The 57,671-nt window shown below is 70.3% G+C and carries 49 protein-coding genes, 1 tRNA gene, 1 other RNA gene and 3 pseudogenes (2 of these 54 running past the window's edge); 26 read left to right on the top strand and 28 right to left on the bottom strand.

Annotated elements, in window-relative coordinates; genetic code table 11:
- Positions 1 to 871, bottom strand: partial view of an alpha/beta hydrolase gene (locus tag ACH49X_RS15900; RefSeq protein ID WP_357205429.1) — the 5' portion only. Its footprint begins 668 nt before the window's first position; the window shows 871 of its 1,539 coding nt (coding positions 1-871); the start codon lies at positions 869 to 871; its stop codon lies off the left edge, out of view.
- 187 nt (positions 872 to 1,058) lie between these two features.
- On the opposite strand from ACH49X_RS15900, the gene panB reads away from it, so the two are divergent.
- The 5 genes and pseudogenes from panB (at position 1,059) to ACH49X_RS15875 (ending at position 5,193) form a co-directional block, all read left to right on the top strand.
- Positions 1,059 to 1,913 (top strand): 3-methyl-2-oxobutanoate hydroxymethyltransferase, encoded by an 855-nt coding sequence (gene panB, locus ACH49X_RS15895; protein ID WP_357108961.1) that lies wholly within the window; start codon positions 1,059 to 1,061, stop codon positions 1,911 to 1,913.
- 74 nt (positions 1,914 to 1,987) lie between these two features.
- Positions 1,988 to 2,785 (top strand): phosphotransferase, encoded by a 798-nt coding sequence (locus ACH49X_RS15890; RefSeq protein ID WP_195077751.1) that lies wholly within the window; start codon positions 1,988 to 1,990, stop codon positions 2,783 to 2,785.
- Between the two features lie 91 nt (positions 2,786 to 2,876).
- A complete protein-coding gene (locus ACH49X_RS15885) occupies positions 2,877 to 3,326 on the top strand; it encodes a hypothetical protein (RefSeq protein WP_195077750.1) in 450 nt (149 codons plus the stop codon).
- A gap of 13 nt (positions 3,327 to 3,339) precedes the next feature.
- Positions 3,340 to 4,287: pseudogene (gene pip / locus ACH49X_RS15880) on the top strand (prolyl aminopeptidase); the annotation flags it as partial.
- 21 nt (positions 4,288 to 4,308) lie between these two features.
- Positions 4,309 to 5,193, top strand: coding sequence for a CHAD domain-containing protein (locus ACH49X_RS15875; protein ID WP_357109076.1), 885 nt, complete (start codon positions 4,309 to 4,311; stop codon positions 5,191 to 5,193).
- A gap of 18 nt (positions 5,194 to 5,211) precedes the next feature.
- Here ACH49X_RS15875 and ACH49X_RS15870 read toward each other — a convergent pair whose 3' ends face one another.
- Positions 5,212 to 6,663: an RNB domain-containing ribonuclease gene (locus ACH49X_RS15870; protein WP_357205332.1), complete on the bottom strand. Its 1,452-nt coding sequence runs from the start codon at positions 6,661 to 6,663 to the stop codon at positions 5,212 to 5,214.
- 16 nt (positions 6,664 to 6,679) lie between these two features.
- Entirely contained in the window at positions 6,680 to 6,994 is a 315-nt protein-coding gene (locus tag ACH49X_RS15865; protein WP_228827325.1) for a hypothetical protein, read from the bottom strand.
- Positions 6,995 to 7,445: 451 nt separating this feature from the next.
- On the opposite strand from ACH49X_RS15865, the gene ACH49X_RS15860 reads away from it, so the two are divergent.
- Entirely contained in the window at positions 7,446 to 7,817 is a 372-nt protein-coding gene (locus ACH49X_RS15860; protein ID WP_195077748.1) for a hypothetical protein, read from the top strand.
- Between the two features lie 91 nt (positions 7,818 to 7,908).
- Here the strand turns inward: ACH49X_RS15860 and rnpB are convergent.
- Positions 7,909 to 8,323: RNase P RNA component class A (rnpB, locus tag ACH49X_RS15855), an RNA gene on the bottom strand.
- A 36-nt stretch (positions 8,324 to 8,359) separates the two neighbouring features.
- On the opposite strand from rnpB, the gene ACH49X_RS15850 reads away from it, so the two are divergent.
- The 3 genes from ACH49X_RS15850 (at position 8,360) to ACH49X_RS15840 (ending at position 10,406) form a co-directional block, all read left to right on the top strand.
- Entirely contained in the window at positions 8,360 to 9,247 is an 888-nt protein-coding gene (locus tag ACH49X_RS15850) for an alpha/beta hydrolase (RefSeq protein WP_195077747.1), read from the top strand.
- A gap of 76 nt (positions 9,248 to 9,323) precedes the next feature.
- Positions 9,324 to 9,896 (top strand): NUDIX domain-containing protein, encoded by a 573-nt coding sequence (locus tag ACH49X_RS15845; RefSeq protein WP_357108953.1) that lies wholly within the window; start codon positions 9,324 to 9,326, stop codon positions 9,894 to 9,896.
- 48 nt (positions 9,897 to 9,944) lie between these two features.
- Complete coding sequence (locus ACH49X_RS15840) at positions 9,945 to 10,406, top strand: GNAT family N-acetyltransferase (RefSeq protein ID WP_195077745.1); 462 nt, start codon at positions 9,945 to 9,947, stop codon at positions 10,404 to 10,406.
- 6 nt (positions 10,407 to 10,412) lie between these two features.
- On the opposite strand, the gene ACH49X_RS15835 is transcribed toward ACH49X_RS15840, so the two are convergent.
- Together ACH49X_RS15835 and ACH49X_RS15830 are read right to left on the bottom strand one after the other, a co-directional pair.
- Positions 10,413 to 12,125 carry a GNAT family N-acetyltransferase gene (locus ACH49X_RS15835; RefSeq protein ID WP_357205329.1) on the bottom strand — a complete coding sequence of 571 codons (1,713 nt, stop codon included), beginning with the start codon at positions 12,123 to 12,125 and terminating at the stop codon, positions 10,413 to 10,415.
- A 260-nt stretch (positions 12,126 to 12,385) separates the two neighbouring features.
- Positions 12,386 to 12,799 (bottom strand): hypothetical protein, encoded by a 414-nt coding sequence (locus tag ACH49X_RS15830; protein ID WP_357205326.1) that lies wholly within the window; start codon positions 12,797 to 12,799, stop codon positions 12,386 to 12,388.
- Positions 12,800 to 12,929: 130 nt separating this feature from the next.
- Here ACH49X_RS15830 and ACH49X_RS15825 point away from each other — a divergent pair, with 130 nt between their 5' ends.
- On the top strand, positions 12,930 to 13,742 hold the full coding sequence (locus tag ACH49X_RS15825; RefSeq protein WP_357205323.1) for a helix-turn-helix transcriptional regulator: 813 nt from the start codon (positions 12,930 to 12,932) through the stop codon (positions 13,740 to 13,742).
- Positions 13,743 to 13,749: 7 nt separating this feature from the next.
- Here ACH49X_RS15825 and ACH49X_RS15820 read toward each other — a convergent pair whose 3' ends face one another.
- The 7 genes from ACH49X_RS15820 to cobC all read right to left on the bottom strand — a co-directional run bounded on the left by ACH49X_RS15820 (position 13,750) and on the right by cobC (position 29,258).
- Complete coding sequence (locus ACH49X_RS15820; protein ID WP_357205320.1) at positions 13,750 to 20,985, bottom strand: amino acid adenylation domain-containing protein; 7,236 nt, start codon at positions 20,983 to 20,985, stop codon at positions 13,750 to 13,752.
- A gap of 178 nt (positions 20,986 to 21,163) precedes the next feature.
- Positions 21,164 to 23,635, bottom strand: coding sequence for an FAD-dependent monooxygenase (locus tag ACH49X_RS15815; RefSeq protein ID WP_357205317.1), 2,472 nt, complete (start codon positions 23,633 to 23,635; stop codon positions 21,164 to 21,166).
- A 314-nt stretch (positions 23,636 to 23,949) separates the two neighbouring features.
- Positions 23,950 to 25,131 carry a bifunctional RNase H/acid phosphatase gene (locus ACH49X_RS15810; RefSeq protein WP_357205314.1) on the bottom strand — a complete coding sequence of 394 codons (1,182 nt, stop codon included), beginning with the start codon at positions 25,129 to 25,131 and terminating at the stop codon, positions 23,950 to 23,952.
- A 31-nt stretch (positions 25,132 to 25,162) separates the two neighbouring features.
- Positions 25,163 to 25,900, bottom strand: coding sequence for a C4-type zinc ribbon domain-containing protein (locus tag ACH49X_RS15805; RefSeq protein WP_357205312.1), 738 nt, complete (start codon positions 25,898 to 25,900; stop codon positions 25,163 to 25,165).
- A 72-nt stretch (positions 25,901 to 25,972) separates the two neighbouring features.
- Positions 25,973 to 26,617, bottom strand: a complete 645-nt coding sequence (locus ACH49X_RS15800) for a hypothetical protein (RefSeq protein WP_357205427.1) — start codon at positions 26,615 to 26,617, stop codon at positions 25,973 to 25,975.
- A gap of 123 nt (positions 26,618 to 26,740) precedes the next feature.
- Positions 26,741 to 27,862: a Nif3-like dinuclear metal center hexameric protein gene (locus tag ACH49X_RS15795; RefSeq protein WP_357205309.1), complete on the bottom strand. Its 1,122-nt coding sequence runs from the start codon at positions 27,860 to 27,862 to the stop codon at positions 26,741 to 26,743.
- 355 nt (positions 27,863 to 28,217) lie between these two features.
- Complete coding sequence (gene cobC, locus ACH49X_RS15790) at positions 28,218 to 29,258, bottom strand: Rv2231c family pyridoxal phosphate-dependent protein CobC (protein WP_357205306.1); 1,041 nt, start codon at positions 29,256 to 29,258, stop codon at positions 28,218 to 28,220.
- Between the two features lie 44 nt (positions 29,259 to 29,302).
- Between cobC and ACH49X_RS15785 the strand changes: the two genes are divergently transcribed.
- Both ACH49X_RS15785 and ACH49X_RS15780 read left to right on the top strand, forming a co-directional pair.
- Positions 29,303 to 29,824 carry a low molecular weight protein-tyrosine-phosphatase gene (locus ACH49X_RS15785; RefSeq protein WP_357205303.1) on the top strand — a complete coding sequence of 174 codons (522 nt, stop codon included), beginning with the start codon at positions 29,303 to 29,305 and terminating at the stop codon, positions 29,822 to 29,824.
- Positions 29,824 to 30,714: an SURF1 family protein gene (locus ACH49X_RS15780; protein WP_195077735.1), complete on the top strand. Its 891-nt coding sequence runs from the start codon at positions 29,824 to 29,826 to the stop codon at positions 30,712 to 30,714. The genes ACH49X_RS15785 and ACH49X_RS15780 overlap by 1 nt, the downstream gene beginning before the upstream one ends.
- A 52-nt stretch (positions 30,715 to 30,766) precedes the next feature.
- On the opposite strand, the gene ACH49X_RS15775 is transcribed toward ACH49X_RS15780, so the two are convergent.
- A complete protein-coding gene (locus tag ACH49X_RS15775; protein ID WP_357205300.1) occupies positions 30,767 to 31,156 on the bottom strand; it encodes a VOC family protein in 390 nt (129 codons plus the stop codon).
- Positions 31,157 to 31,437: 281 nt separating this feature from the next.
- Positions 31,438 to 32,355: a cobalamin biosynthesis protein gene (locus tag ACH49X_RS15770; protein ID WP_195077733.1), complete on the bottom strand. Its 918-nt coding sequence runs from the start codon at positions 32,353 to 32,355 to the stop codon at positions 31,438 to 31,440.
- 138 nt (positions 32,356 to 32,493) lie between these two features.
- Between ACH49X_RS15770 and sigJ the strand changes: the two genes are divergently transcribed.
- Positions 32,494 to 33,444: an RNA polymerase sigma factor SigJ gene (gene sigJ / locus ACH49X_RS15765; protein WP_195077732.1), complete on the top strand. Its 951-nt coding sequence runs from the start codon at positions 32,494 to 32,496 to the stop codon at positions 33,442 to 33,444.
- On the opposite strand, the gene ald is transcribed toward sigJ, so the two are convergent.
- Positions 33,445 to 34,554: an alanine dehydrogenase gene (ald, locus tag ACH49X_RS15760; RefSeq protein WP_195077731.1), complete on the bottom strand. Its 1,110-nt coding sequence runs from the start codon at positions 34,552 to 34,554 to the stop codon at positions 33,445 to 33,447.
- Between the two features lie 130 nt (positions 34,555 to 34,684).
- Entirely contained in the window at positions 34,685 to 35,452 is a 768-nt protein-coding gene (locus ACH49X_RS15755) for an MBL fold metallo-hydrolase (protein WP_195077730.1), read from the bottom strand.
- A gap of 71 nt (positions 35,453 to 35,523) precedes the next feature.
- Here ACH49X_RS15755 and ACH49X_RS15750 point away from each other — a divergent pair.
- The 3 genes and pseudogenes from ACH49X_RS15750 to ACH49X_RS15740 form a co-directional block, all read left to right on the top strand.
- A pseudogene (locus tag ACH49X_RS15750) lies at positions 35,524 to 36,438 on the top strand (GlxA family transcriptional regulator); the annotation flags it as partial.
- A gap of 90 nt (positions 36,439 to 36,528) precedes the next feature.
- Positions 36,529 to 37,044: a gamma carbonic anhydrase family protein gene (locus tag ACH49X_RS15745; RefSeq protein WP_357108917.1), complete on the top strand. Its 516-nt coding sequence runs from the start codon at positions 36,529 to 36,531 to the stop codon at positions 37,042 to 37,044.
- A 167-nt stretch (positions 37,045 to 37,211) separates the two neighbouring features.
- Positions 37,212 to 37,397 (top strand): hypothetical protein, encoded by a 186-nt coding sequence (locus tag ACH49X_RS15740; protein ID WP_039803648.1) that lies wholly within the window; start codon positions 37,212 to 37,214, stop codon positions 37,395 to 37,397.
- 24 nt (positions 37,398 to 37,421) lie between these two features.
- Here the strand turns inward: ACH49X_RS15740 and ACH49X_RS15735 are convergent, their stop codons facing one another.
- Complete coding sequence (locus ACH49X_RS15735; RefSeq protein WP_357205297.1) at positions 37,422 to 38,417, bottom strand: GAF domain-containing protein; 996 nt, start codon at positions 38,415 to 38,417, stop codon at positions 37,422 to 37,424.
- 107 nt (positions 38,418 to 38,524) lie between these two features.
- Positions 38,525 to 39,337, bottom strand: coding sequence for an SDR family NAD(P)-dependent oxidoreductase (locus ACH49X_RS15730; protein WP_357205294.1), 813 nt, complete (start codon positions 39,335 to 39,337; stop codon positions 38,525 to 38,527).
- Between ACH49X_RS15730 and ACH49X_RS15725 the strand changes: the two are divergent.
- Positions 39,336 to 40,082: pseudogene (locus ACH49X_RS15725) on the top strand (TetR/AcrR family transcriptional regulator); the annotation flags it as partial. The gene ACH49X_RS15730 and the pseudogene ACH49X_RS15725 sit on opposite strands and share 2 nt — an antisense overlap.
- On the opposite strand, the gene ACH49X_RS15720 reads toward ACH49X_RS15725, so the two are convergent.
- Positions 40,005 to 41,945: an Eco57I restriction-modification methylase domain-containing protein gene (locus tag ACH49X_RS15720; protein ID WP_397070035.1), complete on the bottom strand. Its 1,941-nt coding sequence runs from the start codon at positions 41,943 to 41,945 to the stop codon at positions 40,005 to 40,007. The pseudogene ACH49X_RS15725 and the gene ACH49X_RS15720 overlap by 78 nt on opposite strands.
- 182 nt (positions 41,946 to 42,127) lie before the next feature.
- On the opposite strand from ACH49X_RS15720, the gene ACH49X_RS15715 reads away from it, so the two are divergent.
- Positions 42,128 to 42,814: a nitroreductase gene (locus ACH49X_RS15715; protein ID WP_195077725.1), complete on the top strand. Its 687-nt coding sequence runs from the start codon at positions 42,128 to 42,130 to the stop codon at positions 42,812 to 42,814.
- Between the two features lie 20 nt (positions 42,815 to 42,834).
- On the opposite strand, the gene ACH49X_RS15710 is transcribed toward ACH49X_RS15715, so the two are convergent.
- From ACH49X_RS15710 to aceE, 7 genes are all read right to left on the bottom strand, one after another.
- Positions 42,835 to 43,320 carry a helix-turn-helix domain-containing protein gene (locus ACH49X_RS15710; RefSeq protein WP_357108909.1) on the bottom strand — a complete coding sequence of 162 codons (486 nt, stop codon included), beginning with the start codon at positions 43,318 to 43,320 and terminating at the stop codon, positions 42,835 to 42,837.
- 234 nt (positions 43,321 to 43,554) lie between these two features.
- Positions 43,555 to 44,988, bottom strand: a complete 1,434-nt coding sequence (locus tag ACH49X_RS15705; protein WP_195077723.1) for an acyl-CoA carboxylase subunit beta — start codon at positions 44,986 to 44,988, stop codon at positions 43,555 to 43,557.
- 122 nt (positions 44,989 to 45,110) lie between these two features.
- Positions 45,111 to 46,361 (bottom strand): KasA/KasB family beta-ketoacyl-ACP synthase, encoded by a 1,251-nt coding sequence (locus ACH49X_RS15700; protein WP_357205289.1) that lies wholly within the window; start codon positions 46,359 to 46,361, stop codon positions 45,111 to 45,113.
- Between the two features lie 10 nt (positions 46,362 to 46,371).
- The gene (acpM, locus tag ACH49X_RS15695; RefSeq protein WP_039796877.1) at positions 46,372 to 46,674 is read right to left on the bottom strand and encodes a meromycolate extension acyl carrier protein AcpM; all 303 of its coding nucleotides are present in this window, start codon (positions 46,672 to 46,674) and stop codon (positions 46,372 to 46,374) included.
- Positions 46,675 to 46,796: 122 nt separating this feature from the next.
- On the bottom strand, positions 46,797 to 47,711 hold the full coding sequence (locus ACH49X_RS15690; RefSeq protein ID WP_357108904.1) for an ACP S-malonyltransferase: 915 nt from the start codon (positions 47,709 to 47,711) through the stop codon (positions 46,797 to 46,799).
- Positions 47,712 to 47,839: 128 nt separating this feature from the next.
- Positions 47,840 to 49,174, bottom strand: coding sequence for a helix-turn-helix domain-containing protein (locus ACH49X_RS15685; RefSeq protein ID WP_323123891.1), 1,335 nt, complete (start codon positions 49,172 to 49,174; stop codon positions 47,840 to 47,842).
- Between the two features lie 11 nt (positions 49,175 to 49,185).
- Positions 49,186 to 52,101 (bottom strand): pyruvate dehydrogenase (acetyl-transferring), homodimeric type, encoded by a 2,916-nt coding sequence (gene aceE, locus ACH49X_RS15680; protein WP_397070030.1) that lies wholly within the window; start codon positions 52,099 to 52,101, stop codon positions 49,186 to 49,188.
- Between the two features lie 214 nt (positions 52,102 to 52,315).
- Between aceE and ACH49X_RS15675 the strand changes: the two genes are divergently transcribed.
- From ACH49X_RS15675 to ACH49X_RS15645, 7 genes are all read left to right on the top strand, one after another.
- A complete protein-coding gene (locus tag ACH49X_RS15675; protein ID WP_195077720.1) occupies positions 52,316 to 52,873 on the top strand; it encodes a hypothetical protein in 558 nt (185 codons plus the stop codon).
- Between the two features lie 126 nt (positions 52,874 to 52,999).
- Positions 53,000 to 53,422 carry a DUF3052 domain-containing protein gene (locus ACH49X_RS15670; protein WP_039796889.1) on the top strand — a complete coding sequence of 141 codons (423 nt, stop codon included), beginning with the start codon at positions 53,000 to 53,002 and terminating at the stop codon, positions 53,420 to 53,422.
- 77 nt (positions 53,423 to 53,499) lie between these two features.
- Positions 53,500 to 53,964, top strand: coding sequence for a peroxiredoxin (locus ACH49X_RS15665; protein ID WP_067800944.1), 465 nt, complete (start codon positions 53,500 to 53,502; stop codon positions 53,962 to 53,964).
- A 17-nt stretch (positions 53,965 to 53,981) separates the two neighbouring features.
- Positions 53,982 to 54,056: transfer RNA gene (locus tag ACH49X_RS15660), tRNA-Val, on the top strand.
- A 57-nt stretch (positions 54,057 to 54,113) separates the two neighbouring features.
- On the top strand, positions 54,114 to 54,686 hold the full coding sequence (locus ACH49X_RS15655; RefSeq protein WP_357205287.1) for a GNAT family N-acetyltransferase: 573 nt from the start codon (positions 54,114 to 54,116) through the stop codon (positions 54,684 to 54,686).
- A 243-nt stretch (positions 54,687 to 54,929) separates the two neighbouring features.
- Positions 54,930 to 55,559, top strand: coding sequence for a hypothetical protein (locus tag ACH49X_RS15650; protein WP_357205285.1), 630 nt, complete (start codon positions 54,930 to 54,932; stop codon positions 55,557 to 55,559).
- A 222-nt stretch (positions 55,560 to 55,781) separates the two neighbouring features.
- Positions 55,782 to 56,093 (top strand): DUF3303 domain-containing protein, encoded by a 312-nt coding sequence (locus ACH49X_RS15645; protein WP_195077717.1) that lies wholly within the window; start codon positions 55,782 to 55,784, stop codon positions 56,091 to 56,093.
- Positions 56,094 to 56,149: 56 nt separating this feature from the next.
- Here ACH49X_RS15645 and ACH49X_RS15640 read toward each other — a convergent pair whose 3' ends face one another.
- The gene (locus ACH49X_RS15640; protein WP_195077716.1) at positions 56,150 to 56,968 is read right to left on the bottom strand and encodes a class I SAM-dependent methyltransferase; all 819 of its coding nucleotides are present in this window, start codon (positions 56,966 to 56,968) and stop codon (positions 56,150 to 56,152) included.
- 319 nt (positions 56,969 to 57,287) lie between these two features.
- On the opposite strand from ACH49X_RS15640, the gene ACH49X_RS15635 reads away from it, so the two are divergent.
- Positions 57,288 to 57,671, top strand: the 5' end (the start) of a protein-coding gene (locus tag ACH49X_RS15635) for a methyltransferase domain-containing protein (protein ID WP_323123893.1). Its footprint extends 459 nt past the window's final position; 384 of the gene's 843 nt are visible here — the first part of the coding sequence; its start codon is at positions 57,288 to 57,290; the stop codon falls past the right edge of the window.

Genomic DNA, 57,671 nt, shown 5'->3' with positions numbered 1-57,671 from the left:
CCGCGCCGAGGGGGCAGTCCGGCTGCCGCGCGCAGTCGGCGGCGTAGGCGTCGAACACCTTCTGGAAGCCCGCCGCCTGGCGCAGCGACTCCTGCACCGGATCCTGCGAGGAGTCGATGGCGCCGTCGAGCACCATGGCGCGCACGTGGTCGGGGAACCGCTCCGCGTACGCCGAGCCGATCTTGGTGCCGTAGGAGTAGCCGACGTAGGTCAGCTTCGCGTCCCCGAGCGCGGCGCGCATGATGTCGAGGTCCTGCACGACCTCGCGGGTGCCGACATGGGCGAGGAACTCCTTCCCGGTCCGCTCGGCGCAGCGATCGGCGTACCGGCGGTTGTCGGCCTCGGCGTCGGCGATGCCGGCCGGGGTGTAGTCGTCCTCCGGCTCGGCGCGCTCGGCGTCCTGCTCCTGGGGCGTCTGGCAGACGATCGAGGGGGTGGAGGAACCGACGCCGCGCGGGTCGAAACCGATCCGGTCGAAGCGCTCGGCCAACGCCGTCTTGTTGCCGAGCGACGACAGGCCCAGGCCCGACTCCCCCGGCCCACCCGGGTTCATCACCAGCGAACCGATCCGCCGGCCGGTCGCCCGCATCCGGGATATCGCGATCTGCGCGGTCGGCCCGTCGGGCGCGGCGTAGTCCACCGGCACGGTGATCCGCGCGCACTCGGTGCTCGGCGGCAACCGATCGTCCGGCCCGCCGAATCCGGTGCAGTCACCCCACTGCACCGCCTGGCCGTAGAACTTCTCCAGTCCGGTGGGCGGCGCGGGCAGCGGCTGCCCCGTCTCGGTGCGGGTGACGCCGCACCCCGAAACCAGCACAGCCAGCGACGCCAGCACCGCCACCGGGAGCGCGCCGCGCCCACTCCGCACCATCGACATGCTGTCGATATTGCCATCGGGCAAACGCGGCGGCCGCCCCGGGCGAAGACTGCCGTGCTGTGACCAATCGCACCGGTCATCGACCTTAATCCGCCTCGGTGGCGGGTGGCACACTGAATCTCGTCAGACAAACCCGGGGACCCGGACGGGCCCCGAGGCGACACAGACGAAAGGGACGATGATGTCCGTATCCGATTCGGAAACCCCTGCCTACGGTGCGGCGCCCGCGGAGCCCAAGAAGGTGCGCAAGACCCGGGTGCACCACCTGCAGCAGATGAAGGCCGACGGTGAACGCTGGGCGATGCTGACCGCCTACGACTATTCCTCGGCGCGACTGTTCGAAGAAGCGGGCATTCCCGTGCTGCTGGTCGGCGATTCCGCGGCCAACGTGGTGTACGGCTACGACACCACCGTGCCGATCACCGTGGACGAGCTGATCCCGCTGGTGCGCGGGGTGGTGCGCGGCGCGCCGCACGCGCTGGTGGTGGCCGACCTGCCGTTCGGCACCTACGAGTCCTCCCCGCAGCAGGCGCTGGCGACGGCGACCCGGTTCATGAAGGAGGGCGGGGCGCACGCGGTGAAGCTGGAGGGCGGCGAGCGGGTGGCCGAGCAGATCGCGGTGATCACGGCGGCGGGCATCCCGGTCATGGCGCACATCGGTTTCACTCCGCAGAGCGTCAACACCCTCGGCGGATTCCGGGTGCAAGGCCGTGGCGACGGCGCCGAGCAGCTGATCGCCGACGCCATCGCGGTGCAGGAGGCGGGCGCGTTCTCCGTGGTCATGGAGATGGTCCCGGCCGAACTGGCGGGGCAGGTCACCCGCAAGCTGACCATCCCGACCGTCGGCATCGGCGCCGGCGCCGACACCGACGCGCAGGTGCTGGTCTGGCAGGACATGGCGGGCTACACCAGCGGCAAGACCGCGAAGTTCGTCAAGCGATTCGGCAACGTCGGCGACGAATTGCGCACCGCGGCCGCGGCCTACGCCGACGAAGTGCGCCGGGGCACCTTCCCCGGGCCGGAGCACAGCTTCTGACCGGCGATTCCGCGACCACCGGCCGGGCGGCGCGCGCACCTGTCGCGCTGCTCGGCCAACCGCTGGAACCTCTGGTGCGCTGGGCGCGCACGGTGCTGCGCGCCGGGAACATCGAGATCACCGGCGCGGCGGTCGAGACGAAACGGCGAGCGTGGTCGCTGCTGGCCCGCATCCCCACCGACGCGGGAACGATGTGGGTGAAGGCCAACGCACGCGCCTTCGCGCACGAGGGCCCGCTGTTGCGCCTGCTGGCCCGCCTGCGTCCCGGGAGCGTGCTGGAGCCGTTCGCGGTGCACGCGGACAACGGCTGGCTGCTCAGTCCCGACGGCGGCGCCACCGCCGGCGATTCCGGCGACGGATGGGCCGTCCTCGTCCGCCACTACGCCGATCTCCAGCACTCGCTCACCACCCACGTGGCGGATCTGCGAGCCACCGGCACCCCTTACCTTCCACCAAGCGAATTGATCGGCGTCTACCGGCATTTCGAGTCGCGGGCACCCGGGCTCGGCGCCCGCATCGAAGCGGCCGCCGCGGTGCTGGCCGAGTCCGGCAGACTCAGCATCGAACACAACGACCTGCACCCGGGCAACGTCTTCGCACGCGATCCTGGCCCAGGCCTGCTGTTCGACTGGGGTGACGCGGTGATCACCCATCCATTCCTGTCCCACCGCCTGCTGCACAGCCCCCATCGCATGGAGTACTTCGCCCGCTGGCGGCAGTTGGAGCGGATATCCGAAGCCGAGATCGCCACGGCCGAACGCCTGGCCCCCTTGGTCGCCCTGCACCCGTGGCGAACCGTGGAAAACGCCGAGCCCGCCTTCGACCACGTCCGCCGAGACCTGCTCGACGAGCTACGCGCGCACTTCGGCTGACCTATTCCCACCGGCAGCGGCCGGTTCGGGCCGGGCGGCGGAATCAATGGCAGACTCGATGCCGACAATCCCGACACGACCAGAGGTACCCATGCCGTACAGCCGTTGGATTTCACGCAGCACCCTGTTGGTGGCCGGCGCTCTCGCCGCCGCGGCGTTGACCGCTTGCGGCAGCGACTCGGGCCCGGCGCCGACCGGCAGCTCGAGCTCCACCACGGTGTCGGCCACCGCCGCGCCCGGTACGACGTCCGGCCGCGTCACGCAGGCGAGCCCGGAGATCTCCGACGCGGCGGCGACCCAGCTGTGCGACATGATCCGGCCGGAGCTGTCCAATTGGCGGATCCAGGGCGGCACGCTGGGCAAGATCGGGCTGAACGCCTTGGTGCACGAGTGGGCGCTGCGCAACGGCGGCATCAACGGCGCGGTGCTGGCCGACAAGCCGATCGTCGACCGCGTCACCGTCAAGGCCTGCCCGGACGTGCGCCAGCAGGCCGTGGAGGCGCTGGGGATCCCCGACCTGGCCTCGGGCCTGGCGTTCTGAGCCGGGCGGCCGGATGCGTACCCTCTATCCCGAGATCGAGCCTTACGTTTCCGGCATGCTGGCGGTCGGTGACGGCCAGTCGGTCTACTGGGAAGTCAGCGGCAATCCGGACGGCAAGCCGGTGGTGTTCCTGCACGGCGGCCCCGGCGGCGGCACCGCCCCGTTCCATCGGCGCTTCTTCGATCCGGCGGCCTATCGGATCGTGCTGTTCGACCAGCGTGGGTGCGGCCGCTCCACCCCGCACCTGGCCGACGACGCGAGCCTGGAGCACAACACCACCGATCATCTGATCTCCGACATCGAGGCGCTGCGCGCCCATCTCGGCATCGATCGCTGGCAGGTGTTCGGCGGCTCGTGGGGTTCCACGCTCGCGCTGGCCTACGCGCAGCGCCACCCCGACCGCGTGACCGAACTTGTGCTGCGCGGGATCTTCCTGCTGCGCCGCAAGGAAATCGACTGGTACTACAACGGCGCCGCCGGCTACGTCTACCCCGACGAGTGGGAGAAGTTCCTCGCGCTGGTGCCGGAGCAGGAACGCGATCAGGATCTGGTCGAGGTCTACCACCGCCTGCTGCACTCGTCCGACGAACAGCTCGCCCGCACGGCCGCGATCGCCTGGTCCAGCTGGGAGGGCGCGACCAGTTCGCTGCTGCCGCATCCGGATCGGGTGGCCGAGACATCGCAGCCGCGATTCGCGCTGGCGTTCGCCAGGATCGAGAATCACTACTTCCGCCACGGCGGGTTCCTCGACGAGGGTCAGCTGCTACGAGACATCGACGCCATCGCGCACATCCCGGCCGTGATCGTGCAGGGCCGCCACGACATCGTCTGCCCTACGGTCAGCGCGTGGGAACTGCACCGGGCCTGGCCCGGCTCGGTGCTGCACATCGTCGACGACGCTGGGCACGCCGCGAACGAGCCGGGCATCACCCATCACCTGGTCGAGGCCACCGACCGATTCGCGAGAGCGGAGGCGGGCACGGTGAGCACGGCGGGGGACGCTTTCGCGGCGGCGTTGCGCGAGGACATCGACCGGCTCCTGGCCGCGGAGCCCGAGGTCCGCGCCGACGCGGAGGACTCGGTCCATCAGATGCGGGTGGCCACCCGCAGGCTGCGCAGCGTGCTGCGGTCCTACCGCGAACTGCTCGCAGGCAAGCCCGCCACCGGGATGCGCGCCGAGCTGAAGTGGCTGGCCGGTTTGCTCGGCGAAGCGCGGGACGCGGAGGTGCGCGCCGACCGGTTCGCCACGCTGCTGGCCGATCACGCCGAGCGGGCCGATCCGGCGGAGCTCGACGCCGTCACCGCGCGTCTGGTCGAGGCCGAACGGCAGCACTATCGCACGGCGCACGACGAGGTGCTGGCCGCGTTGGACGGCGCCCGCTACCGCGAGCTGCGCGAAGAACTGTCCGGATGGCGCACCGATCCGCCGCTGCGCCCCGCCCGCGCCGAGGCGGCGGCCCCGGAGGTCTTCCGGAAGGTGCTGCGGCGCGATCTGGACCGCGTGGACTCCCTGATCCGCACCGAGCCCACCGTAGACCCGCGCGAGCGGGTGGAGCTGCTGCACGAGATCCGCAAGAGCGCCAAACAGTTGCGCTACGCGTGCGAGGCGGCCGAGCAGGTGCTCGGCGACGAGGCCGCCGAGCGCGGCGACCGCGCCAAGAAGCTGCAGACCGTGCTCGGCGACCACCGCGACGCGGTGGAATCGCACAACGCGATCCTGGACCGGGCCGGCGAGGCCGTCGCGGCGGGCGAGAACGCGGGTCTGTACGAACTGCTCGCGGCGGCGGAGGAGGCAGCGGCCGGGCGCGAGCTGAGCCGCTACCCGGCCACCGCCGCCGCGCTGTTCGGGACGGCCGTCACGGGGTGATTCCGGCGCCGCGCCCGTTCACGCGGGGTAGGTGAAGGACACTTTCCGCTCCTTCGGGTCGGCGGACAGCAGCCGCACCCGTACGGTCTCGCCTTCCGGTGGTCTGCCCACGCACGGGCCGAGCACGGGCGGTTCGGCGACGAAGACCACGGCGGGCCGGTTGCCGTTGGCCTCGCGCACCACGACGGCGTCGAACACCGTGCCGGTACGCGGCGCGAGCAGGGTCGACTCGGTGAGGTCGATGCAGGCGCGCTCGATCTTGCCCGCCACGCTGTCGCTGCGCCGCATGGCCTCGGCCGCGCTCGCCAGCCCCTCGCGCACCCAGCGCGGCACCTCGGCACCCGCGCACCTGGCCAGGCAGATCTCGGTCGCGAACCGGTCGGACAACCGCCGCAGCGGGGCGGTGACGTGCGCGTACGGCGCGCCGATGGCGCTGTGGCGCAGTGTTTCCCGCGCGTACGGCGCTGCTGCGGCGCCGTCGAGGACGGTGTAGGTCGCGCCGCGCAGCAGCGTCGTCGCCTCGGACATCAGCACCAGCGCCGCGGGCGTGCCTGCGTCCAGCCGGGCCAGCATCTGCCCGACCGCTTCGTTGTCGGGCCAGTCCACGCCCAGCGCCTGCGCGGTCCGGCGCATCGATGCGATCGCGGATTCCGACGGCGGCGGCATGGTGCGCAGCAGCGCGATCGGCTCCCCCGCCGACGCCGCGCCGTCGAGCATGATCCGCGCCGCGCACATGCCGGTCAGCAGTGAGACCTGCTCGTTCCAGTCGTCGGCCGCGGTGCGCGGCTCCACCACCAGTCGCCAGTGCCCGTCGGCGTGCTCGTCCTCGACCACCGTCTGCGCGGGCAACCGCAGCCCGATCGCACCGCGCGCGAGCCCCGCCTCGATGCGCCGCGTGCCGAACTCCGGCAGGGCCGCGATGGAAGGATGCAGCCGGCCGGACTCCGCGTCGGCCTGCACGCGGGCGTAGTCGAGCCGGGCGCGGGAGCGCACCAGGGCACGGACCACCGAGAACCGCGCCGGTTCGGCGCGCTCGTCGAGTTCGATCGTCCACAGCGCGGCCGGACGCGTGCGATCCGGAAGCAGGCTGGCGGACCCTTCGGACAACGCGGGTGGGTGCAGCGGCACGGTGCCGTCGGGAAGGTAGAAGGTCTGGCCCCTGGCGCCGGATTCTTTGGCGAGCGCGCCGTCGGGAGGGATCACGGCGCCCACGTCGGCGATGGCGTAGTGAACGGTGAAGCCGCCGGGGGTGCGTTCGATATGCAGGGCCTGGTCCAGATCCATGGCCCCGGGCGGGTCGATCGTCACGAACGGGATGTCCGTGCGATCGACCCGATCGCCCGCGAACGCGTCCACCGCGTCGCGGGCTTCGGCGCCGGCCTCGGCGGGATACGCCGAGGCCAGCCCGAACTCGGATCGGATGGCGCCGAAATCGACCGGCGCCGACACGATCCGCTGGTGGAGTTCCACGCTTGGGCGCCGGGTCCTACTGCAGCGCCAGCATGGAGCCGTTCAACTGGTCGAACGGCCCGTAGACGGTGAAGGTGACCCGGCCGTTCGGCACCGAGGACGACACCTGAGCCGCCGCGTCCAGCGCCTCGCCGAAGGAGGCGGCGGACGGATGCGGCAACCCGGCGATAGCCAGACCGACATGATTCTGGTGCACCCATACCGTGTCGGCGGGACTCAGGTCGACCTGAACCCCACCCGGCAGCGGGGTCACGGCGACAGCGCCGGCCGAACCCGCACCCAGCACCGCGAAAACCGAAGCGGCGCCTGCGACCAATGCGCCGGCGACCATGGAGCGAACTACTCGCATATGTGTTGAGACCTGCTTTCCCGCGATCGAAGTATGAATGGCCCGATGCTGCCCCGCACCGGGCCGAGCCAACGGCGACTACTTTATGACGTCGATCACCATCTGGGCCAGTTCCGCACGAATCGGACAGCGGAAAATCTCGCCCCGAGACACGACGGCGGCGGCGCTGCTAACGTGGCCCGCCGTGACGGGCTGGTTCGCCCGCGCGTTTGGAAAATGTCCCGCACGTCGACAATTTGGGAGCTCCATACCTATGTCATCGATTTTGTTCGACTACCTGCTGCCGCTGCTGGGCCCCGAGCAGGCCGCGTACTGGGCGCAGGTTTTCGTGATCAATCCGATCTGACCCGCGCGATTCTTTTCCCGCTACTCGTCGCCTCCCGTTAACCTGACGGGAGGCGGCGGTGGTTGTGGACGGCTAGCATGCCGCTCCGTGACAAGAACTACCGCCGCGATCGCGGCCAGCGCCACCCTCTTGGCCCTGCTCCTCACCGGTTGCGGGGACGACAAGACCAGCACCGCCACCTCGTCCGCCACCACCACGGCGGCACAGGCCGCCGCCCAGGTCGACAGCGTGAAGGCGGGCGCGTTCCTCGTCAGCTTCCGCGGGGCGTTCCCCAAGCTGGCCGAGGGCAAGGACGACGCGAAGATCGCCGGCATCCTGACCGAGACCTGCGGCGATATCAAAGCGGGTAAATCCGAGGACGACGTCGTCAAGAACATCGTCAAGCGCGCGGGCGGCGCCACCCAGCCCAGCACCGAGGAAGCCAAGGCGATCTACCAAATGGCCAAACTCATGTGCTGACCCGCTCGCAATCCGGCCGTGCTTCGCACACCCGCCGATTCCGCGCGCAAAGCGTGTGCGGAATCGAGCCGGTGTGCGAAGCACCCCCGGGCGGACGAGTTGGTCTGTAAGCCGGATCCTGTCCCCGGCGCTGAGCCGGGGGGCGGCCATCCATCTGGGCACACCGTCACCGGGTGCCTCGAGCGGTCCACCCGCAGGCTCGGGCGAGCAGCCCTCGAACACCTGCGCAGCCGCACCGGCTACGGTGCGGCCTTCGACCTTGCTCCGGGCGGGGTTTACCGAGCCGCCCCGGTCACCCGGGGCGCTGGTGCGCTCTTACCGCACCGTTTCACCCTCACCGCACGACCGCTAGGCCGTGGGCGGTCTGTTTTCTGTGGCACTGTCCCGCGGGTCACCCCGGGTTGCCGTTAGCAACCGCCCTGCTCTGTGGAGTCCGGACTTTCCTCGGCGCCGGGCGGCGGCACATCCGTGCCCGTTCCCGGTGCCGCGGCCGCCCGACCAACTCGTCCGCCATAACAGGATACTGGGTACGGTTGATGGCCATGGAACGTGTCGAGGTCGGCTTCCCCTCCGGAAGCGAACAGTGCGCGGCGTGGCTATACCGCCCGGACGGCGCACCCAAACCCCGCCCGCTAGTGGTGATGGGACACGGCCTGGGGGCCAATCGGGAAATGGGACTGGATCGGTACGCGCGGCGTTTCGCGGCCGCGGGAATGGCGGTCCTGGTATTCGACTATCGGCATTTCGGCGCCAGTCAGGGCACACCGCGCCAGTTGCTGAACATCGCGCGTCAGCGCGCGGACTGGCATGCCGCCATCGCGTACGCCCGCACGTTGCGCGGCATCGACGCGACCCGGATCGCGTTGTGGGGCACGTCGTTCGGCGGTGGGCACGTGCTTTCGGTCGCGCCGGACGATGCCTATATCGCGGCCGTGGTCGCGCAGGTACCGTTCACCAGCGGCCTGTCTTCGGCGTTGGCGAAGGGACCGATCAGCCTGCTCAAGGTCAGCACCATCGCGGCCACCGACCTGCTGCTCGGAACGCTGCGGCGCAAGCCGGTGGGCATCCGGCTGGCCGGACGCCGCGGCGCCGCGGCACTGATGAGCGCGCCCGACGTACCGGACGGCTTCCGCAGGCTGACCGACGAGAGCGAGACCTACGAACCGAAAGTGGCCGCGCGCGTGGCATTCTCGGCTCTCTTCGACGCACCGTGGCGACGGGCGAAAGCCCTGAAGATGCCGGTGCTGTACGCGCTGTGCGACGACGATTCCGTCGCGCCGGTGAAATCGGCGCTGCGCGCGGCCGAACGCACCAAGCACGCGGTGGTGAAGCGTTATCCGGCGGGACATTTCGACATCTATTTCGACGAGGTCTTCGAGAAGACCGTGTACGACCAGACCGAATTCCTGGTGTCGGTGCTGCGGCCATAGGGCGTTTCGCGGCCCGGCTGAATGCCGTTGCGCTGGACGGCTGAACTTGTCGGTGCCCGGCGCTACAGTCCGAGCCATGCAACCCGTCACCGCCGCGGTCGCCGAGATCGTGCGTCGGATCGCGCCGCTCGACGACCTCGAGCGGCAGCACATCGACACGACGCTGGCCTGGCTCGCGTCGACCGACGACATCTTCCGGCGGGTCAGACCGGCGACCCCGCCGCGGCACCTGGTCGCCTACGTCGTGCTGGTCGATCCAGCGGCGCGGGCGGTGCTGCTCGGCAAGCATCGCCTCGCCGGGCTGTGGTTGCCGACCGGGGGGCATGTCGATCCCGGTGAGCATCCGCTCGACACCGCGCGGCGCGAAGCGGCCGAGGAGATCGGCGTCGAGGCCCGGTTCGACGTCGTCGGGTCCGACCCGCTGTTCCTCACCGTCACCGCCACGGTCGGTCCGGGCTCCGGCCACGAGGACGTGAGCCTCTGGTACGTCATCCGCGGTGGCCGCGCCGACGGCGACACCCTCGACCCGCGCGAGTTCGACGGTGAACGATGGTGGGCGCTGGATGGATTCGCCCTCGACGACACCGACCCGCACTTCGGGCGTTTCCGCACCAAACTCGACGGCGCGTTGCGATCCGCCGCCGGTTGAGTGCCGTTCGAGTCGACGGAATCGGCCGATGCTGTCACGATGACGCGGATGATTGTCAGGCTTGCGCGAGAGGACGACCTCGCCGGTTTTCTCGAACTGGCGGGGCAGGTCGAGCAGTGGTTCGGCGCGGGAGCCGACGACGCCGGGTTTCGCGCCTCGGTGCTGCGGCACGTGCGGCGCGGCACGGCGCTCGTCGCCCGGTCGGCGGGGGCGGAGATCCTCGGCGGCATCCTCTTCGGCTCCGACCCGCCGATCTACCGGGTGCACTGGCTGGTCGTCGCGGAACAGGCTCGCGGGCACGGGATCGGCCGGGCGCTCACCACGGACGCGATCCGCCGGTACGTGCCCGCCCCCGGCACGCTCGAGGTGGTGACGTTCGGAGCCGACCATCCCGGCGCGGTCACCAGTGGTGCGCGCGCGTTCTACGAGAACCTGGGCTTCCATCCCGCCGAGGAAGCGGATCCCGGGCCGGAAGGCGGGTCGCGGCAGATCTACCGGCGTCGCGTGTGAGACAGGTCAGCCTCGGCGGAACGCCCGCCAGAAGATGAAAGCCAGGACCGAGGCGGGAATCGCGGCGAGGACGGGCTTGTCGCGGAGCGTCTCCAGAAGCGTGCGGCCCGGATGGGCTACCGGTCCTGGGATTCCCGCCGCGCCACGTTCGGCGGCGGTGGCGGCTTCCGCCTCCACCTGCTCGGCGCGTTCGGCGGCACGCCGAACCGACTCCGCTATCGGCGTCTCCTGCCCACCCGCTGCTTCGGCGGCATGCCTCCCGGTGGATTCCGGCTCCGTCTCTCCTGCCGCGCTGGCGATGTCGTCCGCCTTCTTCTCGCTCTTGTTCGAGGCCACCGTCTTCGGCTCCTGGTTCCCTCCAGCACCAAGGGCGCTGTCCGCCTGCGAGGCGGTACCGGCGGTCGTCGGGGTCTGCGAAGCACCAGCCGCGCTGCTCGCCTGCGCAGCCGCCTCCGGAGTCCGCGCCGACGACACGGCCTCCCCCACACCAGCGGCACCGCCGGCCTGCGGAGCCGCGCCGGTCGAAGTCTTCGCCGCCGAGGACGCCGTCTTTCCCGTATCGGGCGTGCTGCCCGTCTGAGAGGCCGTACCGGTCTCCGCCGCATCGGGCGCGCTGCCCGCCTGCGGGGCCGTACCGGTCGGAACCCTGCCCGAAGTCACCGTCTCCGCCGCACCAGCGGCACCGCCGGCCCGCGAGGCCGCGCCCGTCGAAGTCTTCGCCGAAGAGGCCGTCTCCCCCGCATCCTGCGCGCTACCCGCCTGCGAAGCCGCGCCGGTCTCCCCCGCATCCTGCGCACTGCCCGCCTGCGGGGCCGTACCGCTGTCCGCCGCATCGGGCGCACTGCCCGCCTGCGGGGCCGTCCCGGTCGGAACCCTGCCCGAAGTCACCGTCTCCGCCGCATCGGCGATGCCGCCCGCCTGCACAGACGTGTCTTGCGATAGCCGCACCGCGCTCGGGGGTTCGGATGCTCCCGCGACGCCGTTGCTGGAGGTATCCGTCGCGCGCTGGTTCGCCGATTCCCCGCCGGCCCCGTGCGCCGCACCCTCGGACGACTGCGCGGTTCCGGCCGGCCCGCCGCCGGAGGCGTCGGTGGCGCCGGGCAGGTCGTCGGTCCCCTTGTCCGTCGGTTTGCGCTCGTTCATGGCTTTCTCCTGTGCTGGGCCTCGCGGTACGGAAACGGATGTCTCGGATGCCGTCGCGGCCCGGATACCCTGCGGATCAGCAGGCAAACCGGGCCGCCATTCCATCTCGAACTCCCGGCGCGGGTCGCCAGGGCCCATCGGCCCGCTCACCCCGGTGCGCACGAACCCGTTGCGCAGATACAGTCGCTCGGCGTGGGCATTGTGCTCGGCGACCTCCAAACGGACGACCGCGTGCCCCCTCTCGACCGCCCAGTCGAGCACCGCGCTGACCAGCCGGTCCGACACGCCGGTTCCCCGCGCCCGCGGCGCCACCCACATCGAGATCAGGTGCACGCCACCGCGTTCCGGGTCGGGCATGCCCGCGACGGTCCCCACTCCCGTCCCGTCCGCCTCGGCCAGGAACTGGGCCCGATCCGACAGCGCGCGCCGCCAATCGCTTTCGGTGCGAGCCCGCGCCTCGGCCAGGGTTGTCCCGAAGAACTCCGGCGCGTCGGTCAGCGCCGCGAGGCGGACCCGCCGGAACACCGCCCAGTCCTCTGGCACGAGCAACCTGATCCCGGGTATCGAGATGTCCATCCGCATGTCTCTACCCGGTCGACGGCTTCCCGCACAAAGGATTTCGACAACGCGGTCGATACGGGCCCGTCCACTCACCCGCGACCGGCACGGTCGTGTCCTGCCACGCGGTCCACAACCCATCGTCCCGCCCGCCGCAGCACCATCCTGGTCCGGCCTCCTGTGGCGCTCATCGGGACCAGTAACCTACTGGCAACCATCATCGCCACATCGGCGACGCCGAACCGGATCGTCGTGCCCCTGGATGGGAAAGGCGGGCGTCATCGAGCGCGATCCGCACCGAGCCTGCGCAGCCCGGCGAACTCCAGTCCGGCGAAGGTCGCCACCGCCGCCGCGCCTGCGAGCAGGAACGCGACGCCCGGCCCCGTCAACGCGAAGACCCCCGAACCGGCCAGCCCGATCATCCCGGCCGCCGAGAGCGCGTTGACGACGACCACCGCCCCCGCGTAGCGCGCGGCGACCGCCGGACGCCGGGCGATCGACAGCAACACGAGCGCACCGCCGAGCATGACGACGCCGAACGCGACGCTCCACCCGGTCGGCACCCCGAGCGGCTCGCGCAGCAGCCTGGCCCCGGCGAGCAGCACCGCGCCGAAGACGCCGGTGCTCCAGCCGTCCACGCGCAACGCGAAACGCAGGAACGCGTCGCGGCGAGCCGAGGTGGTGGATGTCATGAGTACTCCCGTCGGTCGATCCGTACGGGGCCGGTCGGCTCCCGGCGCCGAGCCTGCAGGCCGCAGGTGCGCGTCTCAATAACCTCGGAGGTCATGGCCGCACCGCGGGGCGGGATGCTTCACTGGCCGGGTGACACCGGCGCGAACACAGTCGAGAGCGGGCATCCTGCTGCGAGAATGGCGGCAACGGCGCAGGTTGAGCCAGCTCGACCTGGCACTGGCGGCGGACACCTCGGCGCGGCACCTGTCCTACGTGGAGACCGGCCGCGCCGCGCCGAGCCGGGCGATGGTGCTGCGGTTGTGCGACACGCTGGAGGTGCCGCTGCGCGAACGCAACACTGTGCTGGTGGCGGCGGGTTTTGCCCCCGCCTACCTGGAGAGCAGTCTCGACGACGCCCATCTCGCGTCGGTGCGCACCGCATTGGAGACCATGCTGACCGCGCACGAACCGTACCCCGCGGTGGTGATCGACCGGCTGTGGAACGTTGTGGTGGGCAACGCGGCGATGAGCGTGCTGATGGACGGCGTCCCCGAGCACGTGCGCGCGCCCCGGCCCAACGTCTACCGGCTGGTGCTGCACCCGGATGGCCTCTCGTCCCGGTTGGCCAACCTCGCCCAGGTGCGGGAATTGTTCCTGGAGCGTTTGGCCAGGCAGGTCAGCGCGAGCGGGGACGCGGAACTGTCCGCGCTGTACGACGAGGTTTCCGGCTACCCCGATCCGCCGGGGGCGGACGCCGCGACGGCGGAGACCGGCACGCCGAGCCCGTTCGAGGTGCCGATCCGCATCCGCACTCCTGCGGGCGAGCTGTCGATGTTCAGCACGATGGCCACCTTCGGCGCTCCGGCCGATGTGACGCTGTCGGAGCTGGCCATCGAATTGTTCTATCCCCTCGACGACTTCACCGCGGCCGCGCTGCGCTTGGCGGCCACGGCGAAGGCGTGAGCGGACCTCAGGCGTCCAGCATGGATTCGTCCCACTCGCGGTCCAGGTCGGGGTCGGCGGCCGAGAGCACCTCGTCCAGCCGCAGCCCCAGCTCGGCGATGTTCGGCTCGGTCATCATGTTCAGGTGATCGCCCGGCACGTCGATCACCGTGAACCGGCGCGCCGCGTACTGCTTCCAGCCGTTGTCGGCGCTGTCGAACATGCTGCCCACGGTCTGGTGCGCCAGATCGACGCCCGGCGGCAGGCCCTCGGTGGCGCGCAACAGCGTGATGTCGCGCTCGTACGGCTCGAGCTTGTAGTCCAGCATGGCCGAGTAGTTGGCGAAGAACACCTCGTAGAGCCGTCGGATCGCCTGCGGCGAACTGTCGGCGGGCAGGATGCCCGACCGCACCGACTCCGCCAGCATCGCCGCGAACAAGTCCTCGGAATTGTGCACGTCGGGCTCGAAATCGACCAGCGCGGAACGGCTTCCCCGCGCGTACCACAGCAGCTCGAGGAAGAACCACCGGATGAGCTTCTCCTCCGGAATCGGGGTCCGGGTGCGAGCGCGCAGCGCCATCGTGTCCAGCAGCGTCACACTGGAGACCTGGTGCTCGGGCAGCTGGCGGGCCATCTCCAAGGCGACGTAGCCGCCGAACGACCAACCCGCCAGGTGATACGGCCCCTTCGGATGCACCCGCCGCACCGCTTGCAGATACGACTCCGTCATCGCGGGAATGGTCTTCTCCGGGGCGCTGCCGGAATCCGCGCCCGCGGCCTGCAATCCGTAGATCGGGCGATCCGGATCCAGGTACCGCGCCAGCGCCAAGTAGCACAGCACGTTGCCCCCGATCGGGTGCACCAGGAACAGCGGCGGCTTGCTGCCGCCGACGCTGATCGGCACCAGCGGGTCGAACGTGCGCCGCGCGTCGCCCGACCGGATCAGCGTGGCGATCCCGGCGGCGGTGGGCGCGCCGATGAACGCGTCCAGCGGCACCTCCACCCCCCAGCGCCGCGACAGCGCCATCACCACGCGCATCGCCCCGATCGAGGTGCCGCCCGCGGCGAAGAAGTCGTCGTCGACGCCGATCGCGCGCAGCCCCGCGTACTCGGCCAGCAGTTCGACCGCCGAGCGTTCGTATTCGTCGGCGGGCTCCCGCCGCGCCGACACCGTCTCGGTGGCGTCCTCGCCGTAGGCGCGCAGCGTCGCGTCGTCGCGCTTGCCGCTGGGCGTGCGTGGCAGTTCGTCGAGCCAGGCGAACCGCGAGGGCACCATGTGCGCGGGCAGCATCGTGCGCAGGTCGTGCCGCAGCGCGGCGAGGTCGGTCCGCTCGGGCGAGCCGACCAGGAACGCGATCAGCGAACCGTCGATGCCGCCGAACCCGCGGGCCACCACGGCGGCCTCGGTGATGCCGGGGAACTTCTCCACCAGGCTCAGGATGCACAACTCGACTTCGGCCGGTTCCACACGGAAGCCGCGGATCTTGACCTGGCTGTCACTGCGTCCGAGGCAGACGATGTCGCCGGAGAACAGCCGGACGCCGAGGTCGCCGGTGCGGTACCGGACCGCGCCCGCGTGCGTGGCGACGAACCGCTGCGCGGTGAGCGCGGGCCTGCCCTCGTAGCCGCGGGCGATGCTGCGGCCACCGAGATAGATCTCGCCGATCACGCCGTCCGGCACCGGGCGCAGGGCGCTGTCGAGCAGTTCGACGGTGTCGCCGTCGACGGCGCGCCCGATGGGCGGCAGCGCGGGGAACTCGTCGGCCGGACCCGTGAGGGTGAACTTGGTCGCCACGTGGGATTCGGTGGGGCCGTACTGGTTCTCCAGCACCAGACCGGGCACCACCTTGCACAGCGCGCGGATCTCGTCGGTGATGCGCAGCTGTTCGCCGGAGGAGATCAGCACTTTCAGCTCGGTCGGGAACATCCGGTGCGCCACTGCCGCTTCGGCGAACGCCTGCAAGGCGACGTACGGCAGGAAGAGCCGCTCGATGCGCTCATCCACCACCGTGCGCAGCAGTTGCTCGACGTTCGATCGCAGATCGGCCGAACTCACTCGCAGGGTCGACCCCGCCGCGAGGGTCGTGAAGATTTCCTGGAACGACACGTCGAAACTCAACGGCGCCAACTGGAGTGTGCTCAGCAGGCCGGTGCCGGTGGCCGCGCGATTCTGCCAGTCCACCAGGGAGGTCAAGCCGCGATGCGGCATCGCGACGCCCTTGGGCTCGCCGGTCGAGCCCGAGGTGAACAGGACGTAGGCCACCGCGTCGGGCGAGATGTGCGTGGGCAGCGTCACTTCCGCGTCGGGTTCGGAATCGTCGAAGAGCGCGGCGGTGTCCAGCACCAAGGCGGCCTCGTCGACGATGTCGCGATAGGCGGCGTCGGCGATCACGCGGTGCGGGCGGGCGCGGTCGATCATCAGATTGAGCCTGGCGCGCGGGTAGCTGACATCCAGCGGTACGCACGCGGCCCCGAGCCTGGTCAGCGCGAGCACGAGCAGGATCAATTGCGGGCGGCGCCCCATCAGGATGCCGATCCGGTCGCCCGGCGACACCCCGAGCCCGGCCAGTCGCCGGGCCAGCCGGTTGGAGCGTTCGATCAGCTGGTCGTAGGTGACGGATTCGTCGTCACCGGCCAAGGCGACGCGCGACGGATGGAGCGCGGCGGCCTCGGCCACCAGAGTGCCCACGTCGCGGGCGGTCGCGGGGCCCACGCCGCGGTCGATCGCCGTGTCGGGGTCGGCGACGATACCGGCCAGCATGCGCAGCTGCGTGCGGGCCACGGTCTCGCATTGCTCGGCGGTGAGCGTGTGATCGCCGTCCACCCGCAGCCACATCCGGCCGTCGCGCGGGTCGGTCGCCGCGGTGACCAGCAGCTGGAAGTTGGTCTCCTCGCGGGCCTCGAAGTCGAGCAGGCGCACGCCGTCCAGCACGAGCATCGGCTGGAAGACGTGATAGTTGACGAAATTGAACGCCGTCTCGAAGACCGGCCCGCCGTCGGCGAGGATCGACCGCAGCGGGTAGCGGCGGAACGGATACGCCTCGCGTTCGCGTCGCGCGAGCTGCTCCACCGCCGCGCGCCATGTGGTCGCGGCGCCGTCCAACCGGATCGGCAGCGTGTTGAGGAACAGCCCCGCCACTCGTTCGGCGCCGGCTCGGTCCGGGCGGCCGTGGCTGACCACGCCGGTGGTGACATCCGTGCGGCCGGTGAGCGCCCGCAGCGCCAGGCAGTGCGCGGCCAGATACACCGACTTCTCCGGCACCTGATGGCGCGTGGCGAACGCCGAGACCTGTTCGGCCAGCCTGCGCGGCACCAGCGCCCGCGCTTGCGGCACGCCCGCCACCACCGGCTGGTGCGCCCCGAGCGCGGTCAGCGCGGTGGGCTCGGCGCCTTCCAGGGCGGTGCGCCAGTACGCGCGGGCCGCGCTGTCGCGTGCCGCGCCCTGTTCGGCCCGCGCGTATTCGGCGAGCACGGTGGCCGGATGCGGGGCGGCCTCGACCTGGTTCTGGGTCATGCCCAGGTGATGCAGGTAGTCCAGCAGCAGTTCCAGCACCGACGTGGCGACGCTCCAGCCGTCCAGGATGGCGTGGTGGAAGCTGAGCACCAGGTCCACCGTGCCGACCGGTTCCTGCGGCCCGGGGCGGACGAACACCCGGATGGCGAACAGCGCGGGGACCGAGATGTCGTACTGGGCGTGGGCCCGCTCCTGGAGATGGATCTCGATCAGATCCTCGCCGTCCGCCTCGTCCATCTCGCCGAGATCGACGATCTGGAGATCGTAGGAGGGCGCTGTGTGCACGATCTGCAGCGGAACCGAGTACTTGCTCAGTTCGAACGACGAGCGCAGCGCGGGTTGACGCCGCACCAGCCGGTCCACCGCGTCACGGAACTCAGCTGCGTCCCAAGGGATTTCGAGACTGTAGCGGAACACGTCCTTGTAGGTGACCGAGTCGGCGCGCTCGATGCTGTGATACAGCATGCCCAGTTGCAGCGCGGTGGCCGGGAACGCGTCCTCGGCCTGGTGCAGCGCGGCGCGGTCGATCAGCGGCACCGTCTCCAGCGGCGCGGCGACGCGGCCGCGCTCGTCGCGGCGGTCGTCGCGCACCACGCGGGCCAGTTCGGCGATGGTCGGCGCCTGGTAGAACGAGTCCACGTCGAAGTAGAGCCCGGCGCGTTCGGCGGCGGTCCGCACGGCCAGCGCGAGGATGGAGTCGCCGCCGTGGGTGAAGAAGTTGTCGTGCACGCCGATCGACTCGACGCCCAGCACGGTGCGCCAGACCTGCGCGAGTCCGGCCTCGACATCGGTGCGCGGCTCGCCGCCCTCGGCCGGTTCGGCGCCGTGACCGAGGACGAGTTGCTCGGCCAGCGCGCGCCGGTCCAGCTTCCCGTTGCGGGTCAGCGGGATCCGGTCCACCCGGATCAGCCGCGACGGCACCATGTAGCGGGGCAACCCGGCCGCGAGCTGCTCGGCGATCTCCTCGCCGGAGACGTCGGCGCCGACGAAGTAGCCGACCAGTTGCACGCCGTGCGCCTCCGAGACCTCGTCCACCACGGCCGCCGCACGAACCCCGGCGCAGCCGAGCATGGCGTTCTGCACCTCGCCGAGGGTGATCCGGTTGCCGCGGATCTTCACCTGATCGTCGAAGCGGCCCAGGTACTCCAGGTTGCCGTCGGGCAGCCAGCGCGCCAGGTCACCGGTGCGGTACCGGCGGCGCCCCGGCACCGCGCGATCGTCGACGAACGCCGCCGCGGTCAGCTCGGGCCTGCCGCGATAGCCACGGGCCACGCCGACGCCCGCGATGTTCAGCTCTCCCGGCACGCCGACCGGCACCCGGCGGCCGATGTGATCGAGCACGAGCAGGTCGATGTTGTCGATCGGGCGGCCGATCGGCACCACCTCGAGCGGCTCGTCGGCGGGGCAGTCGAAATAGGACACGTCGACCGTGGCCTCGGTCGGGCCGTAGAGATTCACCAGCTGCGGCGCCGCCGCTCCGGCCGCGGCGAAGACCGCGTGGAACCGGCGCACCAGCGCCGGGGGTAGCGCCTCACCGCTGCAGAAGATCCGCCGCACGCTGCCCAGCCGCGCCACCGTCGCCGGGTCGGCCGCGAGTTCGTCGACGAACGCGGCCAGCATGGAGGGCACGAAGTGCAGCACCGTCACGCCGTGCGCGGCGATCGCGTCGGCGATGCGGCGCGGATCGCGCTCCCCGCCCGGTTCCAGCAGCGCCACCCGCGCGCCGGTGATCGCCCACCAGAACAGCTCCCACACCGACACGTCGAAGGTCACCGGCGTCTTCTGCAGGATCACGTCCGACTCGCGCAGCGGGTAGCGCCGCTGCATCCAGGTCAGGCGGTTCACCACCGACCGGTGCTCGATCATCACGCCCTTGGGCACGCCCGTCGAACCGGAGGTGTAGATGAGGTAGCCGAGATCGGCCGGGTGCGAGACGCTTTCGACGCCGCGGGCCGGGACGGTGTCGGCCACCGTGATCCTCGTGACGCCCAGTTCGTCGAAGACCGCCTGATGCCGCGGCCCCGCCACGACGAAGCGCGCCCCGCAGTCGGCGAGCACGGTCTCGATGCGGGCGGCCGGGAAGTCCGGGTCGAGCGGCACGTACGCGCAACCGGCCCGCAGCACACCGAAGATGGCGACGAGCATCTCGGTCGAGCGGGGCAGCACCACCGGTACGCATTCGTTGCCGGTCGCGCCGAGCGCGTGCAGCCTGGCGGCGAAGCCGTCGGCCAGCGTGGACAATTCGGCGTAGCGCAGCGGCTGCTCCCCTGACCCCGCCACCGGTTCGATCGCGATCCGATCCGGATGCCGTGCGGCCATGTCGGCGACCAGCCGGTCGATCGTCGTGTACGGGAACTCCGCGCGCGGACCGGATTCGAACGCGGCGATGGCCGCCTGCTCCCGCCTCGGCATCAGCGGCAGGTCCGAGATCGGCGCCTCCGGCCGGTCCAGCGCCGCGACCAGCAGCGCGCCGACGCCGCGCACGACCGATTCGAACGGGAAATTCTCGTCGAAGACGTCCTTGTCGTAATACAGCTGGAGGTTCAGCGAGCCGTCGCGGGCGTGCTCGACGCCGAGAATGTTCAACGCCTCGAGCACCGTGCCCGGATTGACGATGTCGAGCGTGCCGAGGATCTTGTCGAGGTGATCCGAGGGCGGCATCTTGATGTAGGAGTACGCCACGTCGAACAGTGGCGGAGCCGTCGGATCGCTGCTGAGGGCACGGGCCAGGTCGCCGTACGGGAAGCGCTCGTAGCGCTTGAGTTCCCGGATCTGCGCGGCCACCTCGGTAGCGACCGCCGACAGCGGCTCGGTGGGATCGACCCGGATGCGCAGGGGCACCACGTTCGTCCGGTGCCCGGCGGTGCGGAAGGTCTCCGCGCTGTGCCGGTTGAGCATCGGGACTCCGATCACCACCTCCTCGGAGCGGTGAATGGTGGTCAGGTAGGCGGCCAGGGCCGAAACGGTGAACGCGAAGACGGAGAAGCCGGTGGCTCGAATGCGGTCGAGGAACGCGGGTTCGACGACCACGCGCCGACGCCCCCGATCGACGTTCGGGGTGCTCGCGCGTCCGGAGAAGAGTGCGGGGACCACTCCTTCGAAGCGGCGCACCAGCGCGTCACGGTCCGCCGCCCACTGCGGCGAGGACAGATACTCCTCGTGTTCGGCGGCGATCCTGCGGTAGGTCGCCGCACTGCGGTCGGTCTGCTCGGTGAACGGCTCGGGCTCGGCGAGCTGCTCGAGCGAGAGGTCGCCGCGGCTGTAGTTGTCCACCAGGGCGCTCCACAGCGCGTTCACGCCCCAGCCGTCGATCATCGCGTGGTGCATCGCCACGTAGAGATGGAAGTGGTCGGGCCCGTCGACCAGCGCGGCGATCCGGAACGGCTGGCGCGGCGGGGACGGCGTCACATTGGCCCGGTTCACCCAGTCCCGGCGCGCCGCGGCCGGGTCGGAGGCCCAGCTGAGATCGACCAGCTCCACCTCGGGTAGCTCGTCGGAGACCCATTGCCAGAAACGGCCTTCGGAGAACTCGAACCGCAGGCGCAGCGCCTCGTCCGACAGCAGCGCCCTGCGCACCACGGCGCGCAACCGGTCCATGTCGAAGGGCTCGTCCATGAACGCGCAGTACGCGTTCCGGGTGACCGGAGCCGGGGCATACCGGTAGGCCACCGACAACACATCGCGCTGGTACGCGCTGACCGGCCAGGCTTCGGGGGGTCTCTCGGAAGTAGCACTCGGTTCGAATGTCACAGTCACTCCTATCGCGACAGTCGCGGCACCGGCCGTGCGCGGATCCGCTCGGGCCCACCCTGATCGCTGACACGCAAAGCTGCTACCACACTTATCCAGTTATCGATATCGCGAATCACGGCATCGGCAGTGCCGATGCCGCGACTCTGCTGTTGTTATCGCGGGGTATGCGGGCCGGTCAGCAAGCCGACAGCAGCGCACGCACGCTTTCGTCGGCCAGACGATCGGCTCGGTCGCGGGAGACCGCCGGCTCGACGTAGCCGATGTTGAGGGACAGCTCGTTGTGCGTCGCGTTGGCGGTCGCCATGATGAAGCCGCTGACGGACATGCCGGAGACGAACTGCGCGCCCTCCAGCTGCCAGGAGCCGATCTTGTCGGGGAACGGGTAGTCGCCCAGGTAGGTCATACAGAGATGACCGGGGCCGCGGGTGTCCATGAGTTTCACCGTGGACGCGCTCGCGGCCACCGACTTCGGCGCGGCCACCTTCAGCAGGTTCAGCGCGGACAGGTGATCGCGCCGGTCCATTCTGGCGCCGTACTCGCGTTCGATCTCGGCGGCGATCTCCCACAGCGAGGCCCACGGCGCGTACTTGGCCGGAGTGGCGATCATGCCCTGATAGGTGCCCACTTCGGTGTCGCCCGCGGCGCCGTCGAGATGGTCACGGAAGTTGACCGAGCTGCCGACGGTGTACCAGGCGGCCTTCTCGGTGCCCGCCTCCCTGGCCGCGGCGATCAGCAGCGCCGCGGAGAGGGCGGCCTGCAGGCCGACGCCGTGGCGGGCGCAGCCCGCGGTGAGCGCGTCCAACCGGTCGCCGTCGAGGCTGCGGTGCACCACCCGGCTGCGCCGCTGCGCCGGCGGGGCGAGCCTGGTCGGCTCCAGCCTGCGCGGCTTGCGCAGCTGCGACTTCTGGTCGCGCAGGAACGAACCCGCGGTGCGCAGCGCACCGCCCGCGCCTTGGAAGCGCGGCGGGAACAGTTCCTCCGGGCCCGGCCGGACCGGAGCGGGTGCGAAATCGCCCCCTTCCCCTGCGGCCGCTTGGAGCACCTGCTTGGCGACCGACAGCGCGCTCTCGCCGTCGGCGATGGCGTAGTGCAGCGTGACGATCAGCTCGTTGGTGCCGTCGGTCTCCTTGATCAGCACCGCCCTTGCCAGCGGGCCGGTGCGCCAGTCGAACGGCTCGCGCAGCTCCACCTCGTCGGCCTCGGCCAGCCAGTTCGTGCTGTCCTCCGATTCGATCACCCGCAGCGGAATCGGCGCCTGCACCGGCACGAAACGCGGTGCGGTGCCGTCCGGTTCGGCGGCGACGGCGACCCGCAACAGCGGATGCCTGCGCTGCACTTCGTCCAGACCCGCGCGGATCTGTTCGGCCTCGACGTGGCCCCGGATGCGCACCCGCGACAGGATGTGCAGCGGCGCGAGCTGATCGGCGATCCAGTGCCAGCGCTCGACCGGGGAGAGCGGACGCGGCAGCCGCGCGGTCGGCCCGTCCGGTTCGGGGAAGGACATCGGCTTGCCGAGGTTACGCAGGAAGAATTCGGTGGGCGCGTGCCGGAAGTAGGTGTCGCGCACCCGCACCAGGCGCGGGTCGGTGGTCTGCTCGATCTTGGCCAGCGAGGCCGATCCGTTGACGAACATGGCGGTGCGGTCGGCGCGCAATTTCTCGTAACGACGCAGGCCCGCCACCGGATCCAGGGAGTTGCGCAGCACACCGGCCAGCACCACCGCGTCCTCGATCGCGGCGTTGGCGCCCTGGCCGAGGCTGGGCAGCATCGGATGCGCCGCGTCGCCGAGCAGGGTCACCCGGCCGCGGCCCCACCCCGCCAGCGGCGGACGGTCCTGCGCGGGCACGGCCAGGATCGCCGCCTCGTCGGTCTGCTCGATGCAGGCGCGCACCTCCGGCGCCCAGTCGGTGTACAGGCGCAGCAGGTCGTCCTTGCCGCCCTGCCAGTTCGCGGCCTCGTCGGCGGGCAGCGTCTTGGTGCCCCACCAGTACACCCGGCCGTGACCGATGTCGTGGATGCCGAAACGCATTCCGGTGCCCCAGAAATGCGCCGACAACCCGCGCGCGACATTGGGATGCTCGAACGGGATGCAGGCCAGCCAGCAGACGAAATTGCCGGGACGCGGCTCGGCGCGGCCGTGCAACTGGGCGCGCACCACCGAGTGGATGCCGTCGGCGCCCACGAGCAGGTCACCCTCGGCGACCCGGCCGTCGGCGAACTCGACGCGCACGTGTTCGCCGTCGTCGACGAACCGGATGGCTTGCGCGCCGGTGAAAGTCGGCGTGTCACCGATCGCGCTCAGCAGCACGTCGTGCAGATCGGTGCGGTGCAGTGCGACAGCGGGTGCGCCGAGCTGGGCGTCGAGCCGATGCACCGGAAGCACCCGGATCGGGCTGCCGTCGGGGTTGCAGAAGCGGAAGGTCTCGACCCGGCCGCCGCGCTCGAGCAATTGCTCGTCGATGCCGAGGCCGAGGGTGCGCAGTGCGTTGATGCCGTTGGCCTGCACCGAAAGTCCGAAGCCCTGTGCCCGCAGTTCGGGGCCCGCTTCGTATAGTTCGACACCGAATCCCGCATGCCGCAGGGCGGCCGCGGTGGTGAGTCCTCCGATCCCTGCCCCGAGAACGACAACCTTGATCGGACTGCTCATCGAACCTGCACTCTCATCGAACAACTCGACGGCACAGGTGCTTCGTGCCGCGACGCGGCCCGCGGGCCACACCGCCCGCGCGAAACCGTCCCGCTGCGCAGCGCCGGCCGAGGCCACCGTGTCGGCCCCGGCCGGGCAGGCAGCTGGGACGCCTGTGCCTGACCGTCCGGAAGCCTACCGCTACTCGGCGCGCAAGGCCGAGTTGAAGTGAGATTCACCGCATCATGCGATTGTGAAACGCAAATGTGTTGCAATGGTGCATAATTCGCCCTCCGTGCACCACGTTCGCCCTCGATTCCGGCACGTCGCCGGGCTCAGAGGTAGGACGTATCGTTCACCAGACGCACCGAAGACCCGCCGTCGAGATAGAACTCCGCTATCGACAGCGACGCCAGATCCAGATGCAAGCGATACAGCAGCGACGGGCCCGCATCGAGAGCAAGCCGCAGCAGCGTCTTGATGGGGGTGACGTGACTGACCACCACCACATTGGCGCCGGGATACCGCTCGAGCAGGTCGCGCAGCGCGGCGTCCACCCGTGCGCGGACCTCCTCGAAATTCTCCCCGCCCGGCGCGGCGACGGTGGGGTCGCCGATCCAGCGGGCGTGCAGATCCGGATCGCGCTGCGCGGCCTCCGCGAAGGTCAGACCTTCCCACGCGCCGAAGTCGGTCTCGATCAACCCCTCGTGGATCTCCAGCGGAACCTCGAGCGCGGCGGCGGCCGCCTCAGCGGTCTCCCTGGCCCGGCCGAGCGGCGAACTGACCACCGCGGCGATGTCGCCTTTGGCGGCCAGCATTTTCGCCGCACGCGCGGCCTGCTCGCGGCCGAGCGGCGTGAGCGGCGGATTGCCGCGACCGGAATAGCGGCGCTGCAGCGACAACTCGGTTTGGCCGTGGCGAAGCAACAGCAAACGCGTGGGCCTGCCGATGGCGCTGGTCCAGCCGGGGCCGTGCCGCGCAGGCTCGGTCTGCCCGGCGTTCGCGTCCCTGACTTGGTCGATCCAGCTCGGCAGCTCGCGCTCCGTGGCCGCGAGGGCCGGATCGGCGGCCTCCGTCGAGCTGGTGGCGGCCGCACGGACATCGTCGGCTCCGGCGTCCATGGCCTCGTTCGCCAGCCGGTCGGCATGGGCGTTCTGCGCGCGCGGAATCCAGTCGTAGCTCACCCGGGCGAACCCGTCCGCGATCCTGCGCGCCTGGTCGGCGAGCGGGATCAGGGCCGCGTGCTTGATCTTCCAGCGACCGGACATCTGCTCGACGACCAGCTTGGAATCCATACGCACCACGACCGATTCGGCGCCCAGTTCCGCGGCCGCCGCCAACCCCGCGATCAATCCGCGATATTCGGCGACGTTGTTGGTCGCGACGCCGAGGAACTCCCGGCGCTCGGCGAGCACCCGGAGGTGGTCGGCGTCGTAGACCACCGCGCCGTACCCGGCAGGCCCCGGATTGCCCCGCGAGCCGCCGTCGGCTTCGACGATCACCTCCGGGAAACTCATCGCACTCCCGTGGCAACCGGTCGCGGCGAACTCACAGCCCCGATTCCTTGGTCCGGACCAGGATGGCGCCGCACTCCGGGCAGCGCACGACCACGTCCGGGGCGGTCTTGGCGATGCGGGCGATCTCGCCGCGATCGAGTTCGATGCGGCACGCGCCGCAGCGGCGAGCCTGCAACAGCGCGGCGCCGACGCCGTGCTGCTGCCGCTGACGGTCGTAGATGGCCAGCAGCTCGCCGGGCAACTTCGCGACCACGCCGGCGCGATCGGTCTCGCAGCGCGTCTGCGCCACGTCCAGATCCGCGAGCGCCTCGTCGCGATGTCGCCGGGCGGCGGCGAGTTCCTCGTCGGTCTTGCTCAAGCGCGCGCCCGCGTGCTCGTGATCGGCGGCGGAGGCCTCGCGCCGCTCCATCACCTCGAGCAGTTCGTCCTCCAGCACGGAGCGGCGGCGCTGCAGGCTGCCCAGCTCGTGCTGGATCTCCGAAAGCTGCTTGGCGTTCACCGTTCCCGCGGTGAGCAGGCTCTTGTCGCGCTCCTCACGCTTGCGCACCGCGTCGACCTCGCCCTCCAGCTTGCGGATGTCGCGATCGAGGTCGTCCAGCACGATCTCCACGGCCACGGCGGCGTCGGAGTGCGCGTTGCGCTCGGCTTCCAGCCGCGCCACCTCCTGCTGCTCGGGCAGCACGGTACGGCGGTGCGCGATCCGGGTCAGCTCGGCGTCGACGGCGGCGAGCCGCAGCAGCTCGGCCTGGATCGGGGGTTCGACATTCAACGCGGACAAACTCCTGGACGGGGTGGACGGGACTGGTGTTCAACCGTACCCCGCCGGATCGGCGGACCGGCGTCAGCCGCCGACGGCGCGGGTTTTGATCGCGTCGCGGGAGATGTAGACGTCGTACTCGCCGGGCACCGCGATGACCGCGTTGCCGTAGGCGGAGCGCACGAATGGCTGGGTCCACCAGCGGCCCTCGCGCATGTCGGCGAAGAAGTCGCGGTCGCCGTCGTCGAGGAAGATCTGGTTCTGCTTGGTCGCGACGCCGTCGAGGCGCTGGCCGTACAGGCGGCTGATCCGGTAACCGGAGTGGAAGCCGAGGGCGTTCACCCACGGTTCCAGCTCCACGATGCCCGCCTGCAGCACCCACATGTCGCCTTCGACCCGGTGGGTGAGGCGCTGTTCGGGGTGGTCGTCGTCGCCGTACAAGGTGAGGTCGACGTCGAGCAGGTGTTCTTCTCCCGCCACGGGCTTGGCGACCACGTGCGCCGCCTTGATCTCGCCGGTCAATCCGAGGTAGGTCTGCAGCAGGGTCGCGATCCACAGCAGCACCGCGGCGACCAGCAGCAGTGCGAGCCCACCCGTTCCCCGCGCGAGCAGCGGCCGCATTCCCACCCGCCGCGCGGCGATCAGACCGGAGATGATCAACGCGACACCGACGACCAGCAGCAGGATCAGCCCGATCTGCACGAGCCCGAAATCGACCGGGAAGTTCATGCGGTAGTTGTACCCCGCGCGAACCGGTCGATTCACCCGAACCGCCCATCCTTTCCCGGCTCGGCGCGGACACGCCCCGACACGCCGTTGCCAGTTCTGCGCCGGGACAACGGCTTCGCCGGATCAGCCGGGCGCGCGCACCGTCCACGGGTCGGTGCGCACCGTGGACACCCTGGTCTCCAGACCCGGCAGGGCGGTTCGCACGACCGCTTCCGCTTGTGCGCACCAAGGGAATTCGGTCGCCCAGTGGGCGGCGTCGACCACGGCGGGCCCGCCCTTGCGCAGGTGCTCGTCCACCGGGTGGTGGCGCAGGTCGGAGGTCAGATACACGTCGACGCCCAGTCCGGTGGCCCTGCCCAGGTAGGAGTCGCCCGCGCCGCCGCAGACCGCGACCGTGTAGACGGTGCGGTCCGGGTCACCGGCGGCGCGCACGCCCCATGCGGTGGGCGGGAGGGCCCGGGCCACGCGATCGGCGAAGGCGCGCAGCGATTCCGGTTGCGGCAGCGTGCCGACCCGACCGATGCCCAGCGAGGACGGCAGCTCGGCGCGTTCCCCGATGTGATAGACCGGGTCTTCGCCGGGGTGCGACGCGCGCAGCGCGGTGAGCACCGCCGAACGCGCGGAGCGCGGGGCGGACACCTCGATCCGGTCCTCCTCGACGTACCGCAGTTCCGTCAGCGAACCTTGGTCCGGACCGGTTTCGGCGATCGGACGGAATTGCTCGGTCGCGGGCACGCGCAGCGCACGGTCGCAACAGTGCCCGCCCGCACCCGCGCCCGCGGCGAAAAGCGCGGCGAGCACGGCATCGGTGTGCGTCCGTGGCACCTGGATCACCCAGTTGTCGACGGGAGCTTCGGGTTTCGCGTCCAGCGGTCCGGTCACCGTGAGACCGATGGCCGCGGCCAGCGCGTCGGAGACGCCGGGATCGGCGGAGTCGGCGTTGGTGTGCGCGGTGAACAGCGCGCAGCCGGCGCGGATCAGCCGGTGCAGCAGCGCGCCTTTCGGCGTGCTCGCCGCGACGGTGTCGACGCCGCGCAGCAGCAGCGGGTGGTGCACCACCAGCGCCTGCGCACGCCAGTCGATCGCCTCGTCGACGACCGCGGCGGTCGCGTCGACCGCGAACAGCACTCGGGTCAGCTCTTCGGCCGGGTCACCGCAGACCAGGCCGACCGAGTCCCACGGCTCGGCCAGCGCGGGCGGGTAGGCCGCGTCGAGCGCCCCGATGAGATCCGCGAGCGTGGTCATCGTCCACCTTCCTTCGCTTCGGTCCTGCACTGTGCGGCACCGGGTGCACTGCCGGACGTGCCGGCGCGGCTGCGTGCGCTCGCCTCTCTAGGGCACGCGCTGTGCGTGGTCGGGCGCAGTCCGGCGCCACGAGCGCCGCTGGGGCGGCTGTCGAGGTGACCGCCGCCTGCTGCATTGCTCGTCCGGATGCCCGATGCGGCGATCACCATGCGGCGGAATTCCGACCGACTCCACAGCAGGTTCTCGCCGAGTCGTGAAGATCGGCCGCCGGCCGCGAGACTTCCTGCGCGCGAGATCTCCGTCCGTCCGGCCGGCCTGCGCGCGGGATCGACGTGGCGCGGCCGGAGCCTCGCACTCACCGGACATCCGCCGATCGGATCGCCGCGACCAGCCGATCGACCTCCGCGGGGCCACGGACCGCGACGCGCAGATGATCCGGGCCCAAGCCGGGGAAGGTGTCCGCGCGCCGGACCGCGATCCCCTCCGCGACCAAGTGTTTGCGCAGCAATTCGCCGTCCGCCACGCGCAGCAGCAGGAACGGGCCTTCCGCCGGAGTGTGAACCGCCACGCCGAGGTCGCTCAGGCGCTCGATCATCGCGGCACGGTGCACGGCGAGCGTCTCGGCACGGCGCTCGGATTCGGCCACGGCGGCCGGGCTCGCGGTGGCGGTGATCGCCTCCAGCTGCAAGGTGCTCAGCGGCCAGTGCGGACGCCCGTGGGCCAGCCGCGCCAGCACGCCGGGCGCGCCGAGGAAGTAGCCGCAGCGCAGCCCCGCCAGCGCCCACGTCTTGGTGAGGCTGCGTAGGACGAGCAGGTCGGGCGCGGGGTCGGCGGCCAGCGATTCCGGCTCACCGGCCACCGCGTCGGCGAAGGCCTCGTCGACCACGATGACGCGACCGGGCCTGCGCAGGGCGCGGATGGTGTCGGCGGGGTGCAGCACCGAGGTCGGATTGGTCGGGTTCCCGAGCACCACCAGGTCGGCTTCGGCGGGCACCCCGGCGGGATCGAGCCGGTAGGGCGGTTCCAGCACCACCCTGGTGACGGGGACGCTCGCCTCCCGCAGCGCGAGTTCCGGCTCGGTGAACGACGGATGCACCACCGCGGCCGACCGCGGCGCGAGGCGCGGCAGCATGGCGAAGCCTTCCGCGGCGCCGGCCAGCAGCAGCACTTCGTCGGGATCGCGGCCGTGCCGGGCCGCGACCGCGCGGCGGGCCGCTTCGGCGTCCTCCGCGCTCGGATAACGCCCCAGATCGGACAGGCGCGCGGCCAAGCGCCGCCGCAGCCATTCCGGCGGCGCGTCACCCTGGACGTTCACCGCGAAATCGAGCATGCCGGGACGAGCGTCCACGTCGCCGTGGTGACGCAGTTTCGCTCGATCGACGGTGTCCTCGGCCACGAGACCACACCCTACGTGGCGGTCACGCGTCCGGACCGGCCAGAATGGCAGACGTGGGCCAGCTGCACGTCTCGTTCGTCTGTACCGGCAACATCTGCCGCTCTCCGATGGCGGAGAAGATCTTCGCCTCGCACCTGTACCGGGCCGGACTGGCCAACCGGGTGCGGGTGAGCAGCGCGGGCACCGGTTCCTGGCACGTCGGCGACGACGCCGACCCGCGCACCAGCGCCACCCTGCGCAAATACGGCTACCCGACCGGGCACGTCGCCGCCGTGTTCGGCGCCGAGCACAGCGACGCGGACCTGGTGGTCGCGTTGGACCGCTCCCACCAGCGCGACCTGGCCCGCCTCGGCGTCCCCGCCGAGCGGCTGCGGTTGCTGCGCGCCTTCGACCCGGACGCCGACGGTCATGACGTGGCCGACCCCTACTACGGCGACGCGGCCGACTTCGAACTCGTGCGCGCCCAGATCGAGGCCGCCGTCCCCGGCCTGCTCGACTGGGTGCGCGCCGAACTCGCGGCCGCCGAACCGCCCGGTCTGCGCCCCGTTCCCGACGAGCGACCGTGATGCGCAGGCTCGCGTTCCTGCTGCGCCCCAGCTGGCTGATCCTGGCGGTGCTGGTCGCCGCGTTCGCCTACCTCTGCTTCACCGTGCTCGCGCCGTGGCAGCTCGGCAAGAACACGGCCACCTCGCACCGCAACCAGCTGATCGCGGACTCGGTGCGGGCCGATCCGGTCGATGTCACCACCGTGCTGTCCGGCACGGCGAGCGAGCACACCGAGTGGCGGCGTGTCACCGCTTCCGGCAGTTATGTGCCGGACTCGACGGTCCTGGTCCGGTTGCGCCACCTCGACGGCGCGCCGGGATACGCGGTGCTGGCGGCGTTCCGCTTGGACGACGGACGGGTGCTGCTCGTCGACCGCGGACTGGTGTCGGCCGTCGAAGGGTCGCGCCCGCCGCAGGTCCCCGAGCCACCCGCCGGGCCGCAGCGCATCGAGGCCAGGGTCCGCATGTCCGAAGGCGTCACGCCCGGCAAGGACCCGAGCGTCCAGGACGGCTATCGCCAGGTGTACTCCATCGACACCACCCAGGAGACGGCGGTCCTGCGACAGTCCCTGACTCCCGTGCCCACCGGCGGCGAACGCGGCGGCTATCTGCAACTGAGCGACAACCAGCCGGGCGCGTTCACGCCCACTCCGCTCCCCCAGCTCGATGCCGGCCCCTACCTCTCCTACGGCCTGCAATGGCTCGCCTTCGGCATCATGGCTCCCCTCGGCCTCGGCTATTTCATCTACGCAGAGATCCGGGAGAGAAGGAAAGAAAAGGGCGCCGCCGAACCAGCCCGCGCCACGTCTCCCGCCGACCCGGCCCGGTCGGAGCCGGTCGCCCCGGCCACGCCCGCCGCACCGACCACGGAAGCCCGCCTCGCCGACCGCTACGGCCGCGGCCGCGGTTGATCCGGGCAGTTCCGCTCCGCCCTGACTCGACGCCGGACGGCCGCTGAGGCTGTCACGGGCCGAGCAGATCCCACCGGTTGCCCGCGATGTCGAGGAAGACAGCCACCTGCCCGTATGACTCGCTACGGGGCGCTCTGACGAACTCGACACCATGCGAGACCATTCGGTCATACGCCGACTGAAAGTCGTCCACCTGCAAGAAGAACCCGACACGGCCCGCGACCTGCTGCCCGATCACCGCCGCTTGCGTCTCACCGTCGGCCCGGGCGAGCAGGATGCCCGTTTCGGCACCGGGCGGCCGCACGACCACCCACCGTTTCGGGCGGCCGTCGTCGGTGCGCGCCGGGGAGTCCTCGATCAGCTCGAATCCCAGCGCGTGGACGAAGAAGTCGATCGCGGCGTCGTACTCCGCCACCACGATGGTCATGAGCGCGATTCGCACCCGCCGACCCTAGCCGAGCCCGAACGCGGGTTCACGCGGTCGACGGCGCTCGCTGATAGGGGTGATCCGCATGTTGCGGCCGGTGACCCACGGTCGCAGGGCGATCGCAACCGGCTGGGGCCGCCGGTGCGCCCCGTTGACTCGGTTCTGTAGCTGCCGTTCGCCATGGCTTGCCGGGGCGGCGAACCCGCACCGCCGCGCCGGCCCCGGCTGCGGCGGCACGCGGCTATGCCTGGCGCGGCTTGCCGCGCAGACTCCGGCGGCGGCAATCGCAGACCTGGTCAGCGCCTGATCGCGGCCACGGCGGCGGCGAGCAGGGTGGCGGTGAACTGCACGGCCTCGGAAAGACGGACGGCGCGGCGCAGGTCGTGCACGGTCGGAGCCGGACCGTCACCGAGGGCCGGGCGCAGCTCCACGCCGTGCGGGTAGTCGGTGCGGCCACCCAATCGGACGCCCAGCGCCCCGGCCATCGATGCTTCGGCCACGCCCGCGTTGGGGCTGGGATGCCCGGCGGCGTCCCGCCGCCACGCGGCAAGGGCGGCGGCGGGTCGTCCACCGATCGAAGGGGCGAGCAGGGCGGTGAGCACCCCCGTGACGCGCGCCGGGACCAGATTGGCCGCGTCGTCGACGCGCGCGGCGGTCCAGCCGAATCGCCGGTAGCGCTCGTTGCGGTAGCCGATCATCGCGTCGAGCGTGTTGACCGCGCGATACCCGAGCAAACCCGGAATGCCCGCCACCGCTCCCCACAGCACCGGCGCGACGGCCGCGTCGGAGGTGTTCTCGGCGATGGACTCCAGGGCCGCGCGAGCCAGACCGTCGCCATCGAGCGCCCGCGGGTCGCGCCCGCACAGCGAGGGCAGTAGCGCGCGGGCGCCGTCCAGATCGTCCTCCGCCAAGTGGTCGGCCATCCGGCGACCGGTCCGGGCCAGGCTTCGGCCCCCCAGCACGGTCCAGGTCGCGACGGCGGTCGCGGCCACGCCGCCCCGGCGAAAAGCCACGCCTAGCCCAACCACCGCGCCGACGGCCATGGCCTCGTGCACCAGCCCCGCTGCGCGCCGGTCGGCATAGGTCACCGACTCCAGCGCCGCGACGGCGGAACCGAATCCGGCCACCGGATGCCACCGCCGCGGATCGCCGAACGCTCGATCGAGCGCGAAACCGAGCAGCAACCCGAGCGCGGTGGAGGTCCCCTTCTGCACCCGGCGACACTATCGGGCGGCCCCCGACCGGCCCGCACGGCCCGGCCGTGTCACACTCCGCGTCCCCGCGTCGTCGACCCGGTGACGCATCCATAGACTCGCCCCGGCGGGGGCCCGAACGACGAACGGCGAACAGCAGTGACTTCCGAGCAGCCTTCCCCCGAGCATCTCGACCAGGCCGAGCTGGCTCGGCGTTTCGAGGAACACCGCCCGTATCTGCGCAGGCTCGCCTACAGCACCTTGGGCAGTCTGAGCGACGCCGACGACGTCGTGCAGGAGGCGTGGCTGCGGTTGCAGCGCCAGTACGAGACCGGCGCCGCCGGTGAGATCGACAACCTGCGGGCATGGCTGTCCACCGTCACCGGCCGGCTCGCCCTCGACCACCTCGGCTCCGCCCGGGTGCGCCGCGAACAGTACGTGGGCGAATGGCTGCCGGAGCCGGAGGTGACCAGCTGGGAGGACCCCGCCGACCGGATCACCCAGGACGAACGGGTCACCACCGCGCTGCTGGTCGTGCTCGAGTCGCTGTCGCCCGCAGAGCGCACCGCGTTCGTGCTGCAGGACGTCTTCGGCATGAGCGGCCCCGAGGTCGCCGAAGTGGTCGGCCGCACCCCGGCCGCCGTCCGCCAACTGGCCTCCCGGGCACGCAAACACGTCGAGCAGGGCACTCCGCGCTTCCCCGCTTCCCCCGACGAGCAGAAGAAGGTGGTGTCGGCCTTCGCACTGGCCTGGCGTTCCGGCGATCTCAGCGCCCTGCTCGGCGTCCTGGACGCGAACGTGAGCCTCACCGCCGACGGCGGCGGCAAGGTGCCCGCGATCCGCCAGCCCGTGCACGGCGCCGAGCTCGTGGCCAAGTTGCTGCTCGGCTGGTACCAAGTGGCGGGCGGCTGGGGCCGCACCGTGCTGGTCAACGGCCAGCCCGGACTGGTGGTCTTCGACGGCACCCACACGGGGGTGTTCTCCTTCACCGTCGACGCCGGTCGTATCGTCGCGATCGACGTGGTGCGCAACCCCGACAAGCTGCGTGACCTGCCGACCACCGGCGAGCCCGACTGGTACATCGGCGGACGCCGCGCCGAGCGGGAGTAGTCAGCCCGCGACGCCGAGCGGCCGCGAATACCCGTGCGCGGCCGCTACTTCCGCCGAGAGCAGCCGCCCGGCGTCCGCGGTGAGCCCGTGCGCGAGATCGGGGCGCCTGGCGCATGCCTCCTGCCAGCCGAGTTCGGCAATCGCCCGCACGTAGGGCAGGGTCGCGTTGGTGAGCGCGATCGTCGAGGTGTGCGGCACCGCCCCCGGCATGTTGGCGACGCAGTAGAACAACGAATCCGCCACCCGGTAGGTCGGATTCGCGTGCGTCGTCGGACGCGCCGAGGCGAAACAGCCACCCTGGTCGATGGAGATGTCCACCAGCACCGCGCCCGGGCGCATATCGCCGACGAGTTCGTCGGAGACCAGCTCCGGCGCGCGTGCGCCGGGAACCAGCACCGCGCCGATCACCAGATCGGCCGACAGCACCGCGCGCCGGACCTCGGCGGCGTTCGAGGCGACGGTGACGATCCGCCCGTCGAAACGGGCGTCCAGTTCCCGCAACCGGTTCAGGTTGGTGTCCAGCACGCTGACGCGCGCGCCCATGCCGACGGCGACCGCGGCCGCGTTCGACCCCGCGACGCCGCCGCCGAGCACCACGACCTCCGCCGGACGCACGCCGGGGACGCCGCCCGGCAGCAGTCCGGCGCCGCCGAGCGGAGCCATCAGGTGATACGCGCCGACCTGCGCGCCGAGCTTGCCCGCGATCTCGCTCATCGGAGCCAGCAGGGGCAACGATCCGTCGGCCGCGCGCACCATCTCGTAGGCGATGGCCGTGATGCCCGAGCGCAGCACGGCGTCGGTGCATTCGCGTGACGCGGCCAGGTGCAGGAAGGTGAACAGCACCTGCCCCCGGCGCATCCGCGGGTACTCCTGCGCGATCGGCTCCTTCACCTTCAACACCAGTTCGGCTTCCCGCCACACCTGGTCGGCGTCGGGAATCAGGCGGGCTCCCACCGCGGCGTAGGCGGCGTCGGGGAATCCCGATCCGGCCCCGGCGCCCGCCTGCACCAGCACCTCGTGTCCGTGCCCGGTCAGTTCCCCCGCGCCCGCAGGCGTCAGGGCTACCCGGAACTCTTGCTCCTTGACCTCCCGTGGTACTCCGATCCTCATACCGTCATCGTCGCCCCGGGCCGGGGTCCGCGCCACGACCGACGCGCCGGACGCGCACGGCGACCATCCTGACCCCGTGCCGTGGGCGAGTTTCTCGGCACGTTGTCCAGCTGGACGCGGGCGGGCCGGCTCACACGGTGGTGGTGCGCCCCAGCGGCGGAACGCGCAACTGCTCGGCGCGGCCGCCGTAGCGGAAGACGTGGCCCAGATAGTCGAGCGTCTCGCTGAAGTGCGCCCAGCCTTCGGCGTGCACCGGCACGATCAGCGCGTCACCGAGCGCTTCTGCCGCCTGCAGCGCGGTGCGCGCGTTCAGGGTGACGTCGGTGTCGCCGAAACGGCCGATGTTCGCGGCGCCCACATTGAGCACCGCGATATCGATGCGGCCGATCCGCTCGGCGATACGGCGCACCAGCTCGACCGACGCGTTGTCGCCCGAGACGTACACCGTCGGCTCGCCTTCGGCGCGCAGCACGAACCCGGTGACGACTCCGCTGAACGGCTCGCAGCCCTCGGGGCCGTGCAGGGCCGGCACGGCGGTCACCCGCACGCCGTGCACCGTCACCGTCTCCCATTCGGCCAGCCCGCGCACGCCGTCGATGCGGGTCGCGGCACCGGGTGTGGACAGCACGGTCGGCACCGTGGTCAGCAACTTCCGGCCGGAGTCGTCGAGGTTGTCGGCGTGTTCGTCGTGCGAGAGCAGCACCACGTCCACGGGGCCGATGTCCTCCTGCGATACCGCGGGCCCGGTGAGTTTGTGCAGCGTGACGGGGCCGGGATAGTCGCCGGGTTCGTCGAAGGTGGGGTCGGTCAGCCAGGTGCGGCCCGCGTAGCGGAACCACACCGTGGGGCCGCCGACATGCAGGAGTTCCAGGCCGGTGCGTTCGATCGTGTTGCTCATGCCGTTGATCTTGTCTTGCCCGTAAGTCCGGAGACAGTGGCCCGCGAGCCGCTTACCGTTAAGATCGGGCCATGCGTACGGTGGCCGTCCTCGCTTTCGACGGGATAAGCCCCTTCCATCTGTCCGTGCCCAGCCTCGTCTTCGGCCGGGTCGGCGTGGAGGGGCCGGCGCCTTACCGCGTGGACGTGTGCGCCGAGCGCCCCGGAAGACTGCGCACCCCCGCCGGATTCGACATCCACGTCCAGCACGACCTGGAGACGCTGACCCGCGCCGACACCGTCGTGATCCCGAGTTGGCCACTCGGCGAACCGCTGCCCGCCGACGTGCGCGCCGCCGTGCGCGCCGCCCACGCGCGCGGCGCGAGAATCGTCGGGCTGTGCCTCGGTTCCTGGGCGGTGGCCGCCACCGGCCTGGCCGACGGTCGCGAGGTCACCACCCACTGGGCCTCCGCGGCGGAACTCGCCCGCGCGTTCCCCGCGGTCCGGGTCCGCGCCGACACGCTGTGGTCGGATCTGGGCGACGTCGTGACCTCCGCCGGGGTGGCCGCGGCGCTGGACTGCTGCCTGCATCTGGTCCGCGGCGATCTCGGCAGCAAAGCGGCCACCGAGTTGGCCAGGGCACTGGTCACCGCCCCGCATCGCAGCGGCTCCCAGGCGCAGTACATTCCCGTCGCGGTGCCCGACGCCGCCGACGACGATCCGATCGAGCGCGCCATGGTCTGGGCGCGCGCGAATCTCGGCGACCCGCTCGAGCTGGACCGCTGGGCCCGCGTGGCGCTCATGTCCCGGCGCACGTTCACCCGCCGCTTTCGCGACCGCACCGGCACCAGCCCCCAGCAGTGGCTGCTGCTCCAGCGCACCGACCGCGCGCGCCTGCTGCTCGAATCCACCGCCGACACCGTGGAACGCATCGCCGCCGACACCGGCTTCGGCACGGCGGTGAGCTTGCGCCACCACTTCCACCGCATCCTCGGCACCAGTCCCGCCGCCCACCGCGCCAGCTTCCAGGGGCAGCACCGGCCTGCCGCCCCGCGGGCCATGGCGACCCGGACAGCCAGGCCAGCTAAGTTCGTGGCCATGCGGATTCAGCTGGGCGAACATGCGCCGGAGATCGATGAGAGCGCGTGGATCGCGCCGAACGCCACCGTGATCGGCCGCGTGCGGCTCGATGCCGAAGTCAGCGTCTGGTACAGCGCGGTGCTGCGCGGCGACCTGGAGACCATCGAGGTCGGCGCGCGCAGCAATATCCAGGACGGCTGCGTGCTGCACGCCGACCCGGGCTTCCCGCTGACCGTCGGGACGGGTGTCTCGGTCGGGCACAACGCGATCCTGCACGGGTGCACCATCGGCGACGACGTGCTGGTCGGCATGGGCGCCACCATCCTCAACGGCGCCGTGGTCGGGCCGGGCAGCCTGATCGCGGCCAACGCGCTGATCCCGGAAGGCGCGCGGATTCCGCCCGGCTCGCTCGTGGCGGGCGTGCCCGGCAAGGTGCGGCGCGAACTCGGCGCCGAGGAGCAAGATCGCATTCGCCTGAATGCGACTGTCTACCTAGCAAATACAGCCCAACATCGCACGGCGAATGAGGTGTGAAACAGGACACACTGATCAAGTGTCCAATAAAGATCGCTGATAGCATTCAGCCAGCGTGCCCGGCGACCCGGGCTCTCCTGTCGACACGGTCGTCGTGCGACTTGTAGCGCAGTGGGGAACCCACCCGGGTCGGTGGGTGGGCGAGCGTGCAGGCAGGAGGTATCACGGTGTCGTACGTGCAGTCGGGTGTGCACGGGCCCAAGGGCCGGATCAGCGTCGCCGACATCGCGGCCCAACCCGGCGGAGTCGAGGCGCTCCAGCGCCGGGTTCATGAATTACGTTCTCGCGGTGTCGATTTCGCCGCGAATGCGATCGAGAAGGAAATGGCCGAGCTGGATCTGCCGCGCCAATGACTTCGCCGCTACGCTCACCGCGGGTCACGTTTCCGCGGTGAGCGTGGCGAGTCCGGCCGTGGTGTGCTGATCCAGCGCCATCAACGCGGCTCGTATTCGTACCGGTTGCCAGCCGCCGTCCACCTGGCGCAGGCGCACCGTTCCCTCGGTGCGCCGCCGCGCCAGGTCCCGCGACATGGCCTTCGCGGTCGCCAGATCTTCCGGATGAATCTGCGGTCTCGGCTGTCCCGGCAGATCCGCCCAGGCGACGTCGGGCATGGGCGGCCCGATCCACCGGATCAGCCGCAACGAGCGCAGGTCCACGATCGCGCGGTACTCACCGGGCTCGGTGGCGGCCTCCAGCACCGTGTACTCGAGGATCGTCGGCGGCGGAGCGGCGGAGACGGCCGTGGCCGCGCCGATGTCCTGGGTCACGCCGCGCAGCAGCACGCGCCGCTCGCCCGCGTCATCCGGCTCGGCGACGATCCGGCAGGCGAAATGCCCGGCGCGCAGGGCGTCGTCGTCGCGCCGGATGGTCCAGACCGCCTGATGTTCGGTGCCGGGCGCGGAATTGACGATCTTGGCCAGCGCCTCACTCTCGTCGCGGTTGGTGACCAACCGGGTGAACGCGCCCGCGATGGCCAGTTCGGCGGCGCGGTTCTGCGGCGCGACGCCGTACAGGTCCAGCAGGTCGATGCTGCGCACCGACCGGTTGTTCGTGAGATCGAAGTACCACGCCCCCATCGGGTCGGGCGCGGCGACCGGCTCCTGCCGGGGACCGACCCACAGTCGTACGGCATGCGCCCGCCCGGGCGCGATGAGCAACGGCTCGGCCCGCACCGTGCGCCGCCCGTCACCGGAGACGTGCGCGACCGGCGCACCGGTGGCGCATGCCCGCCGCAACGCCGCCTCCGCGTCGGCCCGCGACAGCGGATTGCGCACGATATTGCCCAGCGGCACGAACGACTTCGGCGTGGAACCCACCGCGATCACGCACCCCGGCTCACCCGAAAAGCACTCGAGCAAAAGCCATTTCGTCACAACAGGCACCCCAGCGCGCCATCATCGGCAAGTCGCCGTAACTCGGAATATGTTCGGCCGGTTGTCATTTCGCTCTCCCCGTCGCCGACCGCGCCACCCGCGTGCGGTCAGGAACGGAATACCATGTCCAGCACCTTCTCGTGGCACGACCCCGCGATTCGTGTGACCAGGTCCACAGCGACGGCGTCGATGCCGACCAGCACCTTCGCCTCGCCGCGCGCGACGCCGCGCAGGATGGTCCGCGCCGCAGCGGCCGGGCTGGTCCTGGCCACGTGCCCCTCGAATCGGCGCACCACCTCTGCCGCGTCGACGCCCGGCGCGACGCTCGCCGACCGGGCGATGCCGGTGAGCACGCCGCCGGGATACACCCCGGTGACCCGCACCGAGCCGCCCGCCGCCCGCATGTCCTGCCGCAGCGACTCGGTGAAGCCGCGCACGGCGAACTTCGCCGCGTTGTACGGCGCGTGCCGCGCGACGGCCACCAGTCCGAACGCCGAAGACATATTGACGATGTGGGCGCGCTCGGCGGCCAGCAGATGGGGCAGGAACGCCTTGGTCCCGTTGACCACACCCCAGAAGTCGACGGCCATCACCCGTTCGAAGTCACCGAACGGCGACTCCAGCACACTGCCGACGTGCAGGATGCCCGCGTTGTTGAACAGCGCCTCGACCCGCCCGAATCGCGCGACGGTCCGCTCCGCGTACGCGAACACCGCCGCGCGATCGGTGACGTCCACCGTGCTCACCGACGGCTCGCGGCCGACGGCCGCGCACAACTCCCCCGTCTCGGCCACGGCCTGCGCCGACTTGTCCGACAGCGCCAGCGAGGCCCCCGCACCCGCCAGCGCCACCGCCAACGCCCGGCCGATTCCAGCGCCCGCGCCGGTGACCGCTACCACGCGGTTCGCGAAATACCCCATGGCTCAACCCCTTTCCGCGCCGGCCGAAGGCACGGCCGGACGCCGACCACAGGCTAGCCCCCCGATTTTGGACACGCGACCCACTCCGTGTCACCGCGCCGACGGCCGATGCCGGGTCACGCCGCGCCCACCCAATGAAATAATGGACTTCCCCGTCCGTCACCCGTCGCGATGCCGCGCCCACCGGCCACCGCCCGGCGACCGCGCCGAACCTACTGGAGATCCGATGCCAACCATCTCGCCCATGTTGCAGCGCATCCTCGAGAAGCCGGTCGCCGACGGCGAAAAGCTCCTGGAAAGCGCGCTGTCGGCCTTCTTGGACTTCGGCATCAAGCGGACCAGCATGGGCGAGATCGCCCGCCGCGCCGGCATCAGCCCCGCCACCCTGTACCGGCGCTACGAATCCAAGAACGACCTGGTCGAGGCGGTCAGCGTCCGGGAGGCGCAGCGCTTCGTCGCGGCGATCGAGAAGCAGGTGCACACCGTCTCGGGCAACGACGATCAGCTGGTCGAGATCTTCGTCGCGTTCATCAGCGCCATCGCGGGCAACGAACTGCTGCGCAGGCTGCTGCGCACCGAGCCCGACCTGATCCTGCCCCGGCTCACCACCGAGGCGGGCCCGATCCTCGCCGTCGGCCGCGACTACCTGGCCGAGAAGCTGCGCGAGCTACGGGATGCCGGTGGCACGCACGACTTCGACGCCGACCTGGTCGCCGAGATCATGGCCCGGCTGGCGCTGTCGCTGGCCCTCACCCCCGACGGCCTGATCCCGGTCAGCGATCGGGACGCGGCCCGCGAGTTCGCCCGGCGCACACTGCTGCCGATGGTCGGCGTCCAGGTCAGCGCCTGATCCGACGCCGAACGCCGCGGCCACCCGCTCGTCCAGCTCGGCCCGCGCCACCGGGTCCGCCGCCCGGCCCTCCACGAACTCGCGCACCAGATCGATCACGCGCGCCGACCGGGCCGTCGCCGGATCGGGCACCGGCAGCCGGGACACGTACTGGGTGATCCACCGCCGCCTGCCCGAGTACAGCCGATTGCCGCAGACCACGTCGTAGAACCGCAATCCGAGCGCCGAGTTGGCCACGCCCATCAGCAGATAGGCCAAGCGCGTCGCCTCGGCGGGCGCACCGGCCAGATCGGGCAGCGAGATCCAGTAGCAGTCGCCGTTGACCACCGCGCCCGAACTGTCCAGCGCGAAACGCGGCCGATCGCTGATGTCCGGGAAGACCAGCTTCGGCTGCCGCCACAGGTGCGGGCGCTGCGGAACCCAGATCTCGTACCAGGCGCGACCGCTGTCGACGACATAGCGACGCCCGGCCAGCGTCGCGCGATGCGACCGCAGATACGCGGCCGCGCCTGGGTACCGGCCGAGATCGATCGGCGTGCGGCGGGCACGGGCCAGGTCGTAGGGATACAGCACGCGCACGTCGCGGGCGCGGGTGGCTCGCCACGGTGCCAGATCGTGATGGGTGATCAGGTCGAGCAGCAGTTCGGGCTCGGGACACGGGTCGGCCTGTGCCCAGCGGTCGGAGATGAACACGTGGTCGGCGGTCGTCTTGATGCCGACCCGGATGCGCGCCAGCTCACCGAAGCTGCGCCAGGTCGCCCCCGCTATCCGCGCCAGCCACGCATCGATCGCGTCGTGCGACATTCGCCACGCGGTCTCCGGCTCCCGCGCCACGCCCCGGGAAATCCTTCGTCCCACCGTGCGTTCCGGCGCGGCGCCAGGACTCTCCTCGCGACCACGACCGGCTCCGGCGTCCGCGGGCGGCCCGCACTCGGTCGCCAACCTGCCGACCTCGACGGCGAAGGTACGGCCGTTGTACTGGACGATCGAACCGCCCGGGTCGAGCAGCGCCTCGAACAGCGTCTTCGCACCGGGTGTTTCGCCGGTGACCTCGTAGGCGGAGGCATAGCGGCAGCCCTCGCCGTGGTTTTCGCGGCGCGCGATGGTGATCGCGGGCAGTACAGCGGCGGTGAACAGTTTGGTGTCTCCCAGGTCGTACAGCTCGACCGGAGCCAGATCGGTCAGCAACAGCCGCCGGATGTTCGCGCCCGCCTTGGTGGTCAGGAACCGGTTGGCGCACAGCAGGCCGAGCACACCTCCCGCGGCCAGCAGCCGGGGCAGCGTCGCGACGAACGGGTGGGTCAGGTCGATCCGCCCGCGCAGACCGAATCGTTTGCTCAGCAACTGCGCGGTCGGCCCACCCAACTGCTGGGTTCGCACATACGGCGGGTTGGTGATCACCGCGTCGAACGAGCCGTCGGCGAGCCGCGCCTCGACCGCGAGGAAGTCCGCCTCGCGCCAGTGCACGGCGATCCCCGCCGCGCGGGCGCGCTTACGGGCGATCGCGAGCGCGCGGGCGTCCAGGTCGTAGCCGATCAACACCAGACGGATGCCGGGAAACCGGGCGGCCACCTCACGGTGCACGGCGAACAGCAATTCGCCGTCGCCGCAGGCCGGATCGAGCACGCGCAGGACGCCGGCGGCCGACGGCTCGGCATGGCGCAGCAGCCGTTGCGCGAGGAACCGGGCCAGCACGGGCGGCGTGTAATGCCTGCCGTGCCGTTTGCGGTCCCGCGCGGCGGGAGCTTCGGACGCCATATCGGGATTCTGCCTGCTGCGACCGCGCCCGTTGCCGCAACGCGGGCAACACTTTTGCGCGACCGCGCGCGTCGCGCTCGACTCGCCCCGTTCCGGCGACGGCGGATCCGCCCGGCTTTCGCGCCACGGCATTCGATGCTAGCGTTCGGTCTCGAAATAAGACTGCCAAAGGAGGCGGGGGAATGACCGTGACGACCGACGACTTCACGACGCTGGCCCGAGTGCTCGACGACCGATGGACCTGCAGGCAATTCCGCTCCCAGCCCGTCGAGCGCGACACCATCCGCGCCCTGTTGCGGCTGGCCCAGCGGACGCCGTCATGGTGCAACACCCAGCCTTGGCAGGTCGTGGTGACGGAGGGCTCCGGAACCGATCGCTTCCGGAAGGAACTGCTCGAACACATCGCGACGGCGACACCGGCGCCCGATTTCGAGTTCCCCGCCCAGTACACCGGCGTCTATCGGGACCGCAGGCGCGAGTGCGGAAAGCAGCTGTACGACAGCGTCGGCATCGCCAAAGGCGATCACGAGAAGACCATGCGGCAGGCCGTCCGGAATTTCGAACTCTTCGACGCCCCGCATGTGGCGATCGTGACCACCGAAGCCGATCTAGGCGTCTACGGGGCGGTGGACTGCGGCCTGTACATCGGCAGTTTTCTGTTGGGCGCGCAGAGCCTCGGGCTCGGCGCGGCGCCGCAGGCGGCACTGGCCTCCTACTCCCCCTTCCTCCGCGAGTACTTCGGCATCCCGGAGCAGCGCAAGGTCGTCGCCGGAATCTCGTTCGGATATCCGGACCTCGATCATCCGGTCAACGGCTTTCGCACCACCAGGGCCGACGCCGACGAAGTCACCACCTGGTTCGCCGACTGACCCCGAGGGCGCGCCCGCCGCTAGCGCGCGCTGCCCGCGGTCGCCTCGGCGCCGGTGACGCCCAGCAAGCCGGGGCCCGGCACCGGGGTGACATCGCGCGCGGTGAGTTCGCTTCCGCACGAATCGCATTCGAGCCGGACGTGCGCCTCGCCCGTGCAATCGTGATGGTTGTACCGCACCGGGGGGCCTTCGGGGGCCATATAGGTGTCGCCCCAATCGCGGATGGCCAGCAGAATCGGGTAGATGTCGTGGCCTTTGGGGGTGAGGCGGTACTCCTCGTGCGCGCCGACGGCGGCCTTCTGCTTGACGAGGATGCCGTGCTCGATCAGCCGGTCCAGACGATCCTGCAATCTGCTGCGCGAGATACCGAGTGCGCTCTGGAACGCGTTGAACCGACGGATGCCGGAGAAGCACGACTTGAGAATCAGCAACGTCCAGCGGTCACCGAAGATCACGAGCGGGCGCGTGATCGAGCACGGCACATCGGCCAGTTCTTCGTAGCGCACCTCCCGATGCTACCGACCATCGAGCCGCTCCCGCCCCGTGAGACCTCACGATTTCGCCGCTCGGACTGCGTGCGACACCCCAAAACCATCGAGTCCACACCGCCGCCGGGATACGAAGTCGCCGAACGCGAAGCCGGCCCCGCAAACCGACACGGTCGCCGCAATCTCCCGATTCGAGAGCGTTGCGACGACCGCGTGAACCCAAGGTGTGCCGGGCCCGCTTCAGCGCGTAGTTCAGAGCGGAATGTTCTTGTGGTGGCTGGCGCGGGCCGGGGCCGCCGCCAGCGCGGCGGCGATGATGCTGCGGGTCTTCGCCGGGTCGATGACCTGGTCGACGACGCCGATGGCCATGGCGCGCTCCACACCGCCCGCGATGCGCTCGTGCTCGGCGGTGAGCCGCTCGTGCAGCGCTTCGCGCTCCTCCTCCGGCGCGGCCGCGAGAGCCTTCTTGTGCAGGATGCCGACCGCGGCCTTGGCGCCCATGACGGCCACCTCCGAACCCGGCCACGCGTAGACCGCCGTCGCGCCGAGCGAGCGGGCGTTCATCGCGATGTAGGCGCCGCCGTAGATCTTCCTGGTGACCAGCGTGACCCGCGGAACGCGCGCCTCGGCGAACGCGTGCAGCAGCTTCGCGCCGCGCCGCACGACGCCTTCCCACTCCTGGCCGACGCCGGGCAGGTACCCCGGAACGTCGGTGATCACGATCAGCGGAATACCGAACGCGTCGCACAGCCGCACGAAGCGCGCCGCCTTCTCCGCGCTCTCGGAGTTCAGGCAGCCGCCCAGCCGAATGGGGTTGTTCGCCAGCACGCCGACGGTGCGGCCGCCGAGGCGACCGAGACCGGTGACGATGCTGCGGGCGTACCCGCCCTGCAATTCCTCGAACGACGACTCGCCGTCGACGTTGTCGAGCAGCTCGTTGATGATCGGCTTGACGTCGTAGGCGCGCTTGGCCGACTCCGGCAGCATGGCCTTCAGGTCCACGTCGCCGTGCTCGGCCGCGACCAGATCGAATTCGCCCTGCTCGGCGAACATCGACACCAGCCTGCGCGCGCGGTGCAGCGCGTCGGACTCGTCGTCGGCCACGATGTGGGTGACGCCGGACTTCTTACCGTGCGTCTCCGGCCCGCCGAGAGTGGCCATGTCGACCTGCTCGCCGGTCACGCTGCGCACCACGTCCGGGCCGGTCACGAAGACGCGGCCCTCCGGAGCCATGATCACGATGTCGGTCAGCGCCGGGCCGTAGGCGGCGCCGCCCGCCGCGAAGCCGAGCACCACGGAGATCTGCGGGACCAGGCCGGACGCGCGGACCATGGCCTCGAAGACCTGGCCGACCGCGTGCAGCGCCTCGACACCCTCGGCAAGGCGAGCGCCACCGGAGTGCCACAGGCCGACCACGGGGACACCGGAGTCGATGGCGGTGTCGATCGCGTCGACGATGTGCTTGCAGCCCTCCACGCCCATCGCGCCGCCCATGACGGTGGCGTCGGAGCAGTAGGCGACGGTGCGGACGCCGTCCACCTCGCCGATGGCGGCGAGCACGCCGGACTTGTCACGCGGGTGGAGCGGAAGAATGGTGCCCGGATCGAAGAAGCGCTGGAGCCGGCCGAGCGGATCGCGCGGGTCGGTCGCCGTCTCCTGGTGCAACGCGGGAGCGATGATTGTCATCGCGTTGTCTCCTCATTTCAAAGAGCGTGCCGCTGCCGCGGCTGCGTATGTCGAAACACGGCGGGGCCGAGCCAATCGAGATGGCCGGCCCCGCCGGAATCGTTGTGCAGTCGATCGCGCGGCTATGCCCGACCGAAGGCGAGCGCCACGTTGTGCCCACCGAATCCGAAGGAGTTGTTGATCGCGTACTCGATCTCCTGGCGGCGGGCTTCGCCCTTCACCACGTCGAGATCGATCTCCGGATCCTGGTTCTCCAGGTTGAGCGTCGGCGGAACGATGCCGTCGCGGATGGACAGCACGGTCAGCACGGACTCCAGGGCGCCGACGGCGCCGATCGAGTGGCCGAGCGCCGACTTGGGCGCGTACACCGAGGCGTGCGTGCCGACGGCCTTGTTGATCGCGTTCGCCTCGGCGGTGTCGCCGATCGGCGTCGCGGTCGCGTGCGCGTTGATGTGCGTGATGTCCTTCTTGGTCAGACCCGCGGACTGCATCGCCCTGGTCATCGCCCGCGCGGCGCCGTCACCCGTCGGATCGGGGGCGACGAGGTGGAAGCCGTCGGAGGTGATGCCCGCGCCGAGCAGACGCGCGTGGATGGTCGCGCCGCGAGCCTTCGCGTGCTCCTCGGTCTCGATGACCATCAGCGCGCCCGCCTCGCCGAAGACGAAACCGTCGCGATCCTTGTCGAACGGACGCGAGGCGCCCTTCGGGTCGTCGTTGCGGGTGCTCATGGCGCGCATCATGGTGAACGCCGCGATCGGCACCGCGTCGATGAAGCCCTCGACGCCACCGGTGACGACGATGTCCGCGTCACCCATGACGATCATCCGCCAGGCGTTGGCGATGGCCTCGGAGCCGGACGAGCATGCCGAGACCGGAGTGACCACTCCTGCCCTGGCCTTCAATTCGAGGCCGACAACGGCCGAAGGGCCGTTCGGCATGACCATCTGCACAGCCAACGGCGAGATCTTGCGGTAGCCGCCGTTCTTCAGCTTGTCCACGGAATCGATGAGGGCGTCGCCGCCTCCCAATCCGGTGCCGATGGCCACACCCAGCCGCTCCGGGTCGACTTCCGGGCTGCCCGCGTTGCGCCAGACCTCGCGACCGAGCACGGTCGCGAGCTGCTCGACGTAGGCCATGCGCCGACATTCGACACGAGACAGCAGGGTGTCGGGCCGGACCTTCAGGTGACCGCCGATGCGGACCGGAAGATCGTATTCCTCGACGAAGGAATCCTCGAGAACGTCGATGCCGCTCTCGCCGTTGAGGAGTCCCTTCCACGTCGCATCGACGTCACCCGCGATCGACGTGGTCGCCGCAAGGCTGGTTACGACGACGTGGGGGAAGTTCCCGTTCAAGGTGGAAGGAGTGGTCACAGTTTCGGCCCTACTCGGCGTTGTCGAACTTGGCCTTGAGCTCGGCCGCCGCCTCAGCGTTCTCGGCCTCGAGCTTCTGGATGTAGTTGACGGCGTCGCCGACCGTCTTCAGGCTGGCCAGATCCTCGTCGGGGATCTTCACGCCGTACTTGTCCTCGGTCTGAACCGCGATCTCGACCATGGACAGCGAGTCGATGTCCAGGTCATCGACGAAGGACTTCTCGATCGTCACCTCGGAGGGCTCGATGCCGGTCACCTCTTCGATGATCTTGCCGAGTTCCTCGACGATTTGTTCCTGGGTCAGAGCGGCCACTTCGTGGCTCCCTTCTTGATACTTTGTAGGGCTCTACTGGTTTTTTTCGGATCGAGCGCGGTAATAGTTACCGCCTCTCGGTCACGACCTCGCATCGTGCGATGCATGGTCGCGCAGGAAAGCTAGCCGGAGACGGTCAGCTCAGCCAACGCGGGGAGGTCTTGCGGGGTCTTCAGGGCCAGCGTGGGCGTGCCCTTCAGTTCCCTTTTGGCGATGCCGACGAGGGTGCCCGCCGGCGGAAGCTCCGCCACCGCCGCGACGCCGGCCCGCCGGACGGTCTCGGTGCACAGATCCCAGCGAACAGGCCGGGTGACCTGCGCGGCGAGCTTGTCGATCGCGTCCTGTCCGGACGCGACCGGCTTGCCGTCGAAGTTCGAGAGCAAGGTCCTTGTCGGCTCGTTCGGCGTGATCTTCGTTATGGCTTCGGTCACAGCATCCTGCGCCGGAGCCATGAACGCCGTGTGGAACGCGCCAGCGACGGGCAGCGCCCGAACCCTGGCCTTCTCCGGAGGGTTCGCGGCGAGCTCGGCCAGAGCGTCCAACCGGCCCGCCGCCACGATCTGACCCACCGCGTTGCGGTTGGCCGGAACGAGGTCGAGTTCGGTGAGCCGTTCGAGCACGGCGGCCTCGTCGCCGCCGAGCACCGCGGACATACCGGTCGGCTCCAGTGCGCACGCCTTGGCCATCTCCGCTCCGCGGATCGCGGCCAGCCGGACCGCGTCGTCGGCGGAGATGACTCCGGCGACCGCGGCGGCGGCGAGTTCACCGACCGAGTGCCCGGCAACGATGGTAGCGGCGGGAAGCTCCTCGGGCGAGATCTCCGCGAACGCCAGCAGCGCGGCGGCGACCACCAACGGCTGGGTCACGGCGGTGTCGGTGATCTCCTCGGCCGTCGCGGTGGTGCCGAGACGGACCAGGTCCAGGCCCGAAGCCTTGGACCACAGCGTGAGGCGCTCGTTCGCGCCGGGAAGGTCGAGCCAAGGCGCGAGCATGCCGGGTGTCTGAGAGCCCTGTCCAGGGGCGAACAACGCGATCACGCCTCTAAGAAAACACTGTGAGGCGGGCCGCACGAGATGTCGACGCGGATGAAGGTTCGGAAGCGCTTTTGTGGGGGTTCCACAAAAGACCACGTGGGCTGTCCGAATCGACCGATTCCCTCGGCGCGTTACAAGCCGTCGGGACCCAACGCGATCGAAGTGACCTCTGGGGCAGGAGATGACGATTCGTTACGGGTTCGTGTCAAACGACCCACTGTTGCGGCGATCCTGAGCACATAAGCGTCTCGTGGGTTCATCGGATCACGGCCGGTGATCTCGGCGATTCGCTTGAGGCGGTACCGCACCGTATTTGGATGGACGTACAGCTGACGCGCACACGTCTCGACCGCACCACCGCAATCCAGATAGGCATCGAGGGTGTCCGCCAGCGACGACCCCGCCGCGGCCAACGGTAGGACAAGGTACTCGTTCAGCGCGTCGATCGCAGCTCGATCACCCAACAAAGCGCGTTCCGGCAGCAATTCCGCCGCATGCACCGGTCGCGGCGCCCCGCGCCAGCCCACCACGGCCTCCATCCCGGCCAGCGCTTCCACCGCGCTGGCGTGGGCCGCGCCCAGCGTGCGGGTGGTCGGCCCGATCACCACCGGGCCGTCGGAGAACACCTCGGCGAGCAGGTCGGCCAGGAACGGGGAGATATGCGCGGTCTCGCCCAGATGCCCGGAGACCACCATCACCAGCCTAGTGCCCTGCACCACCGCGAGCGCGGCCCGCCCGTGCCGCGCCGCGATGGAATGCACCGCCCCCACCGACGAGACGCCCTGCTCGCCGGGCGGCGTGCCCACCAGCACCGTCGCCGGTGCGGTGGCGTCCCAGTTCAGCGTGGCGGCCCGGGAGAGCATGTCCGGGCCGGTGTCGCCGCGCACCACGGCGTCGACGACGAGCGCCTCCAACCGGGTGTCCCACGCGCCGCGCGACTCGGCGGCGCTGGCGTACACCGAGGCGGCGGCGAAGCCGAGCTCACGCCCGTACCGCAGCACCGCCTCGGTCAGCGCGACCAGCTGCCGGTCGTTGCGCGCCAGCGCGGGCAGCCACTGCTCGAAGAACTCCATGGCGACGCGGACCATGTCCACGGTCTGGCGCAGCGTCAGCCGCCGCGCCAGATCCTGCGGGATCACCTGGAAGGCGTCCAGGCTGAACCGGATGTCGCTGTCGGGGTCCTGGAGCCATTCCAGGAAGTTCACCACCGCGGTCTGCACCAGCATCTGCACGCCGGCGCGCTGCGCGGCGTCCAGATCGGCGAAGAACGGCAACCGATCCTGCATCGACCCCACCGCCTCGGTGGAGAGGCGGCCGGAGAACTGCTTCACGCGTTTGAGCAGCGTGTCCGGAAGAGGGTCGCGGGTCTGCCGGTTCGGGGAGAGCGCGCCCGTCGGCAGATACACCTCGTGCTCGGAAGAGCCCTCGGAGATCCGTCGCGGCCGCGGCGGTTTACGGTCCACCATCCAATATTCCGCTATGCGAGGTCTTCGTCCGAACTCACCGCCGCCTTCGGCGCGGCGTCCACGTCGGCGATGCCGTACTTCGCCGCCGCCTCCGCGGCCTTCGCCGGGTCGAGCTTGCCGGTGCGGCCGAGCCCGGCCAGCGCGGCCACCACGATGGACTGCGCGTCGACGTTGAACACCCGCCGCGCGGCCGGGCGGGTGTCGGAGAAGCCGAAACCGTCCGTGCCGAGCGTGGTGAAGTCACCGGGCACCCACTTGCGGACCTGGTCGGGCACCGCCCGCATCCAGTCGGTCGCGGCCACGTACGGACCTTCGACCCGCGACAGGGCCTCGGTGACGTACGGAACCCCCGGCTCGGCGCCCGGGTCGCGCAGCGCGGCGATCTCCTTGTCCAGCGCCTCCTTGCGGAGCTCGCCCCACGAGGTCACCGACCACACGTCCGCCTGCACGCCCCACTCCTGCGCGAGCAGCGCCTGCGCGCGCAGGCCGTCCGGCACGGTGACGCCGGAGACCAGGATCTGGGCGCGCACGTCGCCCTCGCCTCCGCGCTGGTACAGGTAGATGCCCTTGAGCAGACCGGCGACGTCGAGGTCTTCCGGCTCGGCGGGCTGCGGGTAGGGCTCGTTGTAGAGGGTGATGTAGTAGAAGATGTCCTCGCCGCCGAACTCGCCGGGATCGCCGTGCGGGTGGGTGCCCGGCAGCGGTGCCGAGCCCTGCGGCGGGGTGCCGCCGCCGTACATGCGGCGCAGGCCGTCGCGCACGATGTGGGCGATCTCGAACGCGAACGCCGGGTCGTAGGTCACCACGGCCGGGTTGGTCGAGGCCAGCAGCAGCGAGTGCCCGTCGTTGTGCTGCAGGCCCTCACCGGTCAGCGTGGTGCGTCCTGCGGTCGCGCCGAGCACGAAGCCGCGGGCGAGCTGATCGGCGGCCGCCCACAGTCCGTCGCCGGTGCGCTGGAAGCCGAACATCGAGTAGAAGATGTACAGCGGGATCATCGGCTCGCCGTGCGTGGCGTAGGAGGTGCCCGCCGCGGTGAACGACGCCGTCGACCCGGCCTCGTTGATGCCCTCGTGCAGGATCTGCCCGACGGCGCTCTCTTTGTAGGCAAGCATCAATTCCGCGTCGACGGAGGTGTACAACTGCCCATTGCGGTTGTAGATCTTCAACGAAGGGAACCACGAGTCCATACCGAAGGTGCGGGCCTCGTCGGGGATGATCGGGACGATCCGCTTGCCGATCTCCTTGTCTCGCAGCAGCTCCTTCATCAGCCGCACCAGCGCCATCGTGGTGGCGACGTTCTGCTTGCCCGACCCCTTGCGCACCGAGCGGTAGGCCTCGTCGCCGGGCAGCTTCAGCGGCTTGGCCGCGGCGCGCCGCTCGGGCAGGAACCCGCCGAGCGCCTTGCGCCGGTCGAGCATGTACTGGATCTCGCGGGCCTCCATACCGGGGTGGTAGTACGGCGGCAGGTAGGGATCCTTCTCCAGCTCGGCGTCGCTGATCGGGATGCGCTGCAGGTCGCGGAAGTCCTTGAGGTCCTGCAGGGTCAGCTTCTTCATCTGGTGCGTGGCGTTGCGGCCCTCGAAGTGCTTGCCCAGGGTGTAGCCCTTGATGGTCTTGGCCAGGATCACCGTCGGCTGGCCCTTGTGCGCCATCGCGGCCGCGTAGGCGGCGTACACCTTGCGGTAGTCGTGGCCGCCGCGCTTGAGGTTCCAGATCTCCTGGTCGGACAGATCCTGCACCAGCGCCTTGGTGCGCGGGTCGCGGCCGAAGAAGTGGTCGCGGACGTACGCGCCGTCGTTGGCCTTGTAGGTCTGGTAGTCACCGTCGGGGGTGCTGTTCATCAGGTTCACCAGCGCGCCGTCGCGGTCGGCGCCCAGCAGCGCGTCCCACTCCCGGCCCCAGATCACCTTGATGACGTTCCAGCCCGCGCCGCGGAAGAACGACTCCAGCTCCTGGATGATCTTGCCGTTGCCGCGTACAGGGCCGTCCAGGCGCTGCAGGTTGCAGTTCACCACGAAGGTCAGGTTGTCCAGACCCTCCATGGCCGCGACGTGCGCGAGACCGCGCGACTCCGGCTCGTCCATCTCGCCGTCGCCGAGGAACGCCCAGACGTGCTGATCGGAGGTGTCCTTGATGCCGCGATCGTGCAGGTAGTGATTGAACCGCGCCTGGTAGATGGCGTTCATCGGGCCGAGACCCATGGACACCGTGGGGAACTCCCAGAAGTTGTTCAGCAACCGCGGATGCGGGTAGGACGGCAGGCCGTGGCCGGGGCCGCCGTTGCTGTACTCCTGGCGGAAACCGTCGAGCTGATCGGTCGACAGCCTGCCCTCCAGGAACGCGCGGGCGTAGATGCCCGGCGAGGCGTGGCCCTGGATGAAGATCGAGTCGCCGCCGCCGGGGTGGTCCTTGCCGCGGAAGAAGTGGTTGAAGCCGACCTCGTAGAGCGCCGCCGAGGACGCGTAGGTCGAGATGTGGCCGCCGACGCCGATGCCGGGGCGCTGGGCGCGATGCACCATGATCGCGGCGTTCCAGCGGATCCAGGCGCGGAAGCGGCGCTCCACCTCCTCGTCGCCGGGGAACCACGGCTCGTTCTCGGTGGGAATGGTGTTGACGTAGTCGGTGGAGGTCAGCGACGGGATGGCGACCCGACGTTCACCGGCCCGCTCCAGAAGACGGAGCATGAGGTAACGCGCACGGCCGGGGCCCTCCCGGTCGAGCATCTCGTCGAACGACTCTAGCCATTCGCTGGTTTCCTCCGGGTCGATGTCCGGTAGGTAGGACGCCACCCCTTCGCGGATCACCCGCACCCGTCCGGCCGGCTGCGGCGCGTGCGACCCATTCGGATCACGGCTCGCTGCGGGCGCGGGAGCGGAGCTGGTACCGGCGGATTTCGCCGGTGCGGAAGAGTGGATCAGGTCGGTCAAATCTGCTCCTCGTACAGGGGTGGACATGCTGATGGCGTCGGTATCCCCGGGCGGGTTCGCTGGTTGGCGGACCGCCCGTAAACGAAAGGTTCGGGCGCACCATCCATCCTTGCCGATGGCGCGTCCCAAATCATCATGTCAGCCGGAAATCCAGTACCGTTCGACAGGCAAGGTGAGCATGTCGAGCGTGGCAGCCCTGAGGAGCGGGAGGACGATGAAGCTGCTGAACCCACGCGGGTTCGGAATGGTGTGCGCCACCGGCGCGGTCGCCGTCGGAGTGGTCGTCGCGGGGTGCGCCAACCGGGTGGAAGGCGTGGCGGGTCCGAACACGAGCGATCTGGCGGCATACAAGACCGAGGCGGCGTCATCGTCGGCGGCGGCGACCTCTTCCCGGCGCGCGGCGGCCCAGGCCAAGGCCATCTCCGACAATTGCGGCCAGTTCCCCACCATCACCGGCGCCGGCGTCGGCAGATACAACGAGTTCGTCGACGCGCACGATTCGAACGCGCCGGACTACGTCGCCAAACGCGACTCGGCGGTGCAGACCCTCGAGGACGCCGCCAACAAGGTGGAAAGCGGCGTGAGTTCCGCGAAGGACGCGCTACCCCCGGATCTGGCGGCCCTGTTCACCGAATATGTCAACGCCGCCCGCGCGCTGGCCGCCGAGACCCGCAAGATGACCTACACCGCCCCGGTCGCGGCGCTCAACGACGCCAGCAAGCGGGTCAACGACGCGCGCAACGCCGTGCGCGACTCGTGCCCGAAGCGCTGAGAAGGCCCTTGACACACCATCGCAACGCGACATTCGGTACCTATTTCGCCCGATCGGCTTGCGCTGAAGCCCATAACCATGTTCGCTTGCAACTATCTACTGTCGGGAGTTGAGGAGGACACCACCGTGGTCGCCGCGGCGGACGCGCAGAACTACGCTCAGAAGCTTGGCATTTCACACGGCTTGGTTGTCCAGGAATTGGGCTGGGACGAGGACGTCGACGACGATCTGAGGGCCGATGTCGAGGACGCGATCGGCGGTGAACTCGTCGACGAGGACTCCGACGAGGTGATCGATGTCGTGCTGCTGTGGTGGCGCGACGGGGACGGGGATCTGGTCGACGCTCTGATGGACGCCATCGCCCCGCTCGCCGACGACGGTTTCGTCTGGGTGCTCACGCCCAAGACCGGGCAACCCGGCCATGTCGAGCCGAGTGAAATCGCCGAATCCGCACCGACCGCCGGTCTCACGCAGACCTCGGCGATCAGCCTCGGCTCGTGGACCGGCAGCCGACTCGTGCAGCCCAAGGCACCCTCGAAGCAGCGCTGAGCCACCGCGCTATGGTTTCCACCAGGGCGGCGCCGCACGCCCGCCCGGTGGAGACCCGACACGATGGAGGATTCGCTATGCCGCTCGAGGTTGGCACTGTCGCGCCGGATTTCACGCTGAAGGACCAGAACAACCAGGAAGTCAGCCTGTCGGACTACCGGGGGAAGAAGAACGTCCTGATCGTGTTCTACCCGCTCGCCTTCACCGGCATCTGCCAGGGCGAGCTGTGCAAGGTGCGCGACGAACTGCCCAAGTTCCAGAACGACAACGCGGAGATCCTCGCGATCTCGGTTGGCCCGCCGCCCACCCACAAGATCTGGGCCGCCGAACAGGGCTACACCTTCCCGCTGCTGTCGGACTTCTGGCCGCACGGGGCGGTCGCCCAGGCCTACGGCGTCTTCAACGAGAAATCGGGCTACCCCAACCGCGGCACCTTCGTCGTCGACCGCGAGGGCTACATCCGCTTCGCCGAGATGAACGGCCCCGGCGAACCCCGTGACCAGGCAGCTTGGGAGAAAGCGCTCGCCGCGCTAGATTCATAAGCCGCCGGTAACGGCACGGGCGTATAGCTCAGCGGTAGAGCTCTGGTTTTACACACCAGCGGTCGGGGGTTCGATCCCCTCTGCGCCCACCACAGGAAAGGCTCGTCTTTCGCCCTGGTCCTGGGCGGCCGGATCGGTATCGTCGCGATATGCCCGCGTTGATCGCTCCGACGACACGTCTGCATGCGGCCTGGCTCGAGGCGCATCGGGAGTGGGGTCCCGGTCCGCATGAGGATGGTTTCGGGTTGCGGCCGTACGACGAGGTGCGTTCGCCCGCCGGTTTCGCGGCCTGGGTGGACCGGTTGGCCGGCGAATCGAGTGAGGCATGGGCCGGGACCGGCCGGGTGCGGTGCACCTATCGGTGGATCATCGAGGGCGAGCGGGTGGTCGGCGGGATCGCGCTGCGGCACGGGTTCGACGACTTCGTGCGGTGGGCCGGTCATATCGGCTACGGCATCCGGCCCTCCGCGCGCAGGCGCGGACTGGCCTGTTGGGCGCTCGGCCGGATGCTCGACGAGGCCGGGAAGCTGGGCATGGACCGGGTGCTGATCGTCTGCGCGGCCGACAACGTCGCCTCGGCGAAGACCATCGAACGCCAGGGCGGCGTGCTCGAGCGGATCGTGGACACCCAGCTCGGTCCGGCACGGCGGTATTGGGTCGACACCGTCGTCCATGTCCGACGGTCGCCCCGCTGCGCCGAACAGGCGACTGCGCGACCATGAAGCACACGGACCCCACACTTCGCATCGCGGAACTTGCCTTACTCGCGTGTTACTGCGCCCACTACCGGCCGCGTATCGAGTCGCACCGGCCCCTCTATGCGGCGGACGTAAAATGCTCGGTACGGAAACCACTCCTCCAGGAGGTCGGTGATGACCGACAGTCCACGATCAATTGCCGCCATCGACAAAACACTCCCGCCGGGTGCGGAGGATGAGCGATTTTCCGGCTACGGAGTGATGGGAATGCCTTTCGTCAGCGGTCACTACTTGGCCCTGCGGCATTTTCCCGCCAGTTCGGTCGGCGCGGGATACGACGCGGTGTGGCATCGAGATCCCGAGGAAAAATGGGTGATCTACAGCAGTGTTTCCCCGGCGACCAGCTGCGCCCGCTACTTCGGGTCAGCACTCGAGGACGCGCGAGTAGAGGACATCTCGGTGGATTGGACGGGGCCCGCCGCGTTCACCGTGCGGGTGGGCGACCGGATCGAGTGGGATCTGGAGCTGGGACGGTCGGTGGCTACCGCCGCGATGACCGGCCTCGGTCGCATGATGCCCGCCGCTTTATGGCGGCGTCCCGCCGTCTTGGCGCTCATGTCGCGGGTGGCGGGTCCGGCGCTCGGTCTCGGGCGGGTGCGTCTCAGCGGCACTTCCCCGAATGGTCAATGGTTCCTGGCCAATCCCCGAATGCTGTGGACCGTGGAGGACAGCACGGCCCGGATCGACGGAACAGATATCGGCCCGCCGGGACCTCTGGCCGAGCAGGCCAGATTGGGCGACTTCTGGCTACCGCAACGCGGAATGTTCGCCGTGGGCGAGTCGTATTTCGAGCAGTATGATCCCGCACGCCATCGCCCTGCCCGCCCGGTTTCCTGAATCGCCGCGCTCGACGCTCTCACCGGGCTTTGCCGGAACGTCGTCATCGTATGCAGGGTCATGGCCTCCCCTCGCAGTGCCCGAGCGCTGGAGTCGAAAGATTCCGGCCCGAGGGTTGATATCCTCTCGAGCCTCCCCCGAGCAAAGTAGGTGGTGTCCACGTGCGGGGAAACCCTGAGGACGAGATACCCATTCAGCTCGCGGTATCCAAGGGAGGATGAAATGAAGTACGTGGTTTCGTGGACTTACCGATGGACCGGCTCCGCACCGGAGAACGAGGCGAGTATCCGGCGCGCCTTGGATGTGTTCGCGAATTGGAAACCGCTCACCACCACGACCTACCACCAGCTCGTCGGCAGACTCGACGGCAGCGGTGGGTTCGCGGTGGTGGAGACCGACAATGCGGCGGACTTGGCGGACGCTCCCAATAAGTTCGCCTTTTTCGCGGACTACCAGATCTACCCCGTCGTCGATATTGCCGAAGCCGCGCAGGGAGTCCAGGAAGGCGCGGAGTTCAGGGCGTCGATCGCCTGAATTCGATCGGACTCATACTGACGTCGTGCACGCCGACGAAGTGCGGTCGGCGCTGCTCAATCCGAGCGACGTCCGGTGATAAGGAGGTATTCCCACTCCATCCGCCCGCTGCCCGCGTCGTGCCGGGCGGCGAGATCGACGAGTGCCCGATCCAGTTGCGCGACGCGGTCGGGCTCCGCACCGATGGCCTTGTACACCGCGACCGTCGGGCCGTAGTAGGACTTGAAGAAATCACGGAACTCGGCCGCGTCGGCGAAGCGGTCGATGACGGCCTTTTCACGTCGCAGCTCCAGTCCGGCGACACGATCGCCCAACAGCGACCGCACGTGCGCCTCGTCGCCCCACAGCGGCGGTGGCTGTGCGCCGGGCGGGGGCGGCGGAGCGAACGGCTTCATGGTGGCGAACATCTGCCCGATGAATCCGTCGGGCGTCCAGTTGATCAACCCGATGGTGCCGCCGGGCTTGGTCACGCGCACCAGTTCGTCCGCCGCCGCCTGATGGAACGGCGCGAACATGATGCCGACGCACGAGACCACGGCGTCGAACTCCGCATCGGCGTAAGGCAACGCCTCGGCGTCGGCCTCCTGCCACCGCAGCTCGACTCCCCGCGCGGCGGCGATACGCCGCCCGGCCTCGAACAGCTCCGGCGTGAGGTCGCTGGCCACGACGTCCGCACCGGCCTCGGCCGCGGGGATGGCGGCATTCCCGGATCCGGCCGCGATGTCCAGCACCCGCTGCCCCGGACCGATCCCGCAGACCTCGACCAGACGCCGGCCCAGTCCGGGGATGACTTCGGTGGCGATGGACGAATAGTCGCCCAGCGCCCACATCGCGCGATGCCGCCGCTTCAGGTCCGCTGATCCAGGCTCGGTCATCTGACGCTCCCTTGGTGGTCGGGTCGGTGGATGCCGCCGAAAGCCATCGAATTCGTTCCGGCCTGCCCCGTCCGCGCCGAGAGCCGTCCCTCCGCCTCGCGGCTGCGCGCAAGCCGGCCGCCCAGATGTCTACCCGGCAAAGCTCGCGGCAAACGGTACCCGGGCGCGCTGCCCCGGAGTTCTCACCAGCTTCGCGAGTGGCACACCATCGTGGGGGCTTCTCGCGTTTCGCCGCAGCCATGTGCCACTCGCGCGGATGCGGGGCGGGAGCCGGGGCGGGGTGCTGTCGTCAGTGGTGGCGCGGGGTTAGTGTCGTGATATGCCGAGCGAGTCCGCGCCGCCCCTCCCGTCTTTTCACGAAAGCGCGATTCCGGATACATCACAGGCTGATGCCGACGACCCGATGGCCGTGCTGGTCGGCATCCTCGATCTCCAAGCGGCGCTGCCGGGTATCCGGAGAATGCGGGCATGGGGGCACGAAGTGCTGGACGTCCAGCCGGGCGAACGCGCACTGGATATCGGGGCCGGGACGGGCACCGAGGTGATCGAATTGGCGGGCCGGGTCGGGCCCGGCGGGGAGGCGGTCGGGGTCGACCCGAACCCCGCGATGCTCGCCATCGCCCGTGGGCGCGCCGAGACGGCGGACTCCCCCGCCCGTTTCGTCGAGGGCACCGCGTATCACCTGCCGTTCCCGGACGGCTAC

This window comes from Nocardia sp. NPDC019323 (assembly GCF_044389845.1).
GTDB lineage: Bacteria > Actinomycetota > Actinomycetes > Mycobacteriales > Mycobacteriaceae > Nocardia > Nocardia implantans.
The sequence above is the reverse complement of the archived record's forward strand: the minus strand, read 5'-3'. Positions and strand labels throughout refer to the sequence as shown.

Coding starts and splice junctions, on each gene's coding strand:
- panB (WP_357108961.1), top strand. CDS start 1,059: ATGTCCGTATCCGATTCGGAAACCCCTGCCTACGGTGCGGCGCCCGCG.
- ACH49X_RS15885 (WP_195077750.1), top strand. CDS start 2,877: ATGCCGTACAGCCGTTGGATTTCACGCAGCACCCTGTTGGTGGCCGGC.
- ACH49X_RS15865 (WP_228827325.1), bottom strand. CDS start 6,994: ATGGTCGCCGGCGCATTGGTCGCAGGCGCCGCTTCGGTTTTCGCGGTG.
- ACH49X_RS15850 (WP_195077747.1), top strand. CDS start 8,360: ATGGAACGTGTCGAGGTCGGCTTCCCCTCCGGAAGCGAACAGTGCGCG.
- ACH49X_RS15845 (WP_357108953.1), top strand. CDS start 9,324: ATGCAACCCGTCACCGCCGCGGTCGCCGAGATCGTGCGTCGGATCGCG.
- ACH49X_RS15840 (WP_195077745.1), top strand. CDS start 9,945: ATGATTGTCAGGCTTGCGCGAGAGGACGACCTCGCCGGTTTTCTCGAA.
- ACH49X_RS15835 (WP_357205329.1), bottom strand. CDS start 12,125: ATGGACATCTCGATACCCGGGATCAGGTTGCTCGTGCCAGAGGACTGG.
- ACH49X_RS15830 (WP_357205326.1), bottom strand. CDS start 12,799: ATGACATCCACCACCTCGGCTCGCCGCGACGCGTTCCTGCGTTTCGCG.
- ACH49X_RS15815 (WP_357205317.1), bottom strand. CDS start 23,635: ATGAGCAGTCCGATCAAGGTTGTCGTTCTCGGGGCAGGGATCGGAGGA.
- ACH49X_RS15810 (WP_357205314.1), bottom strand. CDS start 25,131: ATGAGTTTCCCGGAGGTGATCGTCGAAGCCGACGGCGGCTCGCGGGGC.
- ACH49X_RS15800 (WP_357205427.1), bottom strand. CDS start 26,617: ATGAACTTCCCGGTCGATTTCGGGCTCGTGCAGATCGGGCTGATCCTG.
- ACH49X_RS15795 (WP_357205309.1), bottom strand. CDS start 27,862: ATGACCACGCTCGCGGATCTCATCGGGGCGCTCGACGCGGCCTACCCG.
- ACH49X_RS15785 (WP_357205303.1), top strand. CDS start 29,303: ATGGCAGACGTGGGCCAGCTGCACGTCTCGTTCGTCTGTACCGGCAAC.
- ACH49X_RS15780 (WP_195077735.1), top strand. CDS start 29,824: ATGCGCAGGCTCGCGTTCCTGCTGCGCCCCAGCTGGCTGATCCTGGCG.
- ald (WP_195077731.1), bottom strand. CDS start 34,554: ATGAGGATCGGAGTACCACGGGAGGTCAAGGAGCAAGAGTTCCGGGTA.
- ACH49X_RS15755 (WP_195077730.1), bottom strand. CDS start 35,452: ATGAGCAACACGATCGAACGCACCGGCCTGGAACTCCTGCATGTCGGC.
- ACH49X_RS15745 (WP_357108917.1), top strand. CDS start 36,529: ATGCGGATTCAGCTGGGCGAACATGCGCCGGAGATCGATGAGAGCGCG.
- ACH49X_RS15730 (WP_357205294.1), bottom strand. CDS start 39,337: ATGGGGTATTTCGCGAACCGCGTGGTAGCGGTCACCGGCGCGGGCGCT.
- ACH49X_RS15720 (WP_397070035.1), bottom strand. CDS start 41,945: ATGGCGTCCGAAGCTCCCGCCGCGCGGGACCGCAAACGGCACGGCAGG.
- ACH49X_RS15715 (WP_195077725.1), top strand. CDS start 42,128: ATGACCGTGACGACCGACGACTTCACGACGCTGGCCCGAGTGCTCGAC.
- ACH49X_RS15705 (WP_195077723.1), bottom strand. CDS start 44,988: ATGACAATCATCGCTCCCGCGTTGCACCAGGAGACGGCGACCGACCCG.
- ACH49X_RS15685 (WP_323123891.1), bottom strand. CDS start 49,174: ATGGTGGACCGTAAACCGCCGCGGCCGCGACGGATCTCCGAGGGCTCT.
- ACH49X_RS15675 (WP_195077720.1), top strand. CDS start 52,316: ATGAAGCTGCTGAACCCACGCGGGTTCGGAATGGTGTGCGCCACCGGC.
- ACH49X_RS15665 (WP_067800944.1), top strand. CDS start 53,500: ATGCCGCTCGAGGTTGGCACTGTCGCGCCGGATTTCACGCTGAAGGAC.
- ACH49X_RS15655 (WP_357205287.1), top strand. CDS start 54,114: ATGCCCGCGTTGATCGCTCCGACGACACGTCTGCATGCGGCCTGGCTC.
- ACH49X_RS15650 (WP_357205285.1), top strand. CDS start 54,930: ATGCCTTTCGTCAGCGGTCACTACTTGGCCCTGCGGCATTTTCCCGCC.
- ACH49X_RS15645 (WP_195077717.1), top strand. CDS start 55,782: ATGAAGTACGTGGTTTCGTGGACTTACCGATGGACCGGCTCCGCACCG.
- ACH49X_RS15640 (WP_195077716.1), bottom strand. CDS start 56,968: ATGACCGAGCCTGGATCAGCGGACCTGAAGCGGCGGCATCGCGCGATG.